The 56,459-nt window shown below is 72.9% G+C and carries 49 protein-coding genes, 1 tRNA gene and 3 pseudogenes (2 of these 53 running past the window's edge); 21 read left to right on the top strand and 32 right to left on the bottom strand.

What is annotated here, in order from left to right; translation table 11 throughout:
* Positions 1 to 1,405, top strand: partial view of a helix-hairpin-helix domain-containing protein gene (locus Sm713_RS20805; protein ID WP_212911074.1) — the 3' portion only. 935 nt of this gene lie to the left of the window's left edge; the window shows 1,405 of its 2,340 coding nt (coding positions 936-2,340); the start codon falls outside the window, past its left edge; it ends in the stop codon at positions 1,403 to 1,405.
* 423 nt (positions 1,406 to 1,828) lie between these two features.
* Here Sm713_RS20805 and Sm713_RS20800 read toward each other — a convergent pair whose 3' ends face one another.
* Positions 1,829 to 2,560, bottom strand: a complete 732-nt coding sequence (locus tag Sm713_RS20800; RefSeq protein WP_212911073.1) for a hypothetical protein — start codon at positions 2,558 to 2,560, stop codon at positions 1,829 to 1,831.
* A 47-nt stretch (positions 2,561 to 2,607) separates the two neighbouring features.
* Between Sm713_RS20800 and Sm713_RS20795 the strand changes: the two genes are divergently transcribed.
* Positions 2,608 to 2,796, top strand: a complete 189-nt coding sequence (locus Sm713_RS20795; RefSeq protein ID WP_189930419.1) for a DUF5703 family protein — start codon at positions 2,608 to 2,610, stop codon at positions 2,794 to 2,796.
* Positions 2,797 to 3,264: 468 nt separating this feature from the next.
* Here the strand turns inward: Sm713_RS20795 and Sm713_RS20790 are convergent, their stop codons facing one another.
* From Sm713_RS20790 to Sm713_RS20780, 3 genes are all read right to left on the bottom strand, one after another.
* On the bottom strand, positions 3,265 to 3,960 hold the full coding sequence (locus Sm713_RS20790; RefSeq protein WP_212911072.1) for a chaplin: 696 nt from the start codon (positions 3,958 to 3,960) through the stop codon (positions 3,265 to 3,267).
* A gap of 146 nt (positions 3,961 to 4,106) precedes the next feature.
* A complete protein-coding gene (locus Sm713_RS20785; RefSeq protein WP_212911071.1) occupies positions 4,107 to 4,340 on the bottom strand; it encodes a chaplin in 234 nt (77 codons plus the stop codon).
* Between the two features lie 163 nt (positions 4,341 to 4,503).
* Positions 4,504 to 5,838 (bottom strand): M20/M25/M40 family metallo-hydrolase, encoded by a 1,335-nt coding sequence (locus Sm713_RS20780; RefSeq protein ID WP_212911070.1) that lies wholly within the window; start codon positions 5,836 to 5,838, stop codon positions 4,504 to 4,506.
* Between the two features lie 203 nt (positions 5,839 to 6,041).
* Here Sm713_RS20780 and Sm713_RS20775 point away from each other — a divergent pair.
* Positions 6,042 to 6,126: transfer RNA gene (locus tag Sm713_RS20775), tRNA-Leu, on the top strand.
* A gap of 182 nt (positions 6,127 to 6,308) precedes the next feature.
* Here Sm713_RS20775 and Sm713_RS20770 read toward each other — a convergent pair.
* Entirely contained in the window at positions 6,309 to 6,584 is a 276-nt protein-coding gene (locus Sm713_RS20770; protein WP_212911069.1) for an aldehyde dehydrogenase family protein, read from the bottom strand.
* Between the two features lie 76 nt (positions 6,585 to 6,660).
* On the opposite strand from Sm713_RS20770, the gene Sm713_RS20765 reads away from it, so the two are divergent.
* On the top strand, positions 6,661 to 6,903 hold the full coding sequence (locus Sm713_RS20765) for a DUF429 domain-containing protein (protein WP_249416412.1): 243 nt from the start codon (positions 6,661 to 6,663) through the stop codon (positions 6,901 to 6,903).
* A gap of 41 nt (positions 6,904 to 6,944) precedes the next feature.
* Here the strand turns inward: Sm713_RS20765 and Sm713_RS20760 are convergent, their stop codons facing one another.
* From Sm713_RS20760 to Sm713_RS20725, 8 genes and pseudogenes are all read right to left on the bottom strand, one after another.
* Positions 6,945 to 8,726, bottom strand: a complete 1,782-nt coding sequence (locus Sm713_RS20760; RefSeq protein WP_212911068.1) for a hydantoinase B/oxoprolinase family protein — start codon at positions 8,724 to 8,726, stop codon at positions 6,945 to 6,947.
* A complete protein-coding gene (locus tag Sm713_RS20755) occupies positions 8,723 to 10,840 on the bottom strand; it encodes a hydantoinase/oxoprolinase family protein (protein WP_212911067.1) in 2,118 nt (705 codons plus the stop codon). Before Sm713_RS20755 ends, Sm713_RS20760 begins: the two co-directional genes overlap by 4 nt.
* 156 nt (positions 10,841 to 10,996) lie before the next feature.
* A complete protein-coding gene (locus Sm713_RS20750; protein WP_212911066.1) occupies positions 10,997 to 11,755 on the bottom strand; it encodes an SDR family NAD(P)-dependent oxidoreductase in 759 nt (252 codons plus the stop codon).
* A 93-nt stretch (positions 11,756 to 11,848) separates the two neighbouring features.
* A pseudogene (locus Sm713_RS41725) lies at positions 11,849 to 12,679 on the bottom strand (NAD(P)-dependent oxidoreductase); the annotation flags it as partial.
* A gap of 105 nt (positions 12,680 to 12,784) precedes the next feature.
* Positions 12,785 to 13,630 (bottom strand): ABC transporter permease, encoded by an 846-nt coding sequence (locus tag Sm713_RS20740; RefSeq protein WP_212911064.1) that lies wholly within the window; start codon positions 13,628 to 13,630, stop codon positions 12,785 to 12,787.
* Complete coding sequence (locus tag Sm713_RS20735; RefSeq protein ID WP_212911063.1) at positions 13,627 to 14,484, bottom strand: ABC transporter ATP-binding protein; 858 nt, start codon at positions 14,482 to 14,484, stop codon at positions 13,627 to 13,629. The genes Sm713_RS20740 and Sm713_RS20735 overlap by 4 nt, the downstream gene beginning before the upstream one ends.
* Positions 14,485 to 14,651: 167 nt before the next feature.
* Complete coding sequence (locus Sm713_RS20730; protein WP_212911062.1) at positions 14,652 to 15,686, bottom strand: ABC transporter substrate-binding protein; 1,035 nt, start codon at positions 15,684 to 15,686, stop codon at positions 14,652 to 14,654.
* 397 nt (positions 15,687 to 16,083) lie between these two features.
* Positions 16,084 to 17,625: an MFS transporter gene (locus Sm713_RS20725; protein WP_212911061.1), complete on the bottom strand. Its 1,542-nt coding sequence runs from the start codon at positions 17,623 to 17,625 to the stop codon at positions 16,084 to 16,086.
* Positions 17,626 to 18,032: 407 nt separating this feature from the next.
* On the opposite strand from Sm713_RS20725, the gene Sm713_RS20720 reads away from it, so the two are divergent.
* Genes Sm713_RS20720 through Sm713_RS20705 form a run of 4 tightly spaced genes read left to right on the top strand, consistent with a single transcriptional unit; the run spans position 18,033 to position 21,890 of the window.
* Complete coding sequence (locus Sm713_RS20720) at positions 18,033 to 18,803, top strand: enoyl-CoA hydratase-related protein (protein ID WP_212911060.1); 771 nt, start codon at positions 18,033 to 18,035, stop codon at positions 18,801 to 18,803.
* Positions 18,796 to 20,160, top strand: coding sequence for a CaiB/BaiF CoA-transferase family protein (locus Sm713_RS20715; RefSeq protein ID WP_212911059.1), 1,365 nt, complete (start codon positions 18,796 to 18,798; stop codon positions 20,158 to 20,160). Before Sm713_RS20720 ends, Sm713_RS20715 begins: the two co-directional genes overlap by 8 nt.
* A complete protein-coding gene (locus Sm713_RS20710; RefSeq protein WP_212911058.1) occupies positions 20,157 to 21,053 on the top strand; it encodes an SDR family NAD(P)-dependent oxidoreductase in 897 nt (298 codons plus the stop codon). Before Sm713_RS20715 ends, Sm713_RS20710 begins: the two co-directional genes overlap by 4 nt.
* Before the next feature lie 9 nt (positions 21,054 to 21,062).
* Positions 21,063 to 21,890, top strand: coding sequence for an IclR family transcriptional regulator (locus tag Sm713_RS20705; protein ID WP_212911057.1), 828 nt, complete (start codon positions 21,063 to 21,065; stop codon positions 21,888 to 21,890).
* Positions 21,891 to 22,007: 117 nt separating this feature from the next.
* On the opposite strand, the gene Sm713_RS20700 is transcribed toward Sm713_RS20705, so the two are convergent.
* Entirely contained in the window at positions 22,008 to 22,718 is a 711-nt protein-coding gene (locus Sm713_RS20700) for a dienelactone hydrolase family protein (protein WP_212911056.1), read from the bottom strand.
* Between the two features lie 505 nt (positions 22,719 to 23,223).
* Here Sm713_RS20700 and Sm713_RS20695 point away from each other — a divergent pair.
* Positions 23,224 to 24,252, top strand: a pseudogene (locus Sm713_RS20695) (chitinase); the annotation flags it as partial.
* A 254-nt stretch (positions 24,253 to 24,506) separates the two neighbouring features.
* Here Sm713_RS20695 and Sm713_RS20690 read toward each other — a convergent pair.
* Entirely contained in the window at positions 24,507 to 24,731 is a 225-nt protein-coding gene (locus tag Sm713_RS20690) for a hypothetical protein (protein WP_212911055.1), read from the bottom strand.
* 235 nt (positions 24,732 to 24,966) lie between these two features.
* Between Sm713_RS20690 and Sm713_RS20685 the strand changes: the two genes are divergently transcribed.
* Both Sm713_RS20685 and Sm713_RS20680 read left to right on the top strand, forming a co-directional pair.
* Complete coding sequence (locus tag Sm713_RS20685; RefSeq protein WP_212911054.1) at positions 24,967 to 25,632, top strand: TetR family transcriptional regulator; 666 nt, start codon at positions 24,967 to 24,969, stop codon at positions 25,630 to 25,632.
* Complete coding sequence (locus Sm713_RS20680) at positions 25,629 to 26,564, top strand: hypothetical protein (RefSeq protein ID WP_374196013.1); 936 nt, start codon at positions 25,629 to 25,631, stop codon at positions 26,562 to 26,564. Before Sm713_RS20685 ends, Sm713_RS20680 begins: the two co-directional genes overlap by 4 nt.
* A 150-nt stretch (positions 26,565 to 26,714) precedes the next feature.
* Here Sm713_RS20680 and Sm713_RS20675 read toward each other — a convergent pair whose 3' ends face one another.
* The 4 genes from Sm713_RS20675 to Sm713_RS20660 form a co-directional block, all read right to left on the bottom strand.
* Positions 26,715 to 27,548, bottom strand: a complete 834-nt coding sequence (locus Sm713_RS20675) for a hypothetical protein (protein WP_212911052.1) — start codon at positions 27,546 to 27,548, stop codon at positions 26,715 to 26,717.
* 518 nt (positions 27,549 to 28,066) lie between these two features.
* Complete coding sequence (locus Sm713_RS20670; protein ID WP_212911051.1) at positions 28,067 to 28,882, bottom strand: SAM-dependent methyltransferase; 816 nt, start codon at positions 28,880 to 28,882, stop codon at positions 28,067 to 28,069.
* Between the two features lie 106 nt (positions 28,883 to 28,988).
* A complete protein-coding gene (locus Sm713_RS20665) occupies positions 28,989 to 29,231 on the bottom strand; it encodes a DUF397 domain-containing protein (RefSeq protein ID WP_249416646.1) in 243 nt (80 codons plus the stop codon).
* A 23-nt stretch (positions 29,232 to 29,254) separates the two neighbouring features.
* Positions 29,255 to 30,130: a helix-turn-helix transcriptional regulator gene (locus Sm713_RS20660; RefSeq protein WP_212911050.1), complete on the bottom strand. Its 876-nt coding sequence runs from the start codon at positions 30,128 to 30,130 to the stop codon at positions 29,255 to 29,257.
* A gap of 361 nt (positions 30,131 to 30,491) precedes the next feature.
* Between Sm713_RS20660 and Sm713_RS20655 the strand changes: the two genes are divergently transcribed.
* From Sm713_RS20655 to Sm713_RS20645, 3 genes are all read left to right on the top strand, one after another.
* Positions 30,492 to 31,073 carry an ATP-binding protein gene (locus Sm713_RS20655; RefSeq protein WP_212911049.1) on the top strand — a complete coding sequence of 194 codons (582 nt, stop codon included), beginning with the start codon at positions 30,492 to 30,494 and terminating at the stop codon, positions 31,071 to 31,073.
* Positions 31,070 to 31,471: a hypothetical protein gene (locus Sm713_RS20650; RefSeq protein ID WP_212911048.1), complete on the top strand. Its 402-nt coding sequence runs from the start codon at positions 31,070 to 31,072 to the stop codon at positions 31,469 to 31,471. Before Sm713_RS20655 ends, Sm713_RS20650 begins: the two co-directional genes overlap by 4 nt.
* 152 nt (positions 31,472 to 31,623) lie before the next feature.
* Positions 31,624 to 33,120 carry an MFS transporter gene (locus tag Sm713_RS20645; RefSeq protein ID WP_212911047.1) on the top strand — a complete coding sequence of 499 codons (1,497 nt, stop codon included), beginning with the start codon at positions 31,624 to 31,626 and terminating at the stop codon, positions 33,118 to 33,120.
* Positions 33,121 to 33,400: 280 nt separating this feature from the next.
* On the opposite strand, the gene Sm713_RS20640 is transcribed toward Sm713_RS20645, so the two are convergent.
* Positions 33,401 to 35,284, bottom strand: a complete 1,884-nt coding sequence (locus Sm713_RS20640; protein WP_283249810.1) for a rhamnogalacturonan lyase — start codon at positions 35,282 to 35,284, stop codon at positions 33,401 to 33,403.
* 429 nt (positions 35,285 to 35,713) lie between these two features.
* A pseudogene (locus Sm713_RS20635) lies at positions 35,714 to 35,971 on the bottom strand (response regulator transcription factor); the annotation flags it as partial.
* 21 nt (positions 35,972 to 35,992) lie between these two features.
* Between Sm713_RS20635 and Sm713_RS20630 the strand changes: the two are divergent.
* Together Sm713_RS20630 and Sm713_RS20625 are read left to right on the top strand one after the other, a co-directional pair.
* The gene (locus Sm713_RS20630; protein WP_212911046.1) at positions 35,993 to 37,576 is read left to right on the top strand and encodes an ABC transporter permease subunit; all 1,584 of its coding nucleotides are present in this window, start codon (positions 35,993 to 35,995) and stop codon (positions 37,574 to 37,576) included.
* A gap of 60 nt (positions 37,577 to 37,636) precedes the next feature.
* On the top strand, positions 37,637 to 38,554 hold the full coding sequence (locus Sm713_RS20625; protein ID WP_249416411.1) for an ABC transporter permease subunit: 918 nt from the start codon (positions 37,637 to 37,639) through the stop codon (positions 38,552 to 38,554).
* Positions 38,555 to 38,777: 223 nt separating this feature from the next.
* On the opposite strand, the gene Sm713_RS20620 is transcribed toward Sm713_RS20625, so the two are convergent.
* The 7 genes from Sm713_RS20620 to Sm713_RS20590 form a co-directional block, all read right to left on the bottom strand.
* Entirely contained in the window at positions 38,778 to 39,656 is an 879-nt protein-coding gene (locus Sm713_RS20620) for an NAD(P)-dependent oxidoreductase (protein ID WP_212911045.1), read from the bottom strand.
* A 148-nt stretch (positions 39,657 to 39,804) separates the two neighbouring features.
* The gene (locus Sm713_RS20615) at positions 39,805 to 40,212 is read right to left on the bottom strand and encodes a DUF1257 domain-containing protein (protein ID WP_212911044.1); all 408 of its coding nucleotides are present in this window, start codon (positions 40,210 to 40,212) and stop codon (positions 39,805 to 39,807) included.
* A gap of 112 nt (positions 40,213 to 40,324) precedes the next feature.
* Positions 40,325 to 41,959, bottom strand: a complete 1,635-nt coding sequence (locus Sm713_RS20610; RefSeq protein WP_212911043.1) for an Hsp70 family protein — start codon at positions 41,957 to 41,959, stop codon at positions 40,325 to 40,327.
* Positions 41,956 to 44,277 (bottom strand): hypothetical protein, encoded by a 2,322-nt coding sequence (locus Sm713_RS20605; RefSeq protein ID WP_212911042.1) that lies wholly within the window; start codon positions 44,275 to 44,277, stop codon positions 41,956 to 41,958. The genes Sm713_RS20610 and Sm713_RS20605 overlap by 4 nt, the downstream gene beginning before the upstream one ends.
* 4 nt (positions 44,278 to 44,281) lie before the next feature.
* Positions 44,282 to 46,399 (bottom strand): hypothetical protein, encoded by a 2,118-nt coding sequence (locus Sm713_RS20600; protein ID WP_212911041.1) that lies wholly within the window; start codon positions 46,397 to 46,399, stop codon positions 44,282 to 44,284.
* Complete coding sequence (locus Sm713_RS20595; protein ID WP_212911040.1) at positions 46,399 to 47,946, bottom strand: AAA family ATPase; 1,548 nt, start codon at positions 47,944 to 47,946, stop codon at positions 46,399 to 46,401. The genes Sm713_RS20600 and Sm713_RS20595 overlap by 1 nt, the downstream gene beginning before the upstream one ends.
* A 199-nt stretch (positions 47,947 to 48,145) precedes the next feature.
* A complete protein-coding gene (locus tag Sm713_RS20590; RefSeq protein WP_212911039.1) occupies positions 48,146 to 48,349 on the bottom strand; it encodes a DUF2997 domain-containing protein in 204 nt (67 codons plus the stop codon).
* A 238-nt stretch (positions 48,350 to 48,587) separates the two neighbouring features.
* Here Sm713_RS20590 and Sm713_RS20585 point away from each other — a divergent pair, with 238 nt between their 5' ends.
* Positions 48,588 to 49,391, top strand: coding sequence for an SAM-dependent methyltransferase (locus Sm713_RS20585; protein ID WP_212911038.1), 804 nt, complete (start codon positions 48,588 to 48,590; stop codon positions 49,389 to 49,391).
* 242 nt (positions 49,392 to 49,633) lie between these two features.
* Here the strand turns inward: Sm713_RS20585 and Sm713_RS20580 are convergent, their stop codons facing one another.
* Positions 49,634 to 50,317 carry a GntR family transcriptional regulator gene (locus Sm713_RS20580; protein ID WP_212911037.1) on the bottom strand — a complete coding sequence of 228 codons (684 nt, stop codon included), beginning with the start codon at positions 50,315 to 50,317 and terminating at the stop codon, positions 49,634 to 49,636.
* A gap of 8 nt (positions 50,318 to 50,325) precedes the next feature.
* Positions 50,326 to 51,069: an alpha/beta fold hydrolase gene (locus Sm713_RS20575; protein WP_212911036.1), complete on the bottom strand. Its 744-nt coding sequence runs from the start codon at positions 51,067 to 51,069 to the stop codon at positions 50,326 to 50,328.
* Between the two features lie 383 nt (positions 51,070 to 51,452).
* Between Sm713_RS20575 and Sm713_RS41210 the strand changes: the two genes are divergently transcribed.
* Positions 51,453 to 52,586 carry a hypothetical protein gene (locus Sm713_RS41210; RefSeq protein WP_212911035.1) on the top strand — a complete coding sequence of 378 codons (1,134 nt, stop codon included), beginning with the start codon at positions 51,453 to 51,455 and terminating at the stop codon, positions 52,584 to 52,586.
* A 35-nt stretch (positions 52,587 to 52,621) separates the two neighbouring features.
* Here the strand turns inward: Sm713_RS41210 and Sm713_RS20565 are convergent, their stop codons facing one another.
* Positions 52,622 to 53,425, bottom strand: coding sequence for an N-formylglutamate amidohydrolase (locus tag Sm713_RS20565; RefSeq protein WP_212911034.1), 804 nt, complete (start codon positions 53,423 to 53,425; stop codon positions 52,622 to 52,624).
* Between the two features lie 250 nt (positions 53,426 to 53,675).
* On the opposite strand from Sm713_RS20565, the gene Sm713_RS20560 reads away from it, so the two are divergent.
* A complete protein-coding gene (locus Sm713_RS20560; RefSeq protein WP_212911033.1) occupies positions 53,676 to 54,152 on the top strand; it encodes a YchJ family protein in 477 nt (158 codons plus the stop codon).
* A 177-nt stretch (positions 54,153 to 54,329) separates the two neighbouring features.
* Here Sm713_RS20560 and Sm713_RS20555 read toward each other — a convergent pair whose 3' ends face one another.
* Entirely contained in the window at positions 54,330 to 55,031 is a 702-nt protein-coding gene (locus Sm713_RS20555; RefSeq protein ID WP_212911032.1) for a FadR/GntR family transcriptional regulator, read from the bottom strand.
* A 215-nt stretch (positions 55,032 to 55,246) separates the two neighbouring features.
* On the opposite strand from Sm713_RS20555, the gene Sm713_RS20550 reads away from it, so the two are divergent.
* Together Sm713_RS20550 and Sm713_RS20545 are read left to right on the top strand one after the other, a co-directional pair.
* Positions 55,247 to 55,768: a gluconokinase gene (locus Sm713_RS20550; protein ID WP_212911031.1), complete on the top strand. Its 522-nt coding sequence runs from the start codon at positions 55,247 to 55,249 to the stop codon at positions 55,766 to 55,768.
* Between the two features lie 269 nt (positions 55,769 to 56,037).
* A protein-coding gene (locus Sm713_RS20545) for a gluconate:H+ symporter (protein ID WP_212911030.1) crosses the window boundary here: on the top strand, positions 56,038 to 56,459 show its 5' end (the start). It continues 976 nt past the right edge of the window; 422 of the gene's 1,398 nt are visible here — the first part of the coding sequence; the start codon lies at positions 56,038 to 56,040; the stop codon falls past the right edge of the window.

Below are 56,459 nucleotides of genomic sequence, written 5' to 3'. Positions count from 1 at the left end.
CGCGCCGGTGCGCGTCCTGATCGGCCTGGAGCGGTACGCGCTCGCCGAGGAGAGCCTCGCCGACGGCCTGGCCCGCCTGGTGACCTCCGCACCCCAGCAGGCCGCGGACCCGGCGGCGTGGGAGGCCGCGGCTCCCTCGGCGCCCGGTTCGGCCGCGGAACTGCTGCGCGCCACGGCAGGGAACAGCCTGGTGCTGCACTCGGGCGGTGAGGCCTCGCGCGCCGAGCCCGCCGCCCTGGTCGCCGCGGCGGGCGCCCTCGGCCTGCGGGTCTGCGCCGCCGCGCACACGGCGGACGGCCGGCGCCGGTTCGCGGCCCTCGCCGCCGCGGCGGGCGGCGGATCCGAGGGTTCCGGTCCTGCTGCCTCGACCGGCCCGTCCGCGGACGGCGGCACGGCCACCGCGCCCGAGGACGCCGGCAACCCGGCCGCACCGCCCGCCGGCGCGGTCGTCACCGTCCATGGGCTGCTCACCGGCGAGGAGGGCCCCGGCCGGGACGCGGAGGGCGCGCTGGCCATGGATCTGCTGGTGGTGCTGGACGCGCCGCAGCTCGACGTCGAGACGGCGGCGATCCTCGTCGAGTCCCTGCCGGACGGCGCCCGGCTGGTGCTCAGCGGCGATCCCGCCGTGCTCTGGTCCGCCGGGCCCGGCCGGGTCTTCGGGGACCTCGTCGCGGCCCGCCCCTGCCCGTGCGTCGCCTCGCGGATTCCCGACCCCGGCCCGATCGGCGAGCTGGTCTCCGGCATCGGCGCAGGCGAGCTCCAGCAGGTCGAGGCCCCCGGCAGGGAGGTGGTCGTGGTGCCGGTGCGGGATGCGGGAGAGGCGGTGCACCGCACGGTCCAGCTGGTCGCCGACTCGGTGCCGCGGACGTTCGGGGTGACCGCCGAACAGACCCAGGTGATCGCTCCGGGGCACGGCGGCGCCGCGGGCACCCGTGCGCTCAACGCCGCCCTGAAGGAGCGGCTGAATCCGGGCCCCGGCCGCTTCGCCGGCTTCGACCCCGGCGACCGGGTGGCCTACGCCCCGGCAGCGGGCCGGACGCTCCCCGGCCGGGTCGTGAAGGCCGACGCCGAGGGCCTGCACCTGGACTGCGACGGCTCCCCCGTGGTGGTGCCGAAGGAGCGGGTGGAGCAGTCGGTGCGGCACGGCTGGGCGCTCACGGCGCACCAGGCGGTGGGGCTGCGCAGGCCCGCCGCCGTCGTGGTGCTGCCGGGCGATGCGGCCCAGTCGCTCACCAGGTCATGGGTGTACACGGCATTCAGCCGCGGGGAGCGGCATCTCTCGGTGGTCCAGGGTGCCGACGACGCACTCCCCCGGGCCGTCGCGGAGATCCCCTCGAAGCCGCGCACCACTCGCCTGCCGACCCTGCTGAAGACGCAGCTCACCGGCGGCGCGCGCCAGGACTGACGGTGCCGTGGCGGGGCTCCTGGCGGGGCCACCACGGGTCTAGCCGCGGCGTGCCTCGGCGGGGCCACCACGGGTCTTGCCGCAGCCTGCTCGCCGCACGGACACGTCATGAGCCGCACGGACACGTCATGCGCCGGACCGGCCGGCCGTGAGGCGCACGGGCGCGTGCCGTGGGCTCCGAATGCGCACCCTGAGCCGTACAGCCGCACGGGCACGGGCGCGTTCCCTGAGCCGTACGGGCGCGTGCCCTGAGCCGCGCAGCGCGTTCCCTGGGCCGCACGGGCGCGCCCCCGACGGGCGCAGGGAGCCACCCGAACGGCCCCCGGCACGCCCGCTGCTCGCCGCCGCCCCGAGGAGCACCGGGCACCCCGGCTTCCTCCGACGACCGGGGACGGCGGGGGCGCCCGGCGCTGCTCCGCGCCGCTACCGTTTCTGGTCCGCGTCGAGCGGCTCCAGGTCGTCCTCGTCGACACCGTCGAGCTCGTCGTCCTGGCTGTCCGCCGCCGCGTCGTAGTCGTCGTCGATCTCGTCGAGCACGTCCTCGTCGTCCTGCTCGTCATCGAAGACGGCGCTGACGTCGAAGCGGCAGACCACGCGCTGGGCGTCGATCCCCTCGAAGGGGGCCTCCAGCCACTCCCCCGGGTCGGGCACCTCCTCGGCCGCCGTCACCCAGAGGGTGGAGTCGCCCTCCTCCAAGCCGAACTCCTTGTGCCGGGAGGCGATCTCGTCCGGCTCGAACTCGCCGAAGAGGATGCCTACCGCGCCCTGCACGGTGTCGGCGGCGCCCTCGGGGGCGCTGCTGTCCTCGTCGGCTGCCTCGACCCGGCCCGCCTGGGCAAGCAGTCGCTGCGGCGCGGAGATCGCGTAGTCGCGGCGGATCAGCACGCTCAGGGCGCTCGGCTCCTCGGGTCCCGAGTACGAGGGGGTCTCCTCCGCGCCGGGGATCTCGAAGGGGGTGACCTCGTCATAGCGGTCGTAGAGGAGCTCGTCGTACTCCTCGGCGGCCGCGGCGAGCTCGTTGAACGCCTCGTAGACGGCCGGGTCGTCGTCACCCGACCTCTGCTCGACCGCGGCCAGGTGGCGGTCGAGGGCGGTCTTTACGGCCTCGGCGGCGGTGCGTACCTCGGCAGCGGTCGGCTGCGCAGCATCAGACATAGTGCAGACGCTATCCGTAATGGGCCGCTGGCCGCACAATAGATTCGATGCCGGAATACGAATTTGTCGATGTCTATGTGCCGCGCGGGGTCTCCCGGAAGGAGACCACACGCCTGCTCACGGACCACGCAGAGTACGGACACTGGGAGCTGCACCGCCTGCGGCTCGATCCGGACGGCAGCCGCAGGGTGCGGCTGCGCCGCCGGATCATCCGCCAGGTACGCGCCACCTGGTGAGGCCGGTGCCCCTTGCGGCCCGCCTCCGGCGCCGGCCGGGCACCTGCGTCGCGGCGCGCCGGCCCCCGGCTCGTGAGCTCCGGGGGAAAGCGCGCGCTCCGAGCGCTCGGGCCGCCTGCGCGCCACGGGACCGCACACGCGAGCGGCGACCGAAAGCGATCAGCTGACGACACGGAGCGACCGAAGCAATACCCTATCGACGGCAAGGAAGCGCCCGCGCGGAGGTGCGGCGACAGCGGAGAAGCGCCGAGGCAGAAGTACAGCGGCAGCGGAGAGACGCCGAGCCAGAGGCACGGCAAGGCACCAGCCACCGAAGCAGGAGGCACCAGCCGCCGAAGCAGAGAGTGACACCGCAGCAGAGGCAGCCGGGCGCAGCAAGGCACCACGAGCAGCACGAACAGGCACAAAGGTGGAGCGGGCCCCGGCGCCGGGGCCCGCTCCACGATCACGCGGGATGATGCAGGACCGTTACGCCCGAGCCCGCGCCTTCCGGTAGAGCACCGCACCGGCGAGGAGCGCACCGCCGCTCGCCGCGAGCGAGGCGCCCAGCGGCAGCGCGCTGCCGGTCTCGGCAAGCTGCTCGGAGCCGGCCGGCTGGCTGATCGAGCCCTGCGGCTCGTGGTCGGCGGGCTTGGACGGCTGGTGCGGCTTGCCCGGCTGCTCGGGGGTACCGGGGTTGCCCGGGTGCTCCGGCGGCTGGGCCGGCGGGTTGTTCGGCGGCGGCACGTCCACGCCACCGCCCTCGTTGGTGCAGGAGCCGTCCCCCGCGGAGTTACCGGCGCCGATGACGTTGACAGAGACACCGCAGACGTTCGCCGGCACGTCGACCGGAACCTGCACGTTGTTGCCCGAGCCCACCCCTGACGAGTCGCTACTCTGGCCCGCTGCCCCCGACCCTCCGCCGGTGGAACCGCCGGTGGCGGACGTGTTGGCACAGGCGTTGCCCGAGGCGTCGTTGAACACGCCCAGGACGTCCACGGCGTTGCCACAGACGTTCACGGGGATGTGGACGGGCACCTGGACGTTGTTGCCCGACACCACACCGGGTGAGCCGGCAGCGGAGCCGGCGGCACCGGAGTCGGCGTAGGCGAGACCGCCGGCCGCGGCGAGCGCGCCGGTGGCGGCCGCCACGGTGATCAGGCCCTTGCGCATGACCTGTCGCATAACTGTTCCTGTCTTTGAGCTTCTGGAAATGCCTGGGAGTTGGCACGCGGCGATCCGACGCGTGCACTGGTGCCCACGTGCCCCGAAGCGCAACGGGAGTGCGCCTCGGGGCCTGAGCTCAGACCCTCAGAGGGTGAGGCACAACGTCAGTCGTTGACGCAGGCATTGCCGTCGGCGGGGTTGAACACACCCACGACGCTCACGTTGGTGCCGCACACGTTCACCGGTACGTGCACCGGCGCCTGGACGTTGTTGCCCGCGATCACGCCCGGCGAGCCCAGCGCACCGCCGACGGCACCGGCGTCGGCAGAGGCGACACCCGCACCCGCCAGCACGAGACCGCCGGTGACGGCCGCAGCAGCGACGACCTTCTTGATCATTGTTCCTCCTGTTGGCCAGCGCGGCCCCAGTTGCGGACCGCACCACCTGTAACGAGGAGGGAGTAATCGAGCTACGAGCTGATGGTCCCATTCACTCGACTCAGCCCAACGGCGTACATGCGGACGATTATTGGAGTGATCGTTTGAGTATCAGGACCGAGAATCATGCAGCGTCGAGGAACCGGTCCAGCACCCGCACACCGAACTTGAGGCCGTCCACCGGCACCCGCTCGTCCACCCCGTGGAACATTCCGGCGAAGTCGAGCTCGGGCGGGAGCTGGAGCGGCGCGAACCCGAACGACCGGATCCCCAGGTCGTGGAAGGACTTGGCGTCGGTGCCGCCGGAGAGCATGTAGGGCACGGCACGCGCGATGGGGTCCTCGGCGCGCAGCGCGCTCTGCATGGCGTCGACGAGCGAGCCGTCGAAGGTGGTCTCCAGCGCCTTGTCGTGGTGGACGTCCTCCCGCCTGACCCGGGGGCCGAGGATCCGGTCGAGGTCGGCGAGGAACTCCTGCTCGAAGCCGGGCAGGAAGCGCCCGTCGACGTGGGCGGTGGCCTCGCCCGGGATGACGTTCACCTTGTAGCCGGCGCCGAGCATGGTGGGGGCGGCGGAGTTGCGCAGGGTGGTGCCGATCATCTTGGCGATGCCGCCGAGCTTGGCGAGGGTCGCCTCCATGTCCTCCGGGTCGAGCGGGGTGCCGAGCGCGTCGGAGAGCTCGTCGAGGAACGCCCGCACGGTCTTGGTGACCCGCACCGGCCAGGTGTGCCGGCCGAGCCTGCCGACGGCCTCGCACAGCTCCGTGACGGCGTTGTCGGTGTTGGTCATCGAGCCGTGCCCGGCCGTGCCCTCCACCGTCAGGCGCATCCAGTGCATGCCCTTCTCGGCGGTCTCCACGAGGTAGAGGCGGAGGTTCTCGTTGACGGTGAAGGAGAAGCCGCCGACCTCGCCGATGGCCTCCGTCACGCCCTCGAACAGGTCCGGGTGCCGGTCCACGAGGTGCCGCGCGCCGTAGATGCCGCCGGCCTCCTCGTCGGCCATGAAGGCCAGCACGACGTCGCGGGGCGGCTTGCGGCCGGTGCGCAGCCGCTCGCGGACGACCGCGAGGGTCATCGCGTCCATGTCCTTCATGTCGACCGCGCCCCGTCCCCAGACGCAGCCGTCGACGATCTCTCCGCCGAACGGGTCGTGGGTCCAGTCGGCGGCGTTGGCCGGCACGACGTCGGTGTGGCCGTGGATCAGGAGCGCGGGCCGCGAGGGGTCCTCCCCCTCGATCCGGGCCACCGTGGAGGCCCGGCCGGGGTGCGACTCGAAGATCTGCGGCTCCAGGCCGACCTCGGCGAGCTTCTCGGCGATGTACTCGGCGGCGCCGCGCTCGCCGGGACCGGAGTGGTCGCCGTAGTTGCTGGTGTCGATCCTGATCAGATCGCGACAGATGTCGACGACCTCGTCCTCGCCGGTCACGCCCGCACCCGCCGCACCCGCAGTCGACTCGCTCACGCTGCTACCTCCCGCTTTCCCTGCTCGTCGTCGCTGGTTCCTGCGCCTTCATCCTCCCTCGCCCACCCCCCGGCACCCAAGGCCGGGCCGCCCCGTGCACCACCGGTTCACGCCGTGGGCGGCAGGGGCGGCCGTGCGTCGAGGGCACCGGAATGTTTGCTATGGTTTTCCACGTCGTCACGGAGAGCCGTGAGGCACCACCGGTCCGGGTGGCGGAATGGCAGACGCGCTAGCTTGAGGTGCTAGTGCCCTTTATCGGGCGTGGGGGTTCAAGTCCCCCCTCGGACACGATCACTGATCGACACGCAGACGAGGGCCTCGACCTTACGGTCGTGGCCCTCGTTGCGTTTGTAGTCGATGGCGGCGGAGCCCAGGGCTTCATGGGCCGGGTCATGAGCCATGAAGCCCATAAACCTACACCCAAATTACCACCCATACGTCACTAAATCCTTATATCTCTCGCTCGGCTTTCAGCTCATCGGCATGTCGAATACGGACTTGCGGTGGCTGAACGTCTCCAGCGACTGACGCCCGTGGAAGGCCCCCATACCGCTGGCACCCACCCCGCCGAACGGCAGCTCGTGAGCGGCGATGTGCAGGACCGGTGTGCCGAAGACGAGCATCCCCGCTGACGTCTCCCGCTCGAAACGCTCACGCGTTCCGTCGTCATCGGTGAAGACGTACATCGCAAGGGGCTTCTCGCGCTCGTTGACGAACGTGATCGCCTCGTCGACGCCGCCCCGCACGGCGACGGTCGGTGATGACGTGGTCGGGCCCGTGGCAGACCTGGCCGGCGTTGAGGTACTTGGTCATGGCCAGCCGTTGGGCGACCGTGGGCCCCGGCAGCTGCTCCGCGAGGCCTCACCCCGGGCGGGGGCCGGCTACAAGCACCGCGAAGACCTCATCGACGCGCTGCTCTGCGCGTGGACGGCCGCCTTGTGGTTCCGGCACGGGTCGGCCCGCTGCCAGGTCCTGGGGGCGGACAGCCCGCTGCCCGCCGGACGGGCCGCCACGATCATCGCGCCTGCCCGGCCGGAACAACGGGGTGAGCGCGAGGCCGGCTGAGGCGGCGGGAGTCCGACGGGCCCGGCGGCTCGGGCGCCGGCTCAGCCCCCCACCCCCCTGAGCCGCCCCGTCTCCGCCTCGTCGGCCTCCCAGCCGCCCGCCGCCGCGGGAACGACCGCCACGCCGTAGTGCGCCCGGGCCGACTCCGGTGAGACGTAGCCCTCCCGCACGTCGCGGAGCACCTGCTCGACGGGGCGGGTGCGGGGGTCGCCGTATCCGCCGCCGCCCGCCTGGCAGACCCGGACCACGTCGCCGGGGCCGAGCGTCACGCTGCCGTTCTCCACGGTGATCTCGGCCTCACGGTCGGTGCCGGGGTTGGCGGTGAGCACGGACGGGCGGCCGGGCAGGCCGCCGGACCTGCCCGCGGGTGGGGTGAGCTCGCGTCCGTTGCGAGTGGTGAACGAGGCGGGTCCCAGCACGCGGTACTCGCGCAGGTAGCCGAGGCCGCCGCGGTAGCGCCCGGGGCCCCCGGAGTCGGTGACCAGCTCGAAGCGCTGGATGCGGACGGGGAACTCCGTTTCCAGTACCTCCACGGGGGTGAGGCCGCCGTTGGCGACGTGCACTTTGGACGCGGAGACGCCGTCCTTGTTCCAGCGGGCCCCCATGGCTCCCGCGGGCAGCTCGTACTGCACCTTGGGTCCCGGCTGGCCGGGGACCCGGTAGGAGAAGGTGCCGTTGGTGCCGCTGCTGCTCTCGGCGATCCGGCCGCCGGTGAGGGCCTTGCCGAACGCGTCGAAGAGCGCCTCGGCGGTGGCCACGGCGACGGGCATGTAGGTGTTGACCGGGGCGGGCGGCAGCGGGTCGAGGAGCGAGCCGCTGCGGAAGGACGCCGTCATCGCCTGGACGAACCCCGAGTTGGACGGCAGCTCCGGGTCGACGAGGCACTTGAGCGCGTAGGAGCACACCGCGCGCACCAGCGGCGGGCGGATGTTGTAGGGGCCCGTCATCTGGTCGTCGGAGCCGGTGAAGTCGAAGTCGATCCGGTCGCCCTCGATGGTGACGGCGACGCGGATGGCCACCGGCTTGCCGCCGGCCATGCCCTCGGAGTGCATCCGCCGCTCTCCGGTGTACCGGCCGTCGGGCCATCCGGCGACGGCGGCCCTGATCTGCCGTTCCGTGAGGGCCAGCAGGCGGGCGGAGGCGGTGCCCAGGGTCCGCTTGCCGTACTTGGCGCACAGGGCGCGCACCCGGTCGGCCGCCAGGTGGGTCGCTCCGACCTGGCCGCGGAGGTCGCCCAGCACCAGGTGGGGGGTGCGGCTGTTGGCCCTGAGGAGGGTGTCCACCTCGGGGGAGGGCGCGAAGTCGCGGTAGTAGCGGACCGGCGGGACCATCAGCCCCTCGTGGAAGATCTCCCTGGCCTGGCTGGAGTTGGTGCCCGGCACGAGCCCGCCGATGTCGGACTTGTGGGCGATGCTGCCGCTGAAGCCGAACACCTCGCCGTCGACCACGATGGGCGCGAGAACCGCCATGTCGGTGGCGTGCGGGCTGCCGCCGTAGTAGGGGTGGTTGACGAGGAAGGCGTCGCCGTCGCGCATCTGATCCACCGGGTAGGCGCGGAGGATGTTCTCGATGGTCTCCGGGAAGGCCCCGAGGTGCAGCGGCAGCACCGTGTACTGCGCCACCACCCGGCCGTCCAGGTCGGCGATGGCGCAGCTCGCGTCCTTCGACTCGCGGATGATGGTGGAGTAGCCGGTGCAGAACAGCGAGTTCTGCATCTCCTGCACCACCCCGATGAGGCTCTGCCGGATCACCTCGACGGTGATCGCGTCGGCCTCCCCCTCGGTGCCGGCCCCAAGGCGGCGGCCCGTCGACTCTTCGCTCACCTGCTGGGCTCCTCTTCTTCCTGCCGGGCACGGGTGATCAGGAGGTTGCCGTGGCCGTCGACCTCGGCCCGCTGCTCCGGGAAGACGACGACCGTGGAGTCGTACTGCTCGACGACCGCCGGCCCCGTGATGCGGTGGCCGGCGCCGAGCCGCGCCCTGGCGTACACCGGCACCTCCACGTACCGGCCGGTGTCCGAGCCCGCGGCGTCGGGGAAGTACGCGGGGCGGGAACCGGTCGCGGCCGCGGAGAGGGGGCCGTCCGCCGCGGGGACGGTGGGCAGGGACACGGGCGGCACGATGCCGATGGCCTGGAGGCGGTAGTTGACGATCTCCACGGACTGGTCGGGCGCCGCGTGGCCGTGGCACTGCTCGTGGATGGCGTCGAAGTCCCGGCGGTAGCGGGCGAGGTCCTGCCGGGTCAGGGGTACGGCCTGCACGGGCACCGGGTTCTCGTAGCCCTGCCCGCTGTAGCGCATGTCGAGGAAGTAGCGGAAGGACGTCTCGTCCTTGCGGAAGCCCTCCTGCGAGAGCTGCTTCGCGGCGGCGGTCTCCATCTGCTCGAACAGCTCGTTGGCGTCCTCGACGTCGAGCTCGGCCACGTCGGACAGCCTGCTGCGCACCAGGTCGTGCTTGACGTCCGACATCAGCAGGCCGAGCGCCGAGGTCGCGCCCGGCGACGGCGGCACCAGCACCCGGGGGATGCCCAGGTCGAGGGCGATCTGGCTGGCGTGCAGGGGGCCCGCGCCGCCGAACGCGACCAGGGTGAAGTCCCGCAGGTCGAAGCCGCGCTCGGTGGAGATGGAGCGGATCGCCTGCCCCATCGTGACGTTGACGACGCGCACGATGCCGTCGGCCGCCCGGACGGTGTCGACGCCGAGCCGGCCGGCCACCTCGCCGACGACGCGCTCCGCGGCGGCGGCGTCCACCGCGAGGTCGCCGTCCAGCAGCGAGACCGGGTTGAGGTAGCCGAGCACCACGTTCGCGTCCGTGACGGTCGCCGTCCGTCCGCCCCTGCCGTACGCGGCGGGTCCCGGCACGGCCCCTGCGCTGCGCGGGCCGACGTGCAGGGAGCCGTGCTCGTCGACGACGGCGACCGTGCCGCCGCCCGCGCTGACGGTGTTGATGTCCAGCATGGGCACGGCGATGTGCCGGCCGCCCAGGGTGTTCTGGTCGGAGACCGTGGGCTCGCCGCCCTGGATGAGGGAGACGTCGCAGCTGGTGCCGCCCATGTCGAAGGTGATGAGGTCGTCGATGCCCACCGCCCGGCCGATCGCCACCGAGGCCGTCACGCCGCCCGCGGGGCCCGACAGGATGGTGGCGACGCCCCGGTCGGGGGTCCGGTCGAAGGGCACGGAGCCGCCGTTGCTCTGCATGGTGAACCTGCGGCCCGGGGCGACGCCCAGGCGCTCCAGCGCGGCCGAGAGCCGGCCGACGTACTGCCCGACCACCGGTGAGACATAGGCGTTGATCACGGTCGTGCTGAGCCGCACGTACTCCCGTATCTGCGGCAGCAGCTCGCTGGAGGTCGTCACCCACAGGTCCGGGGCCGCCTCGCGCAGGGCGCTCGCGAGCCGCTGCTCGTGCTCGTCGTTCATGAAGGAGAACAGGAGGGAGATGGCGACGGACTGGACACCGCTGTCCCTGAAGCGCCGCACCGCCTCGGCCACCGTCGCCTCGGAGACCGGCTCCAGTACCTCGCCGGACGCGGTGAGGCGTTCGGCGATCTCCACGGTGTCGCTCTGGGCCGCGAGCAGCGCGGGCTTCTCGTAGCCGAGGTCGAAGATGGAGCGGCCGAAGGGACGGGACTGCTGCATGGCCTCGGGGACCCCGCGGAACCCCCGTGTGACGGCCAGTCCCACCCGGGCGCCCCGCTCCTCCAGCAGCGCGTTCGTGCCGACGGTCGTGCCGTGGGTGAAGACCGAGATGCCGTCAGGCGGCACGCCTTGCCCCTCCAGCGTCGAAAGACCCCCGAGGAGGGCCTGGTCCGGCTGGTGCGGGCTGGAGGGGACCTTCATGATCCGGTAGGTGCCGGTGGACTCGTCGAAGACGACGAAGTCGGTGAACGTGCCACCGGTGTCGGTCGCGACGCGGTAGGCCGGGGGGCGATCGGGCATGGGCCGAGGACCTGCTTTCTTGGGAGGTCGAGGCGCTTGGCACGCCGTGCGTGTCGCGCTGGGAAGCCTGCGGGGGCCGGTGGCACCGCCGGCCGGGCGGTGCCACCGGGCGGCTCTGCCGCGCTGCACTTCCGGTGGAGGGGGCCGTCCGCCCCGTCAGTCGCCGGTGGAGATGAGGGCGCCGCCGTCGACGAGGAGGTCCGTGCCGGTGATGAAGCCGGCCTCGCCGCCGACCATGAACGTGACCGCGCCGGCGATGTCCTCGGGGGTGCAGGCGCGTCCGACGAGGTTGCGGCGCTCGCGGTTCGCCGGCTCGACGTCCGTGCCGACCGGGGAGCCCACCTTGTTGGGGCTGACCGTGTTCACGCGGATGCCGTGCGGGCCGAGTTGGACGGCGAGGGAGCGGACCAGCGCGTACAGCCCGGCCTTGGCGGTCGGGTAGGCGAGCGCGTTCTTCCGGGCGAACTGCCCGGACGTGGAGCCGATGTGCACGATGACGCCGCCCTGCCCTTCGGCGACCATCTTCGCGGCAACGTACTTCGTGGTCAGGAACGCCGAGGTCAGCGAGGTGTCCAGCACCTTGCGCCAGAGGTCGTCCGCGAGGTCGAGCACGGTGGTGGGGCGGTCGGTGATGGCGACGCAGTTGACGAGCGTGTCGATGTGCCCGAGCTCCGCCCATGCGGTGTCGGCGAGCCTGGTCACGTCGGCCGTCCGGGAGACGTCGGCCGCCAGGGGCACGGCGCTGTCCGGGTAGGCGTCGTTGAGTGCCTTGGCGACGCGTGCCGCGGCCTCGCCGTCGATGTCGGCGACGACCGTCCGGGCGCCCTCGCGGGCGAAGCGTTCCGCGATGGCGGCGCCGACGTTGCGGCCGGCCCCTGTGACGACGGCGCGCCTGCCCTCCAGTAGGGACGACATGTCAGTTCCCCTCCCCTGTTCGTTGACCCTCGTCCGTGGTGGGCGCCCGGCGCCCGGCCTTCTCGCGCGAGCGCGTGTGCCTGCCCGGATCGCTCACGCGCCGTACCTGTCGAGGTCGTAGCGGCGGGGCTTGAGCACCCGGCAGATCTCGCGGTTGACCGCGGCCTGGGGCAGGCCGATGCCCGTGGCGGCGGCCATCTCCGAGACGATCTTCATGTCGTCCTCGGCCCAGGCCATCGTCTGGTTGTTCCAGTTGTCGAGGGCGTGGTTGGCGGCGCTGGACATCTTCAGCGCCTCGCGCAGGACGTCGGTGTCCACGCCGTGCCGCTGGGCCAGGGCGAGGCCCTCGTGGTCGGCGACCAGGCAGGCCCACAGGATGAGGTTGTTGACCGCCTTCGCCACCTGCCCCGCGCCGATGTCACCGGTCCTGACGACGTCCGCGGAGTAGGCGCGGGCTACCTCGGTGAACCTCGCCACCGCCTCCTCGGTGCCGCCGAGCAGGGACAGCAGCTCGCCGGCGTCGGCCGCCCAGGAGCCGCGGCAGACCGGTGCGTCCACGACGTGCACCCCGTGCTTCCCGGCCGCCTCGGCCAGGGTGCCCATGCCGTCCGGGGAGACCGTGCTGAGGACGGCGACGACGACGCCCTCGCGCAGCGCGCCGAGCATGCCGTCGGGGCCGAGCATGATCTCCCTGAGCTGTTCCTCGTAGCCGACGCAGACCATCACGGTGTCGCAGTCCCGGACGATCTCCTGCGTGGAGGGCACGAAGCGCGCCCCGCGCTCGTCCACCGCGGACGCCTTGCCGGGGTCCACGTCGTGCACCAGCACGGTGAAGCCGTGCCGGACGAGGTGGCCGATGATGGGCAACCCCATCCTGCCGGCGCCCAGCACCCCTACCGTCGTCTCTCCTGCAGCCATGCCGAACCTCTCCTTGAGCCAGGGGGAAGGAACTCGCGCTGTCCGAACCGTGGTGGCGAGTCCGCTTAGGGGGCGGCGCGTCGCGTGCGGCGCGCCGGGGACGGCGCGGTCCTAGTCGCGCTGCCAGCGCAGGGCCCACCGTTCGAGCGCGCCGACCAGCAGCATGCCGATCGCGATCATGACCATGAGGACCACGATCCCGGCGAACACGGTCGCCGAGTCGAAGTTCTGGGTGGCGGTGTTGATGAGGTATCCGACGCCGTTCTGGGAGGCGATGAACTCCCCCACGATCACGCCGATCATGGCGAACGACACCGAGGACTTCATGCCCGCCAGTACCGGGACGCTGATCTGCGGCAACGTCACCCTGCGGATGATCGTGGAGCGTCCGGCCCCCATCACGCGCAGCACGTTCACCAGGTTGTCGGGCATGGTCAGCACGCCCATGTAGGTGTTGTAGAACATCACGAAGAAGACGGTCATGGCCGCGATGGCGATCTTCGACTGGACGCCGATGCCGAACCAGATCAGGAACAGCGGGGCCAGTGCGATCTTCGGGATGCCGTTGACGGCGCCGATGAGGGGGCCCAGGACGGCGGCGCCGAGGCGCCAGTACCCGAGCAGGAGCCCGACGGCGAGCCCGCCGACGACCCCCACGGCGTAGCCGAGGAGCAGTTCCTCGCCGGTGACGCGGATGTCCGTCCACAGGCCCGACTGGACGCCCGTGGCGTACTCCCACAGGGTCCTCGCCACCTGGGTGGGACTGCTGATCAGGTAGTCGGGCAGGACGCGGTTGTCGGCCAGCTGCCACAGTCCGAGGACGACCACGAACACCAGCACCCTGAGGATCCAGGTGCCCCAGGCGGGGCCTGAGCGGTGCTGCCGCTCGACGGCGCGGGCCGCGGTGGAGACCGTGGCGGTGTCCTCCTCGGGGACCAGGCCTGCGGATGCGCTCATTTCGGGAGTCCTCCCATCGAGATCTCGGCGGCGAACATGTCCCACAGGACGCGGTGCTGCTCGGCGAACTCGCGCAGTTCGGAGATGTGGAAGACGTCGCGGGGCCGCGGTATCCCCACCGGGGAGGCCGCCTTCACCCGGCCGGGGCGCCGGCTCATCACGATCACCCGGTCGGCGAGGGTGAGCGCCTCGGAGAGGTCGTGCGTCACGAACAGGACCGTCTTCTGATGGGCGTCCCAGATGTCGAGCAGCGTGTCCTGCATGACGGCCTTCGTCATGGCGTCCAGCGCGCCGAAGGGCTCGTCCATCAGCAGGATCGGCGGGTCGTAGACCAGGGTGCGGGCGATCGAGCACCGCTTCTGCATGCCGCCCGACAGCTGGTGGGGGTAGCTGGTGCGGAACTGCCCGAGGCCGACCAGCTCGATCCACTTGTCGACGAGCCGGTCCTGGTCCTCGGCGGGCACCTTCCTGATCTGCAACGGCAGGCGGATGTTCCCGTCCACCGTCAGCCAGGGCAGCAGGTTGGAGTCCTGGGTCACGTAGCCGATGTCGGGAACCAGCCCGGTGACCGTCCTGCCGTGCACCTGGATCCGCCCGGACGACGGCCGGGTCAGGCCCGCCACCAGGTTCAGCAGGGTGCTCTTGCCGCACCCGCTGGGGCCGACGATCGCGCAGAACTCGCGTTCCCGCACGTCGAACGACACCTCGTGCAGTGCCTGGACCGGGCTGGAGTTCCGGCGGCTGTGGAACACCAGGGAGACGTCGTCGAAGCGGACCGCGTGGTCTTCGGGGGCGGGGTCCGTCAGCGTCGTGGTGGTGCCCTCCGGTCCTGGTCGGGCGTTTTCCGTCTGCATGCAGATCACCTGTTCGCGTGGATGGCAGGTCGGGACGACCGGGGTGACGGTGCGTCGGAACGGTCGGAGCAGCCGGCGGCGGGAGGCATGCCGAGGTGCCGGTGCCGGTCAGGAGCGGCCCCGGGAGCCATGGGGCAGGACGGATCGCCTCGGAGCGTGCCGGCGGATCAGTGGCCCGAGCCGGAAGGGGACGCGGATCCGGAGCCGGAGGCGTGCAGCCTGCCGGTCACGATGTAGTCGTTGGACCAGGTCCCCTGGTTCTCGTCGACGTTCACGGAGGACGCGTCGGGCACGTCGCTCGCCTCGGCCTGCTCGCGGACCGCCCGCCAGCCGTCCGGGGTCATCTTCCCGTCGGGGGCGAAGGTGACGTACTTCAGGCTCTGGAGCAGGACGTCGTCGCTCATCTTGGGATAGTGCTCGCGCTCCACGTCCAGGACCGATTCGGGGTCCTGGGCCATGGTGTTGTCCGCCCGCGCCATCGCGGTCGCGACCGACTTGACCACGTCGGGGTGCGCCTTGGCGTACGTGGCGGACGTGACCAGCACGTCGTAGGTCATGTTCTTCAGCGCGGGCACGGAGTGCAGGGTCGCGATGATCTGCGCCTGCCCCTGCGACTGGGCGAAGTAGCTGTTGGGGGGCGAGACCAGGAAGGCGTCGATCTGCCCGTGCTGCACGGCGGCCAGCGCGGCCGCCTGGGTCTTGATCACGATGGTCTTGAACTGGTCCTGGTCCACCCCTGCCTGCTTCATCAGGTAGTGGTAGTACGTCAGGTCCGTGGTGGACACGACGCCCAGCGTGCCCCCGGTCAGGCCCCGCATCACCGTCTTCAGCGGCTGCTTCGGGGAGAGGTGGTGTGCCTTGGTCCAGCTCTTGGAGGCGGCCAGTTGCAGGGACACCCCGTAGTCCAGTGAGGTGACGGCCTGGAGCGGCACGTGCTTGGTCTTGGCGCTCAGCAGCGCGGTGGAGGAGGCCGTGACGAACTGGACGCTGCCGCTCTGGAGCGCGGCGAAGGCGGTGCTGCTGCCGCCGAGCAGCTCCTGCTTGGCGCTCACCCCCTCCTTGGCGAAGTAGCCCTTCTCCTGGGCCACGTCCACGGTGGTGAAGCCGACCGTGTCCACGGCCTTTCCGATGGTGACCTGCGTCGTGCCGTCGGGAGCCTTGCGGGTGGCTCCGTTCGACAGGTCGGCGCAGGCCGTGGACACGGTCGCGATGAGCAGGACCGCCAGCGGGGTCCGCAGTCCGCGGCGCCCCAGGAAGTGGAGTACGCGGTGCGCCAGGGGGCGGCGACGGGGGGTTCGGCTGGCTCTCTCGGGGACGGTGCCGGCATGTGCACAGGTGTGATCGCGCATCGAGTGTCCCGTTCTCGACTCTGGTTTACAGACACGGCCAGCCGCGACTGCGTGAACGGCTCCAGGGGGCGGGGGGCCCGGCTGGCGTTCTTCGAGGTGGTACGGGTGCTACACCGGATCAGTGATGGCCTAACCATCTAACCTTTGATTTGATTCGACCATCGGTGATTCGCGCGCGTCAAGAGTCGTGCAGCCGTTATGCGCCAACGGAACGGCGACGCGTTTGCATGGGGGAATGCCTGATGGGGCGTCAGTTATCGGCGCCCTCCGCGCCGTCCTGGGCCACCTCCTCCAGGACCCGTCCCCGTGTCTCGGGGGCGAGGAAGACGCAGACGACCGCGCCCGTCCCGGCCGTCACGGCGAACAGCCACAGCGCGCGGTGCAGACCCCAGGCGTCGACCAGCCCCGGGAAGACGAAGACGCCCAGGATGGCGCCGATCCGGCTGGCCCCCACGCTCAGGCCCACGGCGGTGCCGCGCAGCGCCGTGGGGAACAGCTCGCTCGGATAGAGGAGAATCATGATGCCGGGGCCCACGTTCGCGAACAGCAGGCCCACGGCGAACATCACCACGACCCCCGCGAACGGCGCGTGGGAGAGCACCGCCAGCAGGGCGAGCAGGCCCGCCTGCCCGCACATGCCGAGGATCACGCTCGGCCGCCGGCCCCATGCCTCGACCAGCCAGGAGCCGGTGAGCATGCCGATGATCCCGACGAACGACACGGAGGCGGAACCGACCGCCGCCAGCGCGTCGGAGCTGCCTGTCAGCCCGCCCACGATCGTCGGCGTGTACAGCTGCACCCCGTAGAAGGCCACGGCGAAGCAGAAGTAGAAGACGCAGACGAAGACGGTGAGGCGGAGGAACCGCCGGGAGAAGAGCTCGGAGATCCGGTGCGCGTCGGGGCCGGGCGCGCCGGTCCCGACGGGCACATCGGCCCCGGCGGGCACATCGGCCCCGGCGGGCACATCAGTCCCGACGGGCACATCGGCCCCATCAGATGCACCGTGCGCCGCGCCCGCGGTGCCCGGCGCACCCGTACCGTCCGCATCGCGCGCCTTGTCCGCCGCGCCTGCACCGACCGTCGCACCCGCGGGTCGGGCCTCGCCCGCGCCCGGACCCGTGCCCGGACCCGTGCCCGCCGTCAGCCCGTCCAGGATGCGTGCCGCCTCGCCCTCACGGCCCTTCGAGCTCAGCCAGCGCGGCGACTCCGGCAGGGTCGAGCGCGCGATCGCCACCACCACCGCGAAGGCCGCCCCCACCAGCAGCATCCACCGCCAGGACGAGGCCCCGAACCCGGAGAAGGCGATGCCCATCAGATAGGCGACGACGGCTCCCGCCCCGTACGCCATGGACATCAGCGCCATGTGCCGGCCGCGCGACCGGGTGGCGGCGAACTCCGCGGTCAGCGAGGAGGAGATGGGATAGTCGGCACCCACCGCGATGCCCAGCAGGAAGCGGAAGGCGACGAGTTGCCAGACGTCCTGCGCCACCGCCGTCAGCAGGGCGAACACCACGAACGCCACCAGGTCGAGCGTGTAGACGCTCTTGCGGCCGATACGGTCCGTCAGCCACCCGAACGACAGCGCGCCGACGAACATGCCGATCAGCGCCGACGCGCTGACCAGGCCGAGCGTGCTCCCCGAGATGTGCCACTGCTCCTCGAGGACGGGCAGCGCGACCGCGATGACGGTGAGGTCGAAGCCGTCGAGGAACATGCCGTAGGACGACAGGGCGGTGACCTTGCGCCGGAACCGGCCCAGCTCCGCCGCGTCCAGAGTGTGTGCGATTGTCATGGAAGGCCCTTGCCGTCGAGGATCGTGCCGCGGAGGCTTCCCGCCTCCTCAGGGCGCGTGCGGCGGGCCGGGGCAGGCAGGCCACCCGCCCCTCACGGAGCCACGCCACCGCGCGTTCCCACGCGTTCCAGATATGGAACTAAGTTCACAACAAGCCCCGGCCAAGGCACTCTTCGAGCCCCCTCCGGTTCCAGCCGACTCCCGCCGGGTTCCCGCCGGTTCCCACCGCGCTCTTCCTGGCGTTTGCGTTCGGCACGCTAGCGACGCTTCTCCGGGGTGACAAGGCCCGTGCACGCCCCGGATGCACACCGCACCGAGCCGATCGACAGCGCGACCGAGGTATGCCATGGTGAGCCGGAGAGATGTCTGAACAGAGTTCGAGATGTGGAACTCAGGAGGCACCGAACGTGACCCTGCACTACTCGACCAAGGACCACATCGCGTCCGTCGTGATCGACAGGCCCCCCGTCAACGCCCTCGACGACGACACCTACCGCGAACTGGCCGCCGCCTTCACCCGGATCACCGACGACCAGGACGTGCGGGCCGCGACGCTCACCTCCGCCGGCACCCGGGCCTTCTGCGGCGGCACCGACATCCACAGCTTCTCGCTCCAGCACCCCGAGGACCCCGGCTACCACGAGCGGCACTCCCGGCTGGTGCGGGAGGCGTTCTCCGCCATCTACCGGTGCCGGGTCCCGGTCGTCGCGGGGGTGCAGGCCGCCGCGGTCGGCGCCGGAGTCGGGCTGCTCGGCTCCGTCGACCTGGTGGTGGCCGCCGAGGACGCGGTGTTCCGGCTGCCCGAGATCGACGTCGGAGTGCTGGGCGGCGCGCGGCACCTGGCCCGCCTGGTTCCGGAACAGCTCGTGCGCTACCTCGCCTACACGGGGACCGCCCTGACCGCCGCCGACCTCCAACGGGTCGGCGGCGCCTGCCGGGTGGTGGCGTCCGCGGAGCTGGCGGACGCGGTGCTGGGCCTCGCGACCACGCTGGCGGAGAAGTCCCCCGCGGCCCTGCCGGTCCTCAAGCGCGGCCTCAACCACATCGAGCTGTCCGGGCTCAACGTCGAGGAAGGCTACCGGTACGAGCAGACCCTGACCGGGAGCCTCGCCGACCACCCCCATGCGCGGGAGAGCGCCCGTGCGTTCTTCGAGAAGCGGAAGCCGGACTATGCGTGAGGCGGCGGAGTCCGGTGCGGTCCGGGACGGCGCCGGCCGTAGGGAGCCCTTCGGCACGGGTCCCGGGCCGGCCGCGACCCAGGGCGGCTCCGCCGGGCGGGGCGCTCCGCTCGACGGCCTGCGGGTGGTGGACTTCACCCGGGTCTTCTCGGGTCCCTTCGCCACCCAGTTGCTGGCCGCGCTGGGCGCAGAGGTGGTCAAGGTCGAGCGCCCCGACGGCGGCGACGAGGCCCGGGACTACGGCAACCGCCCCGATCCGGCGAGCCCCGGACCGCCGTTCCTCGCCATGAACCACACCAAGAAGAGCGTCGCCGTCGACCTCAAGGACCCCGCGGGCCGGGCCGTGGCACGCCGGCTGATCGACACGGCCGACGTCCTCGTGGAGAACTTCAGGCCGGGCGTGATGGACCGCCTCGGCCTCGGGTACGACGAGGTGGCGGTGGGCAACCCGGCCCTGGTCTACTGCTCGATCACCGGCTTCGGCGGCACCGGCCCGCTGGCGAACCGGGCCGCCAACGACCTGTCCGTCCAGGCACTCAGCGGGCTGCTCAGCATGACCGGCGAGCCGGACCGCCCGCCCGTGCGGACCCCGGCGCCGCTCGGCGACCTGATGGCCGGGATGTTCGCGGCGGTCGGCGTCCTCGCGGCGCTGCGGGAGCGCGAGCAGTCGGGAGCCGGCCAGCACGTGGCGACGTCGATGTTCGAGGCGCAGCTCAACACCCTCAACTACTTCTACGTCGACTACTGGCTGAACGGCACCGTGCCGCGCCCGATGGGCACGGCCAACGGCCTGGGGCTGCCCAACCAGGCGTTCCGCACGTCCGACGGCTGGGTGTGCGTCACCTCGTCCAACGAGCGCGCGTGGCGGCGGCTGTGCACCGCGCTGGACATCCCGGAGTGCGCCGAGGACCCGCGGTTCGCGACCCTCAGGGACCGCTACGCGCACCGCCCGGAGCTGGTCGCGGCGCTCTCGGAGGCGACCGGGCGGCTGTCCACCGCGGACTGCGTGGCCCGCCTCGACGCGGCGGGGGTCTCCAACTCCCCCGTGCGCGACCTCCCGGAGGCCGCCGCGGAGCCCCAGCTCCAGGCGGTGGACGCGGTGCTCACGGTTCCGGTGGAGGGGCTCGGCGACGTGCGCCTGGTCGCCGCTCCCCTGCACTTCTCGGCGTCCTCTCGGCCCACCGCCACACCGCCGCCCGCGCTGGGCGCCGACACCGGGTCGGTCCTCGCCGGGCTCGGCTACGCGCCCGCGGAGATCGCGGACCTGGTCGCGGCGGGGACGGTGAGGGCGGACGGCTCGGTGGATGCGGACGGCTCAGGAGGCACGCCCTCGGGCACGGGGACCTCGGGACCGTGACCGGCACCGCCGACCGGCCTGCCCGCGCCCCGGACCGGACGCCGCCGGACCCGCCGACAGGCACGCCCCGCCCGGCGCCGCACGCGCTCAACCCGCCCGCGGGCCCTTCGGACTGGGCGTCGCGCACGGCCCTGGTCACCGGCGCCGCCTCCGGAATCGGCCGGGCGACCGCGGTGGCCCTGGCCGCGAAGGGGGTGTCGGTGGCCGTCCTGGACCGGGACGCCGCCGCGGCCCGCGACACCGTCGCCCTGATCCAGGACACCACACCGGGACGGGCGCTCGCCGCACCCTGCGACCTGGCGGACATCCCGGGCCTGCGGCCGTGCGTGGACGGGATCGCCGAAGAGCTGGGGGCCCTGGACATCCTCGTGAACTGCGCCGGCGTCGTCGGTCCCCGCGGATCCCTCGAAGAGCTGACGGAGGACGCGTGGGACACCGTGCAGACGGTCGACCTCAAGGCGCCCCTCTTCCTCGCCCGCGCCGTCGTCCCGCACATGACGGCGGTCGGGCACGGAGGCCGGGCCGGGGTCCACGGCGGCAGGATCGTCAACGTCAGCTCCGCGTCGGCGCACCGGGCGCTCGCGTACTCCCACGCCTACGCCGCCGCCAAGGCCGGCCTCGAATCCCTCACCCGCACCCTCGCGGGCGAGCTGGCCCCGCGCGGCATCAATGTGAACGCGGTGGCGCCGGGCGTCACGGCCTCCGCGATCCACGGCACGGCGGACACGGAAGCGGCCAGGGCGGAGCGCGCCCGTACCGGACCCACCGCCAACCTCTTCGGCCGCCCCTGTGAGCCGGCGGACGTGGCGGGCGCCATCGTGTTCCTCTGCTCTCCCGAGAGCAGGCAGATCACCGGCCAGGTCGTGCACGTCTCGGCGGGGGCGATCGTGTGAGGAGGGACCATGGGGGTCCCGCCCTCGGCCGGCGCGGGGGTCACCACGGCGAACGGAGTCGACGAGATGGCAGCCATCGAGCGGGCGGCGCAGGTACTCGAGGCCCTCGCGGCGTCCGACGAGCCCCTGGGGTTCGCCGCGCTGGCCGGGGCGACCGGGCTGCCGAAGAGTTCGCTGCACAACGTCTGCGCGAGCCTCACGGCGACCGGCCTGGTGGACCGGCTCGGCGACGGGCGCTACCGGCTGGGCCTGCGCCTCGTCGAGCTGAGCCAGAAGCGGCTCGCGGACAGCGATCTGGTCTCGACGTTCAACGAGGCCTGCGCGGCGTCGGCCTGGCTGCCCGACGAGTCGATCGTGCTGGCCGTGCTCGACGGCGTGGACACGCTCTACCTGGGCCGGCGGCACGGCAGCAAGCCGATCGCCGTCCGCTACCAGAAGATCGGCATGCGGCTGCCCGCGGCCCTGACCGCCACGGGCAAGTCGCTGCTGTCCACGCTGAAGGACGACGAGGTCCGGGCGCTGTTCGCGGCCGGCGAGGGGCTCAGGAGCCCGTACGGGCCGGTGACGAAGACGGTGGACGAGCTCGTCGACGAGCTGCGGGCGGTGCGCTCGCACGGGTACGCCGTCGACGACGGCGACACCGTCCCGGGCATGATCTGCTTCGGCGCGCCGATCGCCGTCCCGCCGGGCAGGCGCCTCGCGGACGACGTGGAGTCCGTGAGCGCGGTCGGTTTCAGCGTCGTGAAGTCGACGGTGGACGAGGTCACGTACGACGTGCTGGTCACGCAGATCCAGAAGCTGGCCGACCGGATCGCGAAGCTGCTGACGGTGGCTTAGGGCCTGCTGCCTCCCGCTGGATCCGCTGGTGTCCACCGGTCTCCGGTGGCGTCCACCGGCCTCCGGTGGCGTCCGCTGCCGGAGCCGGGCTCCGATCACCGGCGGCACGGCTCCGGCTCAGCCGAGCTGCCGGTGGAGGAAGGGAATGGTGGCGACCCAGGCGCGCTGGGCGGAGTCGCGGTGGTGGCTGGGCCGCTGGTCGTTGAAGAACGCGTGGCCGGCACCCGGGTAGAACCGCAGGTCGGGCTCGATGCCGGCCTGCTCGGTGATGGCCCGGTGCAACTCGTCGAGCCGTTCCGCGGGGATGCTGCCGTCCCGCTCGCCGTAGTGGCCGAGCACCTGGGCCCGCAGCCCGGAGAAATCGGGCAGGTCGCCCTGGATGACGCCGTAGAAGGGTACGGCGGCGCTCACCCTCGGCTCGGCGGCCGCCAGGTACAGCACGAAACCGCCGCCCATGCAGAAGCCGACGGCGCCCACGGTGGACGACGTGACCTCCGGGAGCGACAGCAGGTGGTCGACGGCACCGGAGAGCAGGTGCACGGCGTGCCCGACGGGGAGTTCCCGCATCAGCCGCCCCGCCTGCTCGGCGTCGTGGGCGACCCGGCCGCCGTACAGGTCGGGTGCCAGGGCGACGAAGCCCTCCCTCGCCAGCCGCTCGGTGACGTCGGCGATGTGGTCGTCCAGGCCCCACCACTCCTGGATCACGATGACGCCGGGGCCGCTGCCGTCGGGCGGCCGTACCAGGTATCCGTGCGCCATGGTGTCGGCGCTGGGGAACGTGACGTTCTGCCGTGCCGAGATCCCGGACGGCTGCGGAGGCTTGGGCATGGGCGGTGCTCCCGGGGGCGGTGGGCGGGGCGGGCGCCGGCACCCGCCCGGCCGCTGGGCGGAGGCGTACCCACCGAGGATCGCGGGGCCGGGGCTCCGACCGGGGAAGACGCCCCGTGGGACCACGCGTACACCGTCAGCACGGCGTAAGCCGCCGCTTCCCGAACCGTTCGATTTGGTCTGAACCTATTGGCGAATTGGTCTAGTCCTCCTATGCTGCTGCCCCACCGCCGGTTGAACGGCATGGACCTGCCAAAGCCGGTGCGTGCACCCCCACGCTGCCCGAAGGAGCACCATGGCCGGTCACCACTCCCCCCACCCGCAGACACGGCACGGCAGGACGAGACTCTTCCGGAACCACCCCCGGCGGGCCGCGGTCACGCTGCTGGCGGCCTTGGCGCTGCCCGCGGCCGCGCTCACCGCACTCGTCCCCACCGCGTCCGCCGCGCCGGCCCCACCCGGCGCCGCGGCCACGTCCACCCAGGGCGCCCGGGCCGCCGGTGCCACCGCCGACCTGCCCGCGCACGCCCTCGTCGGCTACCTGCACGCCAGTTTCGCCAACGGCTCGGGGTACGTGCCGATGGCCGACGTTCCGGACAGCTGGGACGTCATCGACCTGGCCTTCGGCGAACCCACCTCGCCCACCTCCGGCGACATCCACTTCACGCGCTGCCCCACCGCCGACTGCCCCAATGCCGAGTCGGACGCCGACTTCAAGGCCGCGATCAAGGCCAAGCAGGCCGAGGGCAAGAAGGTGCTGATCTCGATCGGCGGCGCCAACGGTCAGGTACAGCTCACCACCACCGCAGCCCGCGACGCGTTCGTCTCCTCGGTCAGCGACATCATCGACACCTGGGGCCTGGACGGCCTGGACATCGACTTCGAGGGGCACTCCCTGTCCCTGGACTCGGGTGACACCGACTTCAAGAACCCGAAGACCCCCGTCGTGGTGAACCTGATCTCCGCCCTGAAGACCCTGAAGGCCAAGTACGGCAGCGGGTTCGTCCTGACGATGGCGCCCGAGACCTTCTTCGTGCAGCTCGGCTACCAGTTCTACGGCGGCGGCAGCGGCGGCCAGGACCCGCGCGCAGGCGCGTACCTGCCGGTGATCTACGCCCTGCGGGACGACCTGACGCTGCTGCACGTGCAGGACTACAACTCCGGCCCGATCATGGGCCTCGACGACCAGTACCACACGATGGGCGGCGCCGACTTCCACATCGCCATGACGGACATGCTGCTCACCGGCTTCCCGGTCGCGGGCGACAGCGGCAACGTGTTCCCGGCACTCGCCCCGTCCCAGGTGGCCATCGGCCTGCCCGCCAGCGCCAACGCCGGTGGCGGCTACACCACCCCCGGGGACGTGAACACGGCCCTGAACTGCCTCACCACGGGTTCCGGTTGCGGGAGCTACACCCCGCACGGCACCTCGCCGGATCTGCGGGGCCTGATGACCTGGTCGGTGAACTGGGACAAGTTCGCCGGCTGGGAGTTCCAGAAGAACTTCGACCAGTGGCGGTCACAGGCGGGCTGACCGGCAAGACCGCCTCGCGGGCCCTGCGCACGTCCGCGCAGGGCCCGCGGGCTCGTCGCCCCGGGATTCCGGCTCGCTCGACGTCGGGATCGCGTCGGCGGCGGGGGCGGTCAGGCGTCGCGTGAGCGGTCAGGCGTCGCGTGAGCGGTCAGGTATCGCGTGAGCGGTCAGGTATCGCGTGAGCGGTCAGGTATCGCGGGGGAGTCACGCCTTGCGCGAGCGATCCCGGCCCGCGGGCCGCCCGCCGCCATGGCTCAGGTCGGGGCCGCCCAGATGTCCGGGCCGCCGCCACGCCATTCGACCAGGCCGGTTCCGTGCCGCAGGTCCTCCTCGTCCACGGTCTCCAGACCGGCACGGCGCAGGAACTCGATCAGGTCGCCGAGGCCGTAGGCCAGGCCGAGGATCTCACCGTCCACACGCACCCGCCGCCCGCCGCTCGGCGAGGGAGGCGCCACGATCACCCGGGGTACGACAGCCATGCCCCAAGCCTCGCCCCATTCGCGCCGTCGCGCACCCCCTCAGCCGCCCGGGTGGTCCAACGGACACCCCGGGCGCCGGTGGATCGGCGCCCGGTCTCCCTTCTTCCGCTGGGGTTCCTCTCCCCTTCCCCTCTAGTTCCTCTCTCCTAGTTCCTCTCTTCTCCTAGTTCCTCTCTCCCGGCTCATTTTCCATACCCGGTTTGATTTTGTACTCGGTATGGTTATAGTGGCCCCCATGACCGGACTGCGTGAACGCAAGAAGGAACAGACGAGGCGGAGGATCGCCGCGGTGGCGCGGCGGCTCTTCGCCGAGCGGGGGTTCGACGCGGTCACGGTCAACGAGATCGCAGACGCCGCGGAGATCGCCAAGGCCACGCTGTTCAGCTACTTCCCCACCAAGGAGTCACTGGCCCTCGAAGGCGTGGCTGACGACGACCTGGCGGCGGTGGTCGCCGGCCGCCCCCGGGGCCAGGCACCGCTTCAGGCGCTGCGGACGCACTTCCGCACCCTGGCCGCGGGCCGGCCCGAGGACGCGGACTGGGCGGAGCTGACCGCGCAGGCCAGGGTGATCGCGGCCAGCCCGGCGCTCACCGGCGCGGCGGACCGCCTGCTGTACCAGCAGCGGCAGTCGCTGGCGCGGGAACTGGCCGGAGAGTTCGGGCCGCGCACGGCGGCTCTGATGGCGGCGCAGATCACGGCGTCACAGCTCACCCTCCAGGAGTCCTTCTTCCAGCGGCTGATGGACGGCGTCCCGGGCGGGGAAGCGCTGCGCGCCCTGGCCGAGGACGTGGAGGTCGCCTTCGACCTGCTGCAACACGGGCACGACGGCAAGCACTACCACGGGCACAACCGCGACAGCCAACACCACGACCACGACCACGACCACGACAAGGAGCGGTGACCTTGCGCGCCCGAGGCATCAACTACGACACCGGGATCTTCCCCGGCACCCGGGCGTCGTTCGACCCCGGGACCGTGCGGCACGAGATGGCGGTGATCGCCCGGGAGCTGCACTGCGACGCGGTCCGGGTCTCCGGCGGCGATCCGGAGCGGCTGGAGACGGCGGCCCGGTACGCGGCCGAGGCGGGCCTGGAGGTCTGGATGGCCCCGTTCCCGCTGGACCTGCCGCCCGGTCGGGCGCTGGAGCTCTTCGCGGACTGCGCCGTCCGGGCCGAGGCGGTACGGCGGACGGGCGCGGAGGTGGTGTACGTGACGGGGTGCGAGGTCAGCGCCTTCGTCGACGGCTTCCTGCCCGGTGACGGGCACCGGGACCGCCTTGCCCGGATGGCCTCGGCGGACCTGGACTGGTGGATGTCCCTCGGCCCCGTCGAGGAGAGGGTGAACTCCTTCCTGGCCGAGGCGTGCGCGAGCGCCCGGGAGCGGTTCGGCGGCCGGGTCGGCTATGCCGCGGGCCCCTGGGAGTCCGTCGACTGGGCACCGTTCGACGTCGTGGGCGTGGACGCCTACCGCACGGGTGACGACAGCGAGTTCCGTGCCCGCCTGCGCCAGTTCCTCGGGCACGGCAAGCCCGTCGCCGTCACCGAGTTCGGCACCTGCGCCTACCGGGGCGCGGGCCTGCGCGGCGGCATGGCGTGGCAGCCGCCCCAGGACGCGGTGCCCGACGAGGACGAGCAGGTGCGGTACCTCGCCGAGCTGCTCTCCATCCTGGAGGAGGAGGGCGTCGACACCGCGCTCTGGTTCACCTTCGCCGACTACGGCAAGCCGAACGAGCGGGACATCGCCTCGTACGGCGTGGTCCGGATGCTCGACGAGACCCGCTGGGAGCCCAAGAAGGTCTTCCACGCGATGGCGTCCCACTACGCCCGAGGCTGAGGCCGCGGGCGGCAGCGGCCCGGACGGGCGGGAGTGGACGCGTGGAACGCCGCTGCCCACGGCGGCGGAGGGCACCCCGGAACGCGGCCTCCCCGGTGGCGGCCGGGGAGACCGCGGCTGGGCCTGCCGGGCGGACCTGCGATCCTCCGGCTACCTGGACGCCCGGTAGTTCCTGAAGAGCAGGTAGGTGTCGAGGATGTCCGACGAGGCGCTCTCGACGGAGCGGTAGATGCCCCACTTGGGCCGCTGGTAGTCGTCCTGGTCGGGCATCTTCACCCCTGACATGCTGCCCTGGACGGCGACGGGAGCGCCGGAGCCCGTGCCGCTGCGGCACACGAAGGCCGCCTTGCCGGACGAGCCGATCGTGAAGGTCCACTCGATGGTGATCCACTTGTTGCGCAGCGGCGCCAGGTCGGTCGAGGCGATGTCGGGCGACCCGGAGTTGGCGTAGGCCCGGGCGCGCAGCAGCTCCTTGCTGCCGCTGCGGCCGAGGTCGAGCGTGATGTAGGGGCCGCCGTTGTCGGCGGGGGTCTTCGTCTGGAAGATGTGCGTGAACTTGCTGGTCCCGTGCAGCGAGGTCGGCATGAACATCTCGTAGGAGAGCGTCCACGTCTGGCCGTCGGTCATCTTCAGGGCGTCGCCGTCCTGGACCATGCCCTTGGACTCGGTGCGCTGGCGGTCGCCGCCGCCGGTCGAGTCCCGGTCGTCCTTCCAGATGTTGAAGCGGTAGTGGTCGTCCTCCACGACGACGTACTTCCGGTCGGGGTGCTCGCCCACGCGGTCGGCCTCGATGCCCTCGAAGGCGTCCAGGCCGTCGGAGGACGGGTCCGGGTGCCAGAGCGTGGTCGCCCGGGGTGCGGCGGACGCCCTGGCCGCTCCGGACGTCAACTGCCCGTACACCAGGGGTGTGGTGAGTGCGGCCGCGGCCGCCGAGCCGAGTAACGTCCGACGGCTGACGCGGCGTGGAACGGAGTTTTCTGACACGTCGACGGTTTCCTTCCTGGGCCACGGCCACGGCGGCGGGCGAGCGCGCGGCACCGCCGGGGCCGGGACTGCCGGTGGGGGCCCGTGCCGTTCGGGGGAACCCCGAGGACACGGCTCGGTCAGGGGTGGAGCGGCGGGACCACCTGAGCGGACACCGTGGTCCCGGACGGGAGGCAAGGGGTGCGAGGGCTCGGGGAAGCAGGGCTCCATGGAGAGCCAAGCCCTCTCTTGCTCCCGGGAAACATCGGAGCTATGACGACTCATGGTGGACTGGACCAAGGGGGTCGTCAAGGCCCCGGGCACCCTTGGCGCAACCCCGGGCCCGACCCGCGAACACCAGTGATTTCACCGGGTCTTTGCCCCTCGCGGAGGTTGCTCCTGACGGCCTCGACAGTCCTGGACGGCGACATGCCAGAGCCCTCGTCTCCGGCGGTCCGGATACGAGGGCTCCGATGAATAGGCCACAGCCGGGCCTTCGGCCCCCTGAGAAGGGGGTCGGGCGGCCCGGCGCGCGGTTCTCAGAGTTTGCGGGCGACGGCCCCGTACATGGCGATGTCCTCGTCCCTGATGGGCTCGGTCTCGCTGCCGTCCGGGTGCCACTTGTGGACCTGGACGACACCGGGGTCGACCAGCTCCATGCCGTCGAAGAACTGCTCCGCCTCGACATGCGTGCGCAGCCGCATCGGCATGTTGCGCGCCGCGTACTCGCGGGCCACCCGCGCCACCTCGTCCGGCGCGAAGTCGGCGGTGCCGATGGACATCGCCAGGTAGCTGCCGGAGGGCAGCGGCTCCATCAGCCGGCTGACGATCCCGCGGGCGTCGTCCTTGTCGAGGACGAAGTGCACGATGGCGATCACCGTCAGCGCCACGGGACGGTCGACGTCGAGGGTGTCGCGGATCTCGGGCGCGGCCAGGATCGTGCCGGGGTCGGTCATGTCGGCCTCGACGTAGGCCGTCTTCCCCTCCGGGGTGCTGGAGAGCAGCCCCTGGGACAGGGTGAGGACGATCGGGTCGTTGTCGACGTACACGACGCGCGAGTCCGGGGCGACGGACTGGGCTATCTCGTGCAGGTTGGGCGAGGTCGGGATGCCGGTGCCGATGTCGAGGAACTGGCGCACGCCGGCCTCCTCCGCCAGGTAGCGCACCGCGCGGTTCATGAAGTCGCGGTTGGCCCGCATGTGGACGGGCAGCGCCGGCCACTCGCGGGCCATGGCGTCGCCCGCCTCCTTGTCAGCGGGGTAGAAGTCCTTGCCGCCGAGGATGTAGTCGTAGATGCGCGCCGAATGCGCGCTCTCGGTGTCGATACGGTCGGCCGGCCATCCGTTGTCTCGCACGCCGCCCCTCCCATCAGGTCGTCAGGCTGTGGTGTCCGATCCCCCCGCGCCGGGCGGCACGGAAGAGGGTGGATGCCCCGGGACCCGCGAGGGCCCCGGGACGGTACTAGCACAGGAAGTCGGCGTCGCCCTCCTTCACGCCCGCCAGGAAACTCGACATCTCCCTCGGCGTGAAGACCAGCGCGGGCCCGTCCGGGTCGGACGACTGGCGCAGCGCGACCCGCCCGTCGCCCAGCTTCATCGCCTCGACGCACGCGCCGCCCGCGTCGTCGCTCCACGGCTTGCGCCAGCCCTGTGTGCCGAGGTCCCGGGACGGCATGCCGTTGCGTATGGGATCCCGGTGCGGCATGCCGCTGCCTGTCTGGTGGTGCACTAGAGCTCCTTGCGAATTGCGCCGAGGACGGCCTCGGTCTTGCGGGCGGGTACCGACTGGGCACCCAGCCGGTCCAGGGCCTCGCGGTACACCACCACGTCGTCGTCCTTGTCCAGATAGACGGCCCCGACGAGGCCGTTGAGGTAGACGACGTCCGGCAGCTCGGAGGCCTTGAACCGGAAGACATGGAACGCACCGGCCCGCATCGCCGGATGCGGTCCGTTCTCGAACGGCATGATCTGCAAGGTGACATGGGGCATGGTGTTGACCTCGACCAGATGGTCGATCTGCTCGCGCATCACCGCGGGACCGCCCACCGGCCACCTCAGCACCGTCTCGTCCATCACGACCCACAGCCGCGGCGGCGCCGGGCGGGTCAGCAGCTCCTGGCGCTGCATCCGCAGGGCGACCATGCGCTCCGTGGCCTCCGCAGGGGCGTGCGGGTTTCCGGCACCGAGCAGCGCACGGGCGTAACTCTCCGTCTGCAACAGCCCGTGAACGAACTCGGGCTCGTAGGCACGGATCTGCAACGCCGCCTGCTCCAGGCTGAGGTAGGCCGCGAACCAGTCCGGCATCACGTCCCGGTAGGTGTGCCACCAGCCCTGCTTGTTGGCCTCCCGGACGGACTTCAGGAAGGTGTCGATCTCGTGCTGGTCCGCGACGCCGTACGTCTGGAGCAGCTTCTCGACGTCGGCAAGCCTAAATCGAGCCACCTTCGCGGCTTCCAGCCTGCGGATCGTCGAATGACTCACGCCGATGGCAGTCCCGGCCTGTTCGTACGTCAGACCGGCGCTGGTCCGGAGCTCCTCCAACTGCCTGCCGAGGATCCTGCGGAGGACGGGGGGAGCGCCTCCCCACGCGGTTTCCGCCGTCACGTCCCACCTCCAGTGCCCGGGCCCGCCGTCGCAGTCTGTCACGATCAACCTTTGCCCAGAGCAGCATGCACCTGGCGACTTGCAATTTGCAATCTATCTATTGCAGCTCGCTTATTGCAGGTGGCACAGTGGACGTACAGTCACCGCCTGGTGACCAGTCCCGGCAGCACACAGGCGATGTGAGGAGTCATCACGGCGACTCGGCGTTGTTCCGGCCGGAGTTGCGCGGAGGGCACGGCCGCACCGGCCCCCCGTAGGAGGGTGGCCCGAACATGCGGGTGTCTCCCGTGCGGTCCGCCGACAGCCACCAGGCGATGCGGACCGGCACCCCTGGTGCGCAGGCAGATGAAAGGCAGCAGACGTGGCTCCCCCCGCCCTTGACTTGCCGTCGGCCTCCACCCCCTGCGACGGCACCCGCCACCGGGCCGTCGTCCTCCGCCTGCCGGCGGTCGCCGCATCGGTGGCCAGAGCGCGCGCCGGCGCGCGCCGGCTCCTGCGGGAGCGGCGGCTGAGCCCCGAGGTCGCGGAGGACGCCGTCCTGGTGATCTCCGAACTGGTCACCAACGCGATCGCGCACACCACGGGCAGCCAGGTCGTCTGCCGGCTCCGCGCGGGCAGGACCGGCCTGCGCATCGAGGTCCAGGACCAGGGCGGCGGCGCGGCGACCCCGCACCCCCGCTCCCCGGCCCACGAGGACGAACGCGGCCGCGGTCTCGTCCTCGTCGGCGCGCTCAGCAGCACCTGGGGCGTCCGGCAGAACCCGGGCGGCCCCGGACGCACGGTCTGGGCCGAGCTGCCACTGACGTCCGCCCGACCCCCCGCGGCCGCGCCCGCACCGGCCCGGCCCGCACCCCTCCCCCGCCTCGTCCCCTCCCCGCCCGGAAGGCCCCGCGCCATGGAATACAGCGAACGCTTCACCTTCCCCGATGGTGACCGCCCATGACCCAGCTCCTGGAGCACGGAAACCGCACACGCCTGGCCATTCCGGCACGGTTCTACGCCAGCCTCGGCTACGACGCGGTCGGCATGCCCGCGGAACGCGGCCGACGGATCGTCATGTCCCTGCCTACCGTGGGCTGCATCTACGCCCTCGGGGACCAGTGGTGGTGGATCGTGCCCGCCGGGTCTGACATCGATGTCAAGTGGCCGTCGTTCACGCGGTACGCGCCCGGCGGCTACGTGAGCGTCCCGGGCCCGAGCGCGGCCGCCCGGACCGACGCGCCGCGGCTGATCCACCACCCCACCGACGACTCGCCCTACACCCCGCCCATCCCGCTCTACTTCCTGACCTGCCACCACGCCGGAGTGGTGCCGACCTGGTCCCTGCCTGCGGGGAGTTGACCGGTTCCTCCGCCGCCACCGCCCGGCGGCCGGGGGGCCGGCCCGGGCCGCTACCGCCCGGGCCCACGGGCGGCGACCGCCATCGGCGCCCGCCGGGGAGCGGTCCGGTGGCGCTCAGCACACCGGACCGGCACTACTGCGATGATCCCTGCATGGACGACAACGCCCCGGGCACCATCAGGCTCTCCTCCGCCACCGGCCGCTGGGTGATCGCGACCACGGTGCTCGGTTCGAGCATGGCCCTGCTGGACTCGACGATCGTCAATGTGGCGCTGCCGCGCATCGGACGCGACCTCAACGCCGACGTGGCGCTGCTGCAATGGATCGTCAACGCCTACACGCTCACCCTTGCCGGCCTGATCCTGCTGGGCGGTGCACTCGGCGACCACCTGGGGCGACGGCGGATCTTCGTGGTGGGCGTGGTCTGGTTCGCCGCGGGTTCGCTGCTCTGCGGCGTGACGCCCGACGACGTGGTGCTGGTGCTGGCCCGTGCCCTCCAGGGCATCGGCGGCGCCCTGCTCACCCCCGGCTCGCTCGCCCTGATCCAGGCCAGCTTCCACCCCGACGACCGGTCCCGGGCGGTGGGGCTGTGGTCCGGCCTCGGCGGAGTGGGCGCGGCGATCGGGCCGTTCGTCGGCGGCTGGCTGGTGGACGGGCCCGGCTGGCGGTGGGTGTTCCTGCTGAACGTGCCGCTCGCCCTGGTCTGCGTGCCGATCGCCCTGCGGCACGTGCCCGAGTCCCGGGACCCCACGTCGACCGGCCGCTTCGACATCCTGGGGGCGGCGCTGGGCGCCGCGGCCCTGGTGCTGGTGACCTACAGCCTGATCGGGCGGCACGCCTGGGCCGGGCTGGCCGGCATCCTCGCGGGAGCGGCGTTCATCAGGGTCGAGCGGCGCCGGCCGAACGCCATGCTGCCCCCGTCGCTGTTCAGGTCCCGGCTCTTCACCTCCGTCAACCTGGTGACGGTCTGCGTGTACGCCGCATTCGGCGGGTTCTTCTTCTTCGTGGCGCTGCAACTCCAGGTGGTCGCGGGCTACTCGCCGTTCAAGGCGGGGATCTCGCTGCTGCCGACCACCGCCCTGCTCCTGCTGTTCTCCGCCAAGTCGGGACAGCTGGGCGAACGCCTCGGCCCGCGCATCCCGCTCACGGTCGGCCCGCTGTTCTCCGCGGCGGGGCTGCTGCTGATACTGCGCGTGGGGCCGCACACCTCGTACCCGGCGGACGTGCTGCCCGCGCTGCTGGTGATGGGCCTCGGCATGGTCACGCTGGTGGCACCGCTGACGGCGACCGTCCTCGCCTCGGTGGACACCGCGCACGCCGGTATCGCCAGCGGCGTCAACAACGCGGTGGCGCGAGCGGCCGGTCTGCTCGCGGTGGCCGCGCTGCCGCTGCTGGCGGGTGCGGGCCCGCTGGCGTACCGCTCGGCGACGCAGTTCAACGGGGTGTTCCACCGCGCGATGCCGATCTGCGCGGGCGTCCTGGTGGTCGGATCGCTGACCGCGGCATGGCTGGTGCGCAAGCCCGAACTCGCCGGGAAGGCGCAGCCGGAGTGCAAGGTCTGCTGCACCGTGCACGCGCCCCCGCTGGAGGCCCAGCACGGGCGCCCCGGCCGGACGCCTCCCCTGGAGCCGCTGCCTCCCGAGGAGTGACAGGCGGGTGCGGGCGGACGACCCGCTGCCCGCCGCCCCGAGGGCGCACGGGCCTGTTAACTCCGAACGGGATCAGTGGGCCCACCGAACCCGCCGGACCGAACGGCACTCAGTCGGCGCAGCGAACCCGCCGGACCGAACGGCACTCAGTGGACGCAGGGCACCCGCCGGGCCCCAGGACGACACGGTCCCGGAGCCCGGCGGCTGGCACGGAGGCACCTCACGGACACCGCACCGCCCGCGCGGACGGCGGCACCCGCTCAGCGCCCGGCGGCCCCGCTCACATGCCGGAGCCGATGAAGAAGCTGGGATGCGGGGGCTGGTTGTAGGCGGTGTTCTGCCAGGCCAGGGCCTCCCGGTACTGCCGGTCCTGGAGCAGCGTGGTGATCCGGGTGTCGGTCTGGTACGGCGTGGAGTAGATGCGCAGCGCTCTGTTGTCGCTCGTCGGCCAGACCACCTCCTCGCGCCAGTCGCCGAGGATGTCCCCCGAGAGGGCGGGGGTGGCCTTCGTGCCGTTGTTCGCGTGCACGCCGTCCGCCGTCAGGAGCCGCTGGTCGCTGCTGGTGCCGTACTTGTCGATGTGGGTACCGTCCAGCAGCTCCCGGGTGGTGTCACCGTCCCACCACGCCAGGAAGTTGGCGCTGGACGGCTTGCGGCCCACCACCGTGCCCTTGGTGCTGCGCAGCCCGTCCGCGGCCGACGACCAGGACTCGGCGCCCGGACTGCCCGCCCAGATGTCGCCGCTCACCCCGCGCCCGTTGTCGCCGTTCGGAGACGTGGACCACAGGATCTGGCCGGTGCGCGCGTCCGCCATCCACGACGACGGCTTCGAGGAGTCCTCGTCCACCTTGAACTCCTCAAGGCCCGGGCGGGACGGGTCGAGATCGCCGACGTGCATGGCGTCCCCGTGGCCGTTCCTCGTGGTCCACAGGCCGCTTCCGTTGTCGTCGACGGCCATGGCGCCGTAGACGATCTCGTCCCGGCCGTCGCGGTCGACGTCGGCGACCGACAGGTTGTGGTTGCCCTGGCCGTCGTACCCCTTGCCGGAGTTGGTGGAGCTGGTGGTGTCGAAGGTCCAGCGGCGGGTCAGCTTCCCTCCGGTGAAGTCCCAGGCGCTGATCACGGTGCGCGTGTAGTAGCCGCGGGCCTCGATCAGCGACGGGTGCTGCCCGTCGACATAGGCGGTGGCCGCCAGGAAGCGGTCAACCCGGTTGCCGTAGTCGTCGCCCCAGGAGGAGACCGTGCCGCGCGGCGGAACGTAGTCGACGGTGCTCAGGGCGGCGCCCGTGCGCCCGTCGAACATGGTGAGGAACTCGGGCCCGGACAGCACGTAACCGCTGGAGTTCCGGTAGTCCGCCGAGGCGTTGCCGATGGTCCTGCCGGTGCCGTCGACCGTGCCGTCGGCCGTCTTCATCGCGACCTCGGCACGGCCGTCGCCGCTGTAGTCGAAGACCTGGAACTGCGTGTAGTGCGCGCCCGAGCGGATGTTGCGGCCCAGGTCGATGCGCCACAGCCGGGTTCCTTCGAGGGTGTAGCCGTCCACAACGGTGTTGCCCGTGGTGCCGGACTGCGAGTTGTCCTTGGCGTTCGTCGGCTGCCACTTCAGCACGAAGTCCAGGTCACCGTCGCCGTCCAGGTCCCCCACCGAGGCGTCGTTCGCCTCGTACGTGTAGCCGCTGCCGCCGGCCGGCGGGGAGATCGGCACGTCGCGGTAGCCGTCCGCGAACGGGATCGCGTGCTCCGCCTCCGGCTGCTCGATCCCCTGCACCACCGGGCGGATGGTGTAGTCGGCGGTGGCGGGAGCGCCCGGGTCGAAGAAGTCCGTGCCGCCCCGCACCGGCGACGCCGTCAGCTTCCTCGGCTGCACCGCCGCCTTCGCCGAGCCGGTCCCCTTCGCGGTCCCCGCGGTGCCGGCCGTGCTCGCCGAGCTCGCGCGGTAGACGTTGAACGCCGTGCCGGCCGCGTCGCCCGCCAGCGAACGCCAGCTCACCAGGTTGCCGCCGCTGGTGTGCACGCTCACCGGCGCGTGGCCGAGGTGCTCGGTGGTGAGGGTGGCGGCCGGAGCGGGCCCGGCCACGGGTGCGGGGGCCACTGGGGCAGCGGCGGCCGCGCCTGACGGCGCGAGGCCCGCGGTACCGGCGGCCACCAGCGCGGCGACGGCCACGAGGCGGCCGGCGCGCGGTAGGGACCCGCCTGTCCGGGCGGCTCCCCCTCTTCTCTGGAAACGCTTCACATCAACCTCCCTGCGGCCGTGCGCGCGCCGCGGTGTCTGTCGCATGGATGCATGAACCGGGACGTACGGGAAGTACGGTCGAACTCGGGAGTCCGCGGAGGGGCGGTGTCCGGGCTCCGGGCGGTACGGGGAGGCGCCGGGCCGTCCTGCCCGGCGGGTGGCGCGCACGCGAGCCCCTCTCCGAAGGGTGGGATTGATACGTTCAAATCCCTTGGGCCAAGGGGCCGTTGGCGCCAGGGCGTCAGATTAGGGGGCCTCTCCGCCGTGGGCAAGAGGTCGCGTGGAGGTGCGGGCCGGATTCTGGAACCGCTTCCCTATGAAAGGGCGTGAAACGTATCAGGCCCATCGGAGCAACAGGGCTCAACGCCGTTGTCCGGGCTCCCGGCCCTGCGGTACCACCAACCCCGTCTCGTAGGCGACGACGACCGCCTGGGTCCGGTCGCGCAGGTTGAGCTTGCCGAGGACGCGGCTGACATGGGTCTTGACCGTCTCGCCGGTGACACCGAGGCGTTCCGCTATCTCCGGGTTGGACAGGCCGGCGGCGAGCAGGCGGAGCACCTCGGTCTCGCGCGGCGTCAGCCCGGCCAGAGGGGGCGCGGGTTCGGGCCGCGCGCCGGCCCGAGACGGGCGGGAGGGGTCATGAGCGACGAGACGGTGCGGCCGTCCCGTTCCGGGCCCCGCCCGGTGGGCGGCGGGTTCGTCCGGTTGCTGCACGCGGAGTGGACCAAGTTCCGCACGGTACGGGGCTGGGTGCTGGGGATGCTGGCCGCCGTGCTGCTCACCGTGCTCTTCGGAGCGCTGGGCTCGGCGAACGGCCTGCCCTGCGGCGGCGGATGCGACCACACCCCGCCGACCGGGCCGGGCGGCGAGCCGGTGAGCGACGGCTTCTACTTCGTGCACCGCCCGCTGACCGGCGACGGCAGCATCACGGCCCGGATCGCCTCGCTGACGGGACGTCATGTGCAGGGCGCCCCCGGCCCGGACGGGGAGCGGGCCGCGAGCACGGCGGCGGGCGTCCAGCCGTGGGCGAAGGCGGGCCTCATCGTCAAGGACGGCACCGGGCAGGGGTCGGCTTACGCGGCCGTCCTGGTCACCGGCGGCCACGGCGCGCGGATGCAGTACGACTACACCGGCGACCTGGCGGGGCGGCCCGGCCGCGTCACGGCGGACTCCCCGCGGTGGCTGCGGCTCACCCGTACCGGAACCACCCTCACCGGTGACGAGTCCGCCGACGGCGAGCACTGGCACACCATCGGCAGGGTCCGCCTGCCCGGGTTGCCCGGCACGGTGCGGGCCGGGCTGTTCACGACCTCCCCCGACTACCAGGTGACCAGCCACTCGGTGCACGGGGCGAGCAGCCGGGGCGGCCCCACCGTGGCCACCTCCCGCTTCGACCACGTGGCCTTCTCGGGGCCCGCCGGGTCCGGGGCGGCGGGGCGGTCGTGGTCCGGTACGGCGGTCGGCGGCCCGTCCGTGGCACGGCAGTTCGCCGGCTACCGCCAGGACGGCGGCGGATTCACCGTCAGCGGCTCCGGTGACATCGCTCCGGCGGCGCCCGGACAGGGCTCGGGGACCAGGACGACCGGGAACATCCTCATCGGCGCGTTCGCCGGGCTGATGGCGGTGATCGTGGTGGCCGCCCTCTTCGTCACGGCCGAGTACCGCCGCGGCCTGATCCGCACCACCCTGCTCGCGGGCCCGCGCCGCGGCCGGGCGCTGGCGGCGAAGGCCACGGTGATCGGAGCCGTCGCCTTCCTGACCGGGACCGCCGCCGCGGCGCTGACGGTGCCGCTGGTGGGCGCCCTGGCACGGCACAGCGGCTTCTACCTGTACCCGGTGACGGCGGCGGCCGAGCTGCGGGTGATCCTCGGCACCGGGGCGCTCTTCGGGGCCGCCGCGGTCGGGACGCTCGCCGTGGGCACCCTGCTGCGGCGTGGCGCGGCCGCGGTCACCGTCGCCGTGGTGGCGATCGTCCTGCCGTACGTCATCGCCGTGGCCTCGGTGCTGGCGCCGGGACCCTCCCGGTGGCTGACCCGGCTGACCCCTGCGGCCGCGTTCGCCGTCCAGCAGACCGTGCCCGTGTACCCGCAGGTCGACGCCGGGTACACACCGGCCGACGGGTACTTCCCGCTGTCGCCGTGGGCCGGGTTCGCGGTGCTGTGCGGCTACGCCGTGCTCGCCCTGGCCCTGGCCGGGTACGCCTTCCGCAGGCGTGACGCATGAGGGGGGGAGCCGGGCGGGCGACGGGGCGCCGGGGCGGACGAGCGGCGCGACGGTAACGCGGTGGCGGACGAGCGGCACGGTGGCGGGCGCGCTGCTCAGGCGGCGGTCCAGCCCGGCGGCGGCCCGGCTGCTCAGGCGGCGGTGGTCCTGCCCGGCGGCGCATTGCTCCCGCGGCGGCTGCGCTCGGCGGACCGGGAGACCGCGCGGCTGGCGCTGCACGCGGAGTGGACGAAGCTGCGCACCGTGCCCGCCCCCGCCTGGTTGCCGGCCAGCATGGTCGTGCTCACCGTGGCGCTGGGCGCCGCCACGTCCGCGACCGCCGGCTGCCCCGCTCCGAAGGCCGGCGGCGACCCGGTGCGGACCGCGCTGTCCGGGGTGATGCTGGGTCAGGCCGCGGCGGCGGTCCTGGCCGTGCTGGTGATCGGCGACGAGTACGGCACCGGCATGATCCGCACCACCCTCACCGCGGTGCCCCGCCGGACGGTGGCCCTGGCCGCCAAGGCGGGCGTCGTGGCCGGCGCGGTGCTGGCCGCGGGGGTGCTGGCCGTGCTCGGGTCCCTGCTGGCCTGCCTGCTCGTGCTGCCCGCTCTCGGCGTCGGCGGCGTGCAGGGCTGTCCCGCACTGCCGCCGTCCGGCGGCCCGATGCTGCGGGCGGCGGCCGGCTCGGTGCTCTATCTCGTGCTGGTGGCGCTGCTCGCCCTGGGCGTTGCCACGGCCGTCCGGGACTCGGCCGCTGCCGTCGGGGCGGTGCTCGCGCTGCTGTACCTCTTTCCGCTGCTGGCCACGGTGGTCGCCGACCCCGACTGGCATCGGCGCCTGGAGCGTGCGGGTCCCATGACCGCGGGGCTGGCGGTGCAGGTGACGGTCCACCAGGACAGGGTGGTCATCGGACCCTGGGCGGGGCTCGGCGTGCTCGCGGCCTGGTCGGCCGCCGCGCTGCTCGCCGGCGGGCTGCTGCTGCGGGCGCGTGACGTGTGACCCGGCGGGCGGGCCGGTGACCGGATGGGCGAGCGGGGCCGGTGACCGGCTCGGTGGCCGGCACGACCGCCCCGTGCCGCCGGCGGCGTCCGCGGGCCGTGCGGCGGCCCTCCGATCAGGGCGCCTCGCGATCAGGACGCCCGAGGGTCCGGTTACCAGGACGCCCGGGTCCCGGTGATCAGGGCCCGGGGCCCGGTGATCAGGACGCCCCGGGCTTCGCTGATCAGGACGCCACGGGCCCGGCAGCCGCGGGTCCGTGGTCCTCCGCCCCGTCGGCGTACAGCCCGGCGATGTCGGCGACCGTGATGTGCTCCATGGCCTCGCGTGCGGTGCGGGCGACGGGCATGTCGCGGCCGGCGCCGTCGGCCATCCGCAGGGCGTTGGCGAGGTCCTTGCGGTGCCAGGTCAGGCGCATCAGCTCCATCTCGGCCAGGGTGCGGCTGGCGGCGGGGCCGTCGAGCAGGGCGGCGCGCAGCCTGGCGGGGTGGACGCCGAGGTCGCGGCCGAGTCGCAGGGCCTCGACCACGGCGGAGAGCTGGCCCCAGTGGCAGAGGTTGTTGACGGTCTTGCCGACCTGGCCGGCGCCGAGTTCGCCGAGGTGGTGCACGGTCCTCGTCCAGGGGGCGAGCACGGGGCGGACCCGTTCGAGGGCGGTGGCGTCACCGCCGACGAGCAGGTTGATCGCGCCGGACTCGGCGCCGCGCACCCCGCCGGTGAGTGCCGCATCGAGCACGTCGACCCCGCGCGGGGCGGCCTGGGCGGCGACCTCGCGGCAGGTGTCGGGGGTGACGGAGGAGCAGATCAGGACGGTGGCGCCGGGCCGGGCGGACGGCAGGACGCCGGTGGCGGAACAGCAGACGTCGAGCACGTCCTCGTCGGAGGGGACCATCACCAGGACGACGTCGCTCGCGGCCGCCAGGTCGGCGATCGAGGCGCTGGGCCGCGCGCCCTCGGCGACGGCCCGTTCCATGACGGTGCCGTCCGGGTCGTAGACGTGGGTCTCGACGTCCGCCCTCGCGAGGAACCCGGCGGCGGGCAGGCCCATCGCGCCGAGCCCGACGAGGCCGACCGACCGGGGAGCGGTGTGCTGCGCGTGCGGCATCGTGCCTGTGCCTTCCTTCGGTTGCTCCGGCACGGGTCCGCCCCGGTTCGGGCGGTGCTCGTGCGGAGGCTCGGACGGACTCCACGCAGCATGAGACTTTGGTCATACCATTGTCAATGGTGGCGGAGCCGGGCCCGCCCGCCCCCTCTCAGGTGTAGCGGCGCAGCACGAGCCTGCGGGTGCCGTTCGCCTCGCTGACGTCGGACTGCACGTCGTAGCCGTGCTCCTGGGCGTACCGCAGGGCGGCGGCGTGGCCGTAGGCGCGGGTGAGGCGGGTGAGCCAGGCGTTGTCGTAGGCGGAGCCGTCGTACTCGCTGATGACGGCCTCGAAGGCGCCGTCGTCCCCGCGGCGGAAGCCGATGTCGTTGCTCAGCTTCCCGATGTGCTCGCGCCGCACGATCACTTCGGCGCGCTCGGGCCGTGCGTCGCCCTGGTACCCGTACAGCGTCTGGGGCGCCCCGTGCTGCTCCACGTCCGTGAAGCCGACCTCGGCCAGGGCGGTGACCAGCAGGTCGGCGTCCCGCAGGGCGGTGCGGACCCGTGTGAAGTGCGACATCCTCTGCCTCCGGCTCTCTCCATGCGGCTCACCCGTTCTCATCGTGTGCGGCCGGCCGGCACAGGCGGCGGAAAGCCGTCGCCGGTGCCGTCGCCGGACGGGCGCCTCGGTGTCACGACAGGCGGACGACCGGCTGGGCGTCCAGGACCCGGATGTGGCGGTGCAGGTCGTACGCGGTGACGGTGAGGCGCTTGTGGACGTCCACGCGGAACTCGACGCGGAACCGGTCCTCCCCCGCCGTGGCCGGCGGCTCCGCCACCAGGAACGTGGGGCTGTCCTCGTTGAGCCACAGCATCGCCCGCTCCAGCCGCCGCTGCGGCGTCACCGCCACCGCCCGGGCCCCGCCGCCCGCGTCGAACGCGATCTCCAGCTCCGCGCTCGCGTCCCGGTACGTCGCGTGGGCCAGCTCGTAGACGGCGAGCCCGAGGCGGCGCTGGGCTTCGTGGACCGCCTTGACGGAGAGCGTCCTGACCGGCTCCGGCGTCGGGTACGCCGTGCCGGCCGGCACGATCACCTCGAACTCGTAGGTCCCTGTGGCCGGATCGACGTGCCGTATGGCGTAGTCGTGCTGGATGTGGTCGAACAGCTCGGCGCCGCCCGCGATGCCCGCGGCGCCCGCCGCGACAGCCTCAAGTGGCCGGTCGAGACGCACCACCTCGGGGTCGAAGTGCAGGTGGACGAGGTCCTGCACGGCGGGGATCAGGCAGGTTCCGCCGACCAGGAAGACATGCCTGATCTCCCCGGTGCCGTACCCGCGCGCCGCCGCGGCGTCGAGGGTCGCGCCGAGCGCCTGGTTGACGCGGCGCAGCACGCCCTTGTCGCGCAGCAGCGCGTCGAACCGGGCGCGGGTGACGGTGGTCCGGTGCACGAGCCCCGGGTCGCGGGCGTCCCGCGCGCTGATCTCCGCCTCGTCCGCCGTGGTGAGCGCCCGCTTCGCGCGCTCCGCGGAGGCCAGCAGGCGCCGGAAGACGGTGCTGCGGCCGATCTGGTCGCCCGGCGGCAGCGGGAAGCCGGCCAGGGCGTGTTCGGCGAGCAGGGCGTCGATGGTGTTGCCGCCGAGGTCGAGCCCCTTCTTGGCGAGGGTGCGCACGCCGGCGCCCGAGCCCACCGCGTCCGGCTCCTGGACGCGGACGACGGAGACGTCCAGGGTGCCCGCGCCGAAGTCGACCACGGCGAACGCGTCGCCGGGCTGGAGGCGTGCGCTGTAGCCGACGGCGGCGGCCGTCGCCTCGTCGACCACGCGCAGCCGGGCGGCGGGCAGCCCCTCGCGGACCTCGCGCACCAGCCAGTCGCGGTAGACGTCGAAGGACTCGACGGGTGCGGTGGCGACGATCTCCAGGTCGTCGTCCTCGACGGTGAGCACCGCGAGCGCCATGACGTCCCCGAGGAACCGGGTCGCGGCCTGGCGCCCGGTGATCTTCCGGTCGCCGACCGGGCGCGGGGCGTCGTAGGCGCGTCCGGAGACGTTGCTCTTGGTGGAGGCGAAGACGGCGACGCCGGGGGTCTCGGCCAGCTCGGGGGTGACCTGGGCGCCGATCCTTCGGTGCACGCCGCCGTCGCCGTCGCCGTCGCCGTCGCCGGTATAGGCGATCAGCGAGGGCACCACGCGCTGGGTGGGGCCCGCGCCCGCGTCCCGCAGCACGTCGATCCCCGGCAGCGGGATCGGCACCCCGCGGCCCAGCTCGGGGTCCCAGCCCGCCACGACGGTGTTGGCGGTGCCGAAGTCGAGACCGATACGGGTGGTCATCCCTCTCCTTGCCCGGGGCCCGGGCGGGCGTCCTGAACCCCGCCGAGGGCGATGTCGAGGTCCGAGGCGCCGCGGGCGCCGGCCGCGGCACCGATGCCGATGTCGTACCGGAAGCGGTGCTCCAGGCAGGCGAACAGCAACCGCAGCGCCTTGTGGAAGCTGGGGCCGAGTTCCTGTTTCCCGCCGAGCGCGGTGAGTTCGGCGAGGTCCTCGCGTCCCATCAGTCCCATGGGCGCGATGATGGCGGACGGCCTCGGGGCCAGGTCGTAGACGTCGATCGTGCCGTGGGAGCGCGCGACGGCGAGCCGGTCGCCCCCGGGGGACAGCCGGACGCAGGCGGCCCTCGCCACGCCGCCTTCGAGCTCTGTGCGCTGCGAGACCAGGTCCTCCGGCACGGGGCCGTCCGCATGCGGTGGCACGGACAGCAGCTCCGCGTGCGTGCCGGTCACCGCGAGGAAACGGTTCAGCTCGGGTGACCAGGCGAGGGCGGCGGGGACGGTGTCCTTGGTCCAGGCGCGGCTGGTGCGCGGCGGCTGCCGCGTCGTCAGGGGCTCGTACCAGACGTCCAGGTGGCCGGCGGAGTTGATCCGGGCCAGCGCGGTGGGCGAGAGGGCGCCGAGGAGAGGGCCGATGACGCGCTTCTCGGGGCCCGGGTCCAGCTCGTTCACGGTGCCGCCCGGAAGGTCCGTGATCACCGCGTGCAGGGGCCCCAGGACCGCGACACGGCATCCGGACGGGTCGACGGTGGTGGTCCAGGGGAAGAAGCGCCCGGTGCGCCGCAGCGCCCCGGTGTCGGTGACGGGCGCGGGGCCGGCCCCCGTGAACAGCCCGTACTCGGTGCCCCGTGCCGCCGGGGCGCCCTGCACGACCGCAGCGAACGCCCGGTCGCCGGCGATCCTTTCCAGTCCCAGGTAGTGGGCCGCCTCGAAGGACAGCTCCATTGCGCCACCGCCGTCCAGCAGGTGGAGCTTCTTTGCGTCGGTCGGCGCGGACCGGTTCTGGTTGGAGTAGTCCTCTGCGACGACGACGGTCTCCGCCCCCAGGTGCGCGACCCGGGTCACCCGGAAGGGGAACGCGGAGTGCAGCACGGTGACCTTCCGGGTGCCGAAGTCCACCGTGCCCGCCCAGGACCGCCGCCCCACGCTCCCGACGAAGGCAAGCTGCCGGCCGTCCGGGGAGAAGTCCAGGTCGTGCAGGGTGAACCCGGCCTCCAGGCGGGCGCCCACGGCGACGGTCTCGGGCTCCAGGGCGGGCGGCAGCGTGGAGAGCGCGCCGAGGCCGTAGCGCACGGTCGCGGGATCGGCGTCCCGCAGTGCCGCGAACAGCTCCCGGCCCTCCTCGTCCGGCGGGCGCCACTGGCCGAAGGCCCGGGTGGCGGTGACGGCCTCGGCCAGCGGCATCAGGGGCACAAGCCGCCACAGGCCGGGCCAGTCCTGGCGGCCGGTGAGCTGCCGTACCAGGAAGGCGCGTTCCTGCCGGGTGAGGCTCGCGAAGTCCCGTTCGGTGCGCTGCCCGGCCAGCACCCGCAGGGTGTCCAGGTCGCCCATGGCGGTCATCGCACCGCGCAGCGCCGGGCGCTCCTGCGCGCCGGCACCCCGGTAGCCGAGGGCGAGCAGTGCGCCGTCCGGGTCCTGCGCCCGGTACTGCTCGCGCTGCCCGGTGCGCACGAAGAACACGGCCCTGCGGACCTCGTCCGAGGGGGCGAGGTGGTGGGCGGCGCAGAAGGCGACCGCGGCGCGCGAGGCGTGGGCGCCGGCGCAGAACAGTTCGACGGCCTCGGCGTCGGCCAGGGTCAGCAGCCGCTCCCGGGCCGGCTCGCCGACGGGGTGGTCGAAGCGGAGGGCGGTGCCGGCGAGCAGCGGGCTGTCCAGGGTGACGCCCGGGTGCCCGAGCGCGAGCCGGCTGAGCAGCCGCTGCCGGGGGTCGGCGTCGGTGGACGGGCGGTCCCAGTGGGCCAGCAGGGACCAGAGCGTGGGGTGGTGCTCGTGCAGCCACTCCTGCCAGGCGGCGTTCACGAGGAAGTCGGGCAGCGGCGCGGGGCCGGTCGGCGGCTCGCCCGCCGCGGGCGGTGGCACGGGCGGCCGGCGCAGCAGGGGCGACGCCCAGCGCTCCGGGGAGGGGCCGGACACCGCGGGGTTGAGCCAGGCCCGCCAGACCGCCTCCGGCCCGTGCCTGCGGAGGGCGCGGGCCATCGCGCGCAGGCCCGCGGACCGCTGGGCGTCCGCGGCACGCAACACGGCCTCAAGCGCCCGGCGGAGCCGCGGCGAGCCGTCGGCGAGGCGTAGCCGCAGCATCAGCGACGCCGTCCACACGCGCATCGGATCACCCGGCCGCTTCCCGGCCCTCGCCTCGGCCCTGGCCGCCGAGGGCGAGGTCGGTGGGGCCGGCAGGGCCCGTGGCGGAAGACTCCCCCGAGCCGAGGGCGATCTCTCCGCCGAACCGCTCGGACAGCCCGCTGCCCAGCAGCCCCAGCAGGTCCCGCACCTCGGGATCGCCGATCCGGGCGCGCAGGCGCGTGGCGTTCCGGAGGTCCCCGGGGGTGCAGTGGGCGAGGGGCTGTTCGAGGAGGGTGCGTGCGGCCGGCAGGTGCGGGCTGTGCACGAAGAGGTGGTGGCCGTAGCCGGCGCTCTGGGCGCCGGTGACGAACATGTCGCCGTAGGGCCCCATGCCGTGGAAGACCAGTGCCGTGCCGGCGATGGCCGGCGGGTTGGGGCCGGTCCAGCGCTGGAGCCATGGGGTGTCCTCGTCGATGTCCCAGAACGGGTTGGGGTGGGAGGTGTAGATGCGGCGGACGAAGTCGTCGCCGGGGCAGAGCCCCTGGGCGAACCTCTCCTGCCACTCCTGCCACGGCCAACGCTCCCGGACGGGGCCCCTGTGGTGCGCGGTGCGGTGCGCCGCGCCGTCCGGCGGGAACTCCCAGACGTCGGTGAACTGGTCGGGATCCGGTGCGCCGGGCTCCCTGCCGTAGTAGTGCACGGCCACGGTGGTGGGCGCGAGGAACGCCAGCGCCGGGTGGACGAGGTCCGCGACGCCGGGGGCGAAGTCCTCGGGGGTGCGGTGGAGCAGGTGGCCGCGCTCGTCGAGCAGGTGGATGCCCGCGCCGCCGAGCAGCGCGAGAAGTCCCTCGGACGGCAGGGTGGCCAGCACCACGCCGCCCCTTACCCGCCCCTCGGAGGTGGACGGCGCCTGGCCGCTCGCGGCACCCCCCGCACCTGCCGCGCTCGGCGCACCGAGGACGGCGGGCCACGCCGGCCCCGCGCCCAGCGCCACCGGCACATGGCGCAGCTCACCGGTACCGCGGTCGGCGAAGGCCAGCCCGGTGGCGGTCACCATCAGCGCCCCCGTGCTGGACCGCCAGGGCCCCTCCGGCCGGAATGCTCCGGTGCTGCCCAGCGGCTGGCGGTCGTGCCCGCCGGGATGGACGCGCAGCAGGTCGTCGTCGTGCAGGGTGCCCCGCAGGACGACATCGGTGCCGCGATGCAGTATCGGGTGCTCCCAGAGCCGGTCGCTGGCGCCGGTGAAGCGCCGCTCGGCCTCGCCGGTGCCGAGGTTCAGCACGTCGATGTGGACCTTGTGGGGCCGGTAGCGGTCGAGAGAGTCGCGGGCGTCGTCGTCGGTGCGCCACTGCGCGTGGCTGACGGCCATCTCGGCCCCGTCCGGCGAGAAGGAGACGCACACCGCGTCCTTGCCGACGTGCTGGGCGGTCAGGTGACGGCGCGGCAGCCGGTCGACGACGGCGCGCACGCGGTCGGGCGAGCGGGCGGCGAGCGCCCGCAGCAGCTCCCCCGCGCCCCCGTCGAGCTCCCCCTCGGCGCGCTCGCGCTCGGGCAGCAGCCGGGCCACCGCCGCGGCGCCGGCCAGCGGCAGGTCGGCGGCGAGCCGGCGCAGCTCGTGCCAGTCGCCGCGCTCGGCGAGATGGCGGCCCAGGTAGTCGAGCTCGTCGTGGCCGAGCTCGGCGAGCCGCTCGCGCCGCTCGCCGGTGACCACCACCCGGACGACGTCGCCGTCGGCGGACAGCAGGGTCCTCAGCCGGGTGCGGACGTCCGGGGCCGCCGCGCGGTAGGCCAGTGCGAGCAGGGTGCCGTCCGGGTCCAGCGCCTGGCGCTGGGCGCGCTGCCCGACGAGGGTGAGGTAGGCGGCACGGTCGGCGTCCTCGCCGGGCGCGGACGCGAGCACGTGCAGCACGTCCTCGTCGCTCAGCGCTCCGGGCGCGGCGGGCGGCCTCGCGGCCAGCTCGCGCAGGGCGTCCTGGGCCTCCGGGTCACCCGCCGCGCAGAGCCTGACGAGACGGCGCCAGGCCCGGCGGGCCTTGGGCCCGGGCGGGCCGGGTGCCTGCCGGCGTGCGGCGTCACGGACCAGACGGGCGACGGCGGCGGGGCCAACCGGGGGCGCGGCCTGCGCCGCGGCGGGCGCGGGCTGCGGAGTGCGGGGCGTCGGCACTACACCTCCAGGACGGGCACCTGGTGGCGGGCCGCCTGCGCGGCGCCGCCGAAGGACGCCGACTGGGCGCGGCCCTCGCGCAGCCAGGCGCGCAGGTCCTCGATGGTCTCCCGCCGCGACCTGCTGAGCGGCACGGTCCGGGCGGCGGCGCGGACGACGTCGTCGGTGGTGATGTCGCGGTCCTCGGCGAACGCCTCGTACATCGCGTCCACGACGACCTGCTCCAGCTCGGCGCCGACGAACCCGTCGCTCTCCCGGGCCAGCCGGTGCACGTCGAACGCCTCCGGCGCGCGGCCTCTCTTGCGCAGGTGGACGGTCATGATCTCGCGCCGCTCCTCCTCGGTGGGCAGGTCAAGGAAGAACACCTCGTCGAAACGGCCGCGGCGCAGCGTCTCCGGGGGCAGCGCGCTCACGTCGTTGGCGGTGGCCACCACGAACACCGGCGCGGTCTTCTCCTGCATCCACGTCAGGACCGCGCCGAAGACCCGCTGAGACGTGCCGCCGTCGTGGCCGCCGGCCGCCAGCGCCTTCTCGACCTCGTCGATCCACAGCACGCACGGCGAGACGGTCTCGGCCAGTCTGAGCGCCCTGCGCACCCGCTCCTCCGACTCCCCCACCAGCGACCCGAACAGCGCCCCGACGTCCAGCCGCAGCAGCGGCAGCCGCCACAGCCCGCCGATCATCTTGGCGGTCAGGCTCTTGCCGGTGCCCGGGATGCCGATCAGGGCGATGCCCTTGGGCGCGGGCAGCCGGAACTCCCGTGCCGCGTCGGAGAAGGCCCGCTCGCGCAGCCGCAGCCACTCCTTGAGGACGTCGAGCCCGCCCAGGTCGTCGGGCGTCTCCTCGGCGGTGTAGAACTCCAGCGCCTCGTTCTCCCGGATGACGGCCTTCTTCTCGGCGACCACGGCCGCGATGTCCCGGTCGTCCAGCACGTCGTCGCGCACGATGGCCTTGGCGAAGGCCCGGCGGGCCTGTGCGGCCGTCAGGCCCAGGGCGGCCTGCGCGAGCCTGCTGCGGCCCGCGGGCGTGAGGGTCGATTTCACGCCCTTGGTGCTGTCGATGAGGTGGTCCAGCTCGCGGCGGAGCGCGTCGGCTTCGGGCAGCGGCATCTCCACCACCACGGCGTCGTCGCCCAGTTCCTCCGGGATGCCGCGCACGGGCGTCGTGACGATCAGGGAGGCTCCGGTGTAGACGAGCTTGTGGGCGAGGTTGCGCAGCCGCCGGCGCACGGCGGGGTCCCGCTCCCAGAAGGCGTGGAAGTCCTTCAGCACGTACAGGTCCCGGCGGGCCGGCTCCTTGAGCGCGAGTTCCTGGATCTTCGCCAGCGCGTCCGGCGGGGAGACCGCCTTGGGCAGCTGCCGCCCCGTGGCGGATTCCAGCCCCTCCGCGAGGTCCCAGGTGACCAGGTCGGACGCCGGGTCACGGTGCCTGCGCACCTCGTCGAGCACGTCGAGCGCGCGCAGTTCCTCGACGGTGACCAGGACGATCAGCGCGACCCGGGCCCGCAGGTAGAGCCGGATCTCGTCCTGGATGCCCACGCTGCTCACTCGGCGGTCTCCTTCCGGCCCGGCCGCGCCGGAACGTGCCGGGGCGCGGGGCCGCGGGACGTGCGGGTGCACGGGGCGGGGCGGGGGCGGCGGTGTGCCCGGGGCGGGCCTGTCACGGGCAGGCAGGTCAGCCTTCCCGCAGATCGGCGGGTCAGCCCTGCCAGAGAGTGGCGGATCAGCCCTGCGACAGGCCGGTGGGTCAGCCCTGCCACAGGCGGTCCTGCTGCTCGTCCTCGGCCTGCTGGTAGGACTCCTCGGTGAGCCGGTGGTGTTCGACGGCCCCGCCGAGCAGTTCGACGAGCGGGTCGGTATCGGCCAGGCAGCGCGTGCCCGCCACGCCCTGGACGCTCATCTCCACGGTGCCGTCCGCGGCGATGACGATCTCCACGCTCTCCTCGGCCATCGGCACACCCTTCCGTCGGAGATGGACGACTCCCGTCCCCCGGGAGAGCGTTCCCGGATCCCGCCCAGTCTTACGCACCCCGCCGGGAGCGGTCCCGGAACCCCGCGGCTCGCGCGGCGCCGATGGCCTGAACCATTCGGCCGTTCGGCGCGGAACGATACATTCCGCCGCTCGCCGTCGACCCCGATGGCAAACTGCACTTCCATCGCGGATCTTCAGGGGATCAGAGGGGGAGCGCATGACCGGAGTGGAGTCCTCCGTCAAGCGGATCGACACCAGCAGACCACACCCGGCGCGGGTCTACGACTGGCTGCTGGACGGCAAGGACAACTACCCGGTCGACGAGGAGCTGGGCCGGCAGATCCTGGAGCTGTCGCCGCTGGCGAAGCGGGGCGCCAAGGACAACCGGGCGTTCATGCGGCGCGCCACCCGCTGGCTGGTTCGCGAGGCCGGCGTGCGGCAGTTCCTCGACATCGGCACGGGCATACCGACCGAACCCAACCTCCACCAGGTCGCGCAGCGCACCGAGCCCGCGGCGCGGGTCGTGTACGTGGACAACGATCCCATCGTGCTGGCCCATGCCGCCGCGCTGCTGCACGGCACGCCGGAGGGGGTCACCGAGTACGTGGAGGCGGACTTCCGCGACCCGGCGGCGATCGTCGAGCAGGCCCGCGAGGTGCTCGACTTCGACGAGCCCATCGCCCTGTCGGTGATCGCGCTGCTGCACTTCATCACCGACGAGGACGGCGCCCACGAGCATCTGCGCACCCTGGTCGACGCTCTGCCGGCCGGCAGCCATCTCGTGCTGTCGCAGCTCACGGCCGATCTGCACGGGGCGAGCATGCAGCAGGCCGTGGACGTGTACGCGGCCGGGGGGATCTCTCTCGTCAACCGGTCGCGGGCCGAGGTCGAGCGGTTCTTCACGGGGATGGAGATGGTGGATCCCGGTATCGTGCTGGTGGGTGAGTGGCGGCCGGAACTGGCCGATGAGGAGCCGCACAACGGGTTTGCCCCGATCTTCGGGGCGGTAGCGCGCAAATAGCGCGCGTTTGGCCGGTGTGGTGCGGTTCCGGTGACTCGGTGCGGGTGCGTCGTGGTTTTTTGCGCAGTTCCCCGCGCCCCTGTTCGGGGTTGCCCTGACATTTCCGTGCTCGGAACCTGGCCTCGGGGCTCGTTGCGGCGGTGCGGCACGGTGGTTCGGTGCGGGTGCGTCCGGGTTTTTTGCGCAGTTCCCCGCGCCCCTGATCAGGGTTGCCCCTGACATTTCCGTGCTCGGGACCCGGTTCAGGGGGTCGGGGGTGTGTACGGGATGTCGTGGGTGGCCAGGTCGTAGAGGGCCTCTATGACGCTCTCCAGGTGGGCTCGCATTGTCCGTTCCGCCTCTTCGGGCTTGGCGGCGACGACCGCGCGGACCACCGCGCCGTGTTCCTCGGCGCCCTGCTGGGGGCGGCCCGGGAGCAGGGCCAGGCTGAACTGGTAGCGCACGCTGCGGTAGCGCAGGCGGTCCAGGACGTCCACCGCGGTGGCCTGGGCCGCGATCTCCCGGACGGCCTGGTGTACGGCCTGGCTCAGGCGGCTGTACTCGGCGGTGTCCCCGGTGTCCGCGGCGAGGCGCATGCGGTGGTCCATGCGGCGCAGTTCGGCGCGTTCGTCCGGGGTGGCGCGCTGGGCCGCCTTCGCGGCGCACAGGCCCTCGATCACCGCGCGGAGTTCCGTGATCTCGACCGCCTCGGCCAGCGAGATCGGGCGCACCCGCGCTCCGCGGTTGGGCGAGCGGGTCACCAGCCCGTCGGAGTCCAGCACCACCAGTGCCGAGCGGACCGCGCCGCGCGAGACCCCGAACATCGCCGCGAGGTCGTTCTCCACCAGGTGCTGCCCCGGCAGGAGTTCGCCGTGCGCGATGGCCAGGCGGATCCGGTCGACCAGGTCCACCGCGAGGTGGCCCTGCGTCTGTACCAGGCCATCCATCCCGCCCCCTACTCCGCCGGACCCGCGGACGAGGCGGGCGCGGTGCCGTCCGGTGCGGTCAGCAGGGCCGCCAGTTCCGCGGGCGCCGTGACCATCGCCTCGTGGCCGGTGGCCAGCCGGTGCACGTCCCACCCGAGGGCCCGAGCCTTCTCGGCGAACGGCGCGAAGACGCCCAGCCAGTCGGTGCAGTCTATGTAGCTCCCGCGCACCGAGGCGGCGCCCGCCCCGATGCGGACGGGCTCGGTGTAGGCCGCCCAGGGGTGCGGGGTGAGCCGGGCGGTCAGCCACGCCACGTCGGCCTCGTCGGTGACGCCGAGGACGGTCAGCGAGCGGGGCGGGATCAGCCAGCCGAACCCGGCCTCGCGCACCGACTCGCGGTAGTGGTGCGCGACCTCGGCCGGCAGCAGGTCGATCGCCGCGGCCCCGTCGTCCGGTACGAAGGCGTCGAGGTGGATCCGGCGCGCCAACCGCTCGGGCCGCTCCTCGGCGACCTGCGAGACGACCTGGCCGGCGTAGCTGTGCCCGACGAGGTGGACGTCCGTGAGGTCGTACGCGTCCAGCAGCCGGACGACGTCCTCGACATGGGTACGGAGCCCGACCGACGGGTTGAGGGTGTGGGCGCGGTCGCTGACACCGGTCAGGGTGGGCGTGTGCACCTCGTGGCCCGCGGCGCGCAGCAGGGAGGCGACCCGGCCCCAGCACCAGCCGCCGTGCCACGCGCCGGGCACCAGCACGAAAATCACAGTCCGCATCCCTTCGGTCGGACGCTCGCCGCGGTCCGCCGGCTGTCGAGGCCGGCCGGTGGACGCGATCACCGAGCATGTTCGCGCAACATTGTTGCCAATCCTGGAACGGCTTGTCCAGGCCATCGCCATGGCAGCCCACGGCGCCGCCTTCGTGCCGTTCGCTGCTTGCAATAGCCCTTTGAGCTGTGTGTACGGCTACTCGCCAGTGCTCATCGCACCCCGCCGGCGCGGCTCTCCTCGGGCGGTCTCCAGACGCTTCTCTCGGGCCCAGAGAAGCCTTGACGGCAAAATTGTCAACGATTAGCGTGCGCGGAGTCGGGTGTCTCGGGACCGGACCTCGGCGGCCGGACCGCCGGATCGGGAGCCGAGGAGAGACGAGGAGTGCAGAGATGGCCGAGATCGTCGCCGCCGCGGCCGCGGTGCACGCTCCGCAACTGCTGAGCCGGCCCTCGTACGAGGAGCTCGACAAGCTGGACAGGAGCACGGAGGCGCTCGCCGCGTTCGGCAGGGTGCTGGACGAGACGCGCCCGGACGCGGTCCTGGTGGTCGGCATCGACCACCTGGAGACCTTCTGGCTGGAGGCGGTCCCCACCTTCACCCTGGTGATCTCCGAGGAGTGCGAGGCCGCGTACACCACCTTCCGGCGGCGCAAGCGGGTCCACACGGACGTCGCGGTGGACCTGCTCAAAGGCGTGATCTCCCGGGACTTCGACCTGGCCTACTCGCAGGACGCGGAGTTGGGGCACGCGTTCCTCACCCCGTTCGAGTACGTCCTCGGCGACCGCGACATCCCCGTGATCCCGCTGCTGGTCAACACCTACCTGCCGCCGATCCCGAGCCCCCGCCGCTGCTACGCGCTGGGCAGGGCGATCGCCGAGGCGCTGGCCCACCGACCCGAGCGGATCGCGGTGATCGCGAGCGGCGGCATGTCCCACTTCCCGGGCACCTCGCGGTACATGGAGCCGAACTACGCCTTCGACCGCTGGATCCTCCAGGAGACCGCCGCCGGCCGCTACGACGAGCTGCTGGACCTCACCCCCGTGAACCTGGACGAGGTCGGCGAGAGCGAGCTGCTGACCTGGTGCGTGATGCTCGGCCTCGCCGGCCGGGCGCCGGGGTCGCTGCTGTCGTACCAGGAGCTGTCCCACCACGGCCACGGCGTGGTGCAGTTCGTGCCAGCGGTGCCGGGCGCGGACGGCGTGGGCGCCGGGGCGGACGGGCACGAGGTGCCGCGGTACGGCGGCCACACGTTCACCCAGGACGACTACGTCTACTACCGCTTCCCGGAGCCGAAGAGCCTGCCGCTGAACCGCTTCCTGCGCCGGATCATCACGGAGGCCGGGTTCCGCGGCCGGTTCGCCGCCGACCGCCCCGCCGCCATCGCGGCCAGCGGCCTGGGCGCCGCCGAACGCGAGGCCCTCGCCGCCGACGGCTTCGACCGCCTGGTCGAGCTGGGCGCCCATCCGCTGCTGGCGCTCTCGGCCTGGCAGGTCGTCAAGAACGAGCTGAGCCGGGCGAGCTGAACCGGACGGCCCGGCTCCCCGCCGTCAGCCCGCCCTCAGCCCGCCGACACCCGTTCCACCAGCTCCGCGAGTGCCGTGCCCAGGGCGGCCAGCCCGAGGCCGGCCGGGCCGCCCGGCTCCGACATGTAGAGGTCGCGGCGGATCTCCAGCATGAGCGAGGTCACCTCGGGCGTGGTGCGGTGGTGCTTGAGCGGCACGTAGGCGCCGGCGAACGGGGAGTTGACGTCCGTGCCGCCGAAGTCGGCGAAGACCCCGCGGGCGTGCTCCAGCAGGGCGGCAGGAGTGTGGTACTCGTCGGTGCCGAGACACACCGGCGGGCGGGGTCCGTGGCCGTGCAGCTCGTACGGCAGCGCGTGGGTGGGGTAGGAGTGGACGTCGATGATGACGGCCCGCCCGGTGGCGGCCAGGCGGTCCTCGACGGCCTCGGTCATGGCCTCCGCGTACGGGTGGTAGTAGCGGTCGAGCAGCGGCGCCGGATCCGTGTCGATGGGGCGCAGGGGCGCGCGGTGGGTGGTGTGGGTGTACACGGCGCCCATGCCGACGGCACGCATCTCCTCGCGTTCGTCGGGGAACCGCTCCGGGTCGACGACCAGCCGGGAGAGGCCGTTCACGAACCGCCAGGGGCCGCGCGCGCCGGCCACCGCGGCGGCCTCGGCGGCCAGTTCCGCGGTGTGGGCGTCCGTGATGTGGTCGAGCTCCCTTTCCAGCGCGGCGTCGTCGAGCACGATCGCCTCGCGTACCGGCGCCGGTACGGTCCGGCTGGAGTGCGGGACATGGAGGATGACCGGCGAACCGGCCGCGCCTGGCAGAAGAAGGAAGGAGGGGGGCTCTGGGGTCATGAAAGGGGGGTCCTCTTGTCCGTTCGAGAAGAGCTGTGCGGCGGGTGACCGGCCTCGGGCCAGCCGGCGTCACCGGGGCCACCGCACGTGCTCTCACCGCCGCTCACATCCTCCCCCGCCTCCCGCGTCCCGACCAACGGGCCTGCGGCAACGTTCTGGACGCGAGTGCTCCGCCCGGAGCCGGGCGCACGGTGTCGCCCTGCGAACGCGTCCGCGGCCATCACCGCGCCGTTCGGCCACAATGGCGGACATGACCGCAGGCACCCCGCGCGACCGCAGAAGCCCGAAGAGCACCCGCGACCCGAAGAGCCCGAGGGGCGGAACGCGGTCCGCGTCCGCGGCGGCACCGCGGACGTGCCCCTGCGGCACCGGACAGCCGTACGAGGCGTGCTGCGGACGCTTCCACTCCGGCGCCGCCGGCGCGCCCACCGCCGAGGCGCTGATGCGCTCCCGGTACAGCGCGTTCGCCGTGCGGGACGAGGCCTACCTGCTGCGCACCTGGCACCCGCGCACCCGGCCGGTGAGCGTCGAACTCGGCGACGGACCGCGCTGGACGGGCCTGGAGATCCTGGCGACGGAGGCGGGCTCCGCGTTCCACTCCACGGGCGTGGTCACCTTCCGCGCCCGCTTCACGGACGGCGGCCGGGCCGGTGAACTGCGCGAGCGCAGCCGGTTCGAACGGATCGAGGGGGCGTGGGTCTACGTGGACGGCGACGTCGAACCGTAGGGCCCACGGGTCACAACTCACCACTCACGCCCCGACCGCGGCGCCCGCACCGCAGCGCCCGCACCGCGCCACCCACACCTCGCCGGTCACGGCTCACGGCTCACGGCTCACGGCTCACGGCTCACGGCTCACGGCTCACGGCTCACGGCTCACGGCTCACGGCTCACGGCTCACGGCTCACGGCGCCAGAATGTCCAGCTCGTGCAGAGCACCGACGGTGATCTCCCGGGTCAGCTCCTCGGCGCGCGCACCGTCCCCCTCCCGTACCGCCTCGGCGACGTTCATATGGAGGGTGACGGCGGCGGGGTCCGGGTCCTCGAACATCACCTGGTGGTGGGTGCGGCCCGCGAGCACCTCGGCCACCACGTCGCCGAGCCGCGCGAACATCTCGTTGCCCGAGGCGTTCAGGACGATGCGGTGGAAGGCGATGTCGTGCACCAGGTAGCCCTCCAGCTGGTGGCCGCGCGACGTGGCGACCATGCCGAGGGCGCACTCGGTCAGCTCGGCGCACTGCTCGGCCGTGGCATGGCGGGCGGCGAGCCCGGCGGCGACCGGCTCGACCGCCGAGCGCAGCACGGTCAGCGAGCGGAGCTGGCGCGGCCGGTCGCTGCCGGCCAGCCGCCAGCGGATCACCTGCGGGTCGTAGACGTTCCACTCCGCGGCCGGACGGACGGTGACGCCGACCCGCCGCCGGGACGCCACCAGGTGCATGGACTCCAGGACCCGTACCGCCTCGCGCATCACGCTGCGCGAGACCTCGAAGCGCTGGGCGAGCTCGTCGGTGCGCAGCACGCTGCCCTCCGGGTGCTCCCCCGCGGTGATCGCGGGCCCGAGGGCGTCGAGAACACGTGCGTGCAGCCCGCGGGCCGTGGTGGTCATGGGCTCAGCCTACGAGGCAGCCGGGGACCTAAAAAGTCAGACTTTTATCTCACAGCCTCTTGTTTTCGTCTGACCTAATGCGTTTCAGTGACGTGGCATGAAGATGTCCACTCCGTGCCGGCCGACGCCCGGCCGCGGACCGTCCTCGTGCCCCGCGGCCGGTCCAGGACGGGCCCGCGGCGAAGACCGTGGCAGGCGAAGACGGAGAGACGGAGATGCGCAACCCCCGGGTCGTGGTGGTCATGGGCGTGTCAGGGACCGGCAAGACGACGATCGGTCCCCGGCTCGCGGCCGCCCTCGGCGTGCCCTACGCCGAGGGCGACGACTTCCACCCGCCGGCGAACATCGCCAAGATGTCCGCCGGGACGCCGCTGACCGACGACGACCGGTGGCCCTGGCTCGACGCGATCGGCACCTGGGCGCACGGCCGTGCCGGGCAGGGGGGCGTGGTGAGCAGTTCGGCCCTCAAGCGGAGCTACCGTGACCGGCTGCGTTCCGAGGCGCCGGATCTCGTCTTCGTCCACCTCGCCGGTGACCGGCGGCTGATCGAGGACCGGATGGCGCACCGCGAGGGGCACTTCATGCCCGCCGCGCTGCTCGATTCGCAGTTCGCGGCCCTCCAGCCGCTCCAGCCCGACGAGCCCGGGGTCACGGTGGAGGTCTCGGGCGGCCCGGAGGAGATCACGGCACGGGCGCTGAGCGCGCTGGCCGGCCTCACCGACCCCGCCTCCGCATGACCGCCCGCCGCCGACCGGTCCCACCGTGGCCGCGCCTTCACCGGTCCTCCTCCTTATTACCCCGTTCCTGATCGCGGGTCGCCGACCGGCACCCGCATGACCGGGCCCCCGCCGGGCAGGCGTCCGCCCAGTCACGACAACCGCAGACGAACCATCCGCACCGGTACTCCGTGCAGCCCGTGGATCCCCCGCGCCTGCGCCGGAGGGAGCACACGCACCGGCCGGGCAGCCCTGCGCGCCCGCCTCACCCCACACACAAGGGAAACACCGTGACCAGACTCAGCGTCGAGATGCTGGCAGCGGACGCCCCCGCGCCGATCTCCTCGGCGGGCCACGCCCAGCTCGGGATCGCCGTACTCGCGGGCATCGCCGTCCTCGTCCTCCTCATCACCAAGTTCAGGCTCCACGCCTTCCTGGCGCTGGCCCTCGGGTCGCTCGTGCTCGGCGCCGTCGCCGGCGCGCCGCTCGACAAGGTGATCACCAGCTTCAGCACCGGCCTCGGCACGACCGTCGCCAGCGTGGGCGTGCTGATCGCGCTCGGCGCGATACTCGGCCGGCTGCTCGCCGACTCCGGCGGCGCCGACCAGGTCGTCGACACGATCCTCGCCAAGGCCCGCGGGCGCACCATGCCCTGGGCGATGGTGCTGATCGCGTCCATCGTCGGCCTGCCGCTCTTCTTCGAGATCGGCAT

The organism is Streptomyces sp. TS71-3 (assembly GCF_018327685.1).
In the GTDB taxonomy this organism is placed as follows: Bacteria; Actinomycetota; Actinomycetes; order Streptomycetales; family Streptomycetaceae; genus Streptomyces.
This window is presented reverse-complemented; position numbering and strand designations above follow the sequence as displayed.

Coding starts and splice junctions, on each gene's coding strand:
- Sm713_RS20800 (WP_212911073.1), bottom strand. CDS start 2,560: ATGTCTGATGCTGCGCAGCCGACCGCTGCCGAGGTACGCACCGCCGCC.
- Sm713_RS20795 (WP_189930419.1), top strand. CDS start 2,608: ATGCCGGAATACGAATTTGTCGATGTCTATGTGCCGCGCGGGGTCTCC.
- Sm713_RS20790 (WP_212911072.1), bottom strand. CDS start 3,960: ATGCGACAGGTCATGCGCAAGGGCCTGATCACCGTGGCGGCCGCCACC.
- Sm713_RS20785 (WP_212911071.1), bottom strand. CDS start 4,340: ATGATCAAGAAGGTCGTCGCTGCTGCGGCCGTCACCGGCGGTCTCGTG.
- Sm713_RS20755 (WP_212911067.1), bottom strand. CDS start 10,840: ATGCCCGATCGCCCCCCGGCCTACCGCGTCGCGACCGACACCGGTGGC.
- Sm713_RS20750 (WP_212911066.1), bottom strand. CDS start 11,755: ATGTCGTCCCTACTGGAGGGCAGGCGCGCCGTCGTCACAGGGGCCGGC.
- Sm713_RS20740 (WP_212911064.1), bottom strand. CDS start 13,630: ATGAGCGCATCCGCAGGCCTGGTCCCCGAGGAGGACACCGCCACGGTC.
- Sm713_RS20735 (WP_212911063.1), bottom strand. CDS start 14,484: ATGCAGACGGAAAACGCCCGACCAGGACCGGAGGGCACCACCACGACG.
- Sm713_RS20725 (WP_212911061.1), bottom strand. CDS start 17,625: ATGACAATCGCACACACTCTGGACGCGGCGGAGCTGGGCCGGTTCCGG.
- Sm713_RS20715 (WP_212911059.1), top strand. CDS start 18,796: ATGCGTGAGGCGGCGGAGTCCGGTGCGGTCCGGGACGGCGCCGGCCGT.
- Sm713_RS20705 (WP_212911057.1), top strand. CDS start 21,063: ATGGGGGTCCCGCCCTCGGCCGGCGCGGGGGTCACCACGGCGAACGGA.
- Sm713_RS20700 (WP_212911056.1), bottom strand. CDS start 22,718: ATGCCCAAGCCTCCGCAGCCGTCCGGGATCTCGGCACGGCAGAACGTC.
- Sm713_RS20690 (WP_212911055.1), bottom strand. CDS start 24,731: ATGGCTGTCGTACCCCGGGTGATCGTGGCGCCTCCCTCGCCGAGCGGC.
- Sm713_RS20685 (WP_212911054.1), top strand. CDS start 24,967: ATGACCGGACTGCGTGAACGCAAGAAGGAACAGACGAGGCGGAGGATC.
- Sm713_RS20665 (WP_249416646.1), bottom strand. CDS start 29,231: ATGCCGCACCGGGATCCCATACGCAACGGCATGCCGTCCCGGGACCTC.
- Sm713_RS20650 (WP_212911048.1), top strand. CDS start 31,070: ATGACCCAGCTCCTGGAGCACGGAAACCGCACACGCCTGGCCATTCCG.
- Sm713_RS20645 (WP_212911047.1), top strand. CDS start 31,624: ATGGACGACAACGCCCCGGGCACCATCAGGCTCTCCTCCGCCACCGGC.
- Sm713_RS20630 (WP_212911046.1), top strand. CDS start 35,993: ATGAGCGACGAGACGGTGCGGCCGTCCCGTTCCGGGCCCCGCCCGGTG.
- Sm713_RS20620 (WP_212911045.1), bottom strand. CDS start 39,656: ATGCCGCACGCGCAGCACACCGCTCCCCGGTCGGTCGGCCTCGTCGGG.
- Sm713_RS20615 (WP_212911044.1), bottom strand. CDS start 40,212: ATGTCGCACTTCACACGGGTCCGCACCGCCCTGCGGGACGCCGACCTG.
- Sm713_RS20610 (WP_212911043.1), bottom strand. CDS start 41,959: ATGACCACCCGTATCGGTCTCGACTTCGGCACCGCCAACACCGTCGTG.
- Sm713_RS20605 (WP_212911042.1), bottom strand. CDS start 44,277: ATGCGCGTGTGGACGGCGTCGCTGATGCTGCGGCTACGCCTCGCCGAC.
- Sm713_RS20590 (WP_212911039.1), bottom strand. CDS start 48,349: ATGGCCGAGGAGAGCGTGGAGATCGTCATCGCCGCGGACGGCACCGTG.
- Sm713_RS20585 (WP_212911038.1), top strand. CDS start 48,588: ATGACCGGAGTGGAGTCCTCCGTCAAGCGGATCGACACCAGCAGACCA.
- Sm713_RS20580 (WP_212911037.1), bottom strand. CDS start 50,317: ATGGATGGCCTGGTACAGACGCAGGGCCACCTCGCGGTGGACCTGGTC.
- Sm713_RS20575 (WP_212911036.1), bottom strand. CDS start 51,069: ATGCGGACTGTGATTTTCGTGCTGGTGCCCGGCGCGTGGCACGGCGGC.
- Sm713_RS41210 (WP_212911035.1), top strand. CDS start 51,453: ATGGCCGAGATCGTCGCCGCCGCGGCCGCGGTGCACGCTCCGCAACTG.
- Sm713_RS20565 (WP_212911034.1), bottom strand. CDS start 53,425: ATGACCCCAGAGCCCCCCTCCTTCCTTCTTCTGCCAGGCGCGGCCGGT.
- Sm713_RS20560 (WP_212911033.1), top strand. CDS start 53,676: ATGACCGCAGGCACCCCGCGCGACCGCAGAAGCCCGAAGAGCACCCGC.
- Sm713_RS20555 (WP_212911032.1), bottom strand. CDS start 55,031: ATGACCACCACGGCCCGCGGGCTGCACGCACGTGTTCTCGACGCCCTC.
- Sm713_RS20550 (WP_212911031.1), top strand. CDS start 55,247: ATGCGCAACCCCCGGGTCGTGGTGGTCATGGGCGTGTCAGGGACCGGC.